Source organism: Streptomyces sp. NBC_00433, from assembly GCA_036015235.1.
Classification (GTDB): Bacteria; Actinomycetota; Actinomycetes; order Streptomycetales; family Streptomycetaceae; genus Actinacidiphila.
Genome location: CP107926.1, coordinates 2670001 through 2727671 on the forward strand (window position 1 = coordinate 2670001; position 57671 = coordinate 2727671).

A 57671-nucleotide genomic window follows, 5' to 3' on the forward strand; every position below is an offset into this window, starting at 1 on the left:
ACGACTCCGTGATGTCGCCGACCGACAGGCCGTCGACGTACACGTAGCCGGCCTGGACCTTGCCGGCGATTCTGGCCACGCCGTTGACGAGGTCGACGGCGACGCCGTCCTCGGCGATGACGGTGCGCTCCTTGGGGATGCCGGTGAGTTGGCCCAGTTCGGCGTTGGCGCGTAGGTGCCGCCATTCGCCGTGGATCGGCATCAGGTTGCGCGGCTTGCAGATGTTGTAGAAGTACAGCAGCTCGCCGGCCGAGGCGTGGCCCGAGACGTGGACCTTGGCGTTGCCCTTGTGGACGACGTTGGCGCCCCACCTGGTGAGGCCGTTGATCACGCGGTAGACCGCGTTCTCGTTGCCCGGGATCAGGGAGGACGCGAGGACGACGGTGTCGCCCTCGACGATGCGGATCTGGTGGTCGCGGTTGGCCATGCGCGACAGCGCGGCCATGGGCTCGCCCTGGGAGCCCGTACAGACCAGCACCACCTTCTCGTCCGGCAGGTCGTCGAGCACCTTGATGTCCACGACCAGGCCGCTGGGGACCTTGAGGTAGCCCAGGTCGCGGGCGATGCCCATGTTCCTGACCATCGAGCGGCCGACGAAGGCGACCTTGCGGCCGCGCTCGTGGGCGGCGTCGAGCACCTGCTGGATGCGGTGCACATGGCTGGCGAAGCTCGCGACGATGATGCGCTTCTCGGCCTTGGCGAAGGTCTGCCGCAGCACCTGGGAGATGTCGCGCTCCGGCGGGACGAAGCCGGGCACCTCGGCGTTGGTCGAGTCGGCGAGCAGCAGGTCGATGCCCTCCTCGCCGAGTCGCGCGAAGGTGGGCAGGTCGGTGAGCCGGCCGTCCAGCGGGAGCTGGTCCATCTTGAAGTCGCCGGTCACGACGACCATGCCGGCCGGGGTGCGGACGGCGACGGCGAGCGCGTCGGGAATGGAGTGGTTGACGGCGATGAATTCACAGTCGAAGGGGCCGATGCGCTCGCGGTCGCCCTCCTTGACCTCCAGGGCGTACGGCCGGATGCGGTGCTCCTGGAGCTTGGCCTCGATCAGCGCGAGGGTGAGCTTGGAGCCGATCAGCGGGATGTCGTCCTTTTCCCTGAGCAGGAAGGGGACGGCGCCGATGTGGTCCTCGTGGCCATGGGTGAGGATGACGCCGACGACATCGTCGAGGCGGTCCCGGATGGAGCTGAAGTCGGGCAGGATCAGGTCGACGCCCGGCTGCTCCTCCTCGGGGAAGAGGACGCCGCAGTCCACGATCAGCAGCTTGCCGCCGAATTCGAAGACCGTCATATTGCGGCCGATCTCACCGAGACCGCCGAGCGGTGTGATGCGCAGGCCGCCTTCGGTGAGAGTCCGCGGGGGGCCGAGTTCAGGGTGCGGATGGCTCAAAAGTTTCTCCCTAACACGCACGCCGGAGGGGCCTTCCTGGGCCGTGGCGCGCGGAACTGTGTGTGACTCTTTCGTTGGCGCACCGTCATTCGGGCGGTGCGTATACAAGCGGTGGTGCTTATTCAGTTGTGAAGTCTGTTATCAGAGGTGTACCCCGCCTGCGGCGAGATCCTTCCTGAGGCGTTCCGTGGCGTCCGCGTCGAGCTCGGTGAGCGGCAGCCGGAGCGGGCCCGCGGGCAGTCCGCACAGCGCGAGGGCGGTCTTGGTGGTGATGACGCCCTGGGCGCGGAACATGCCGGTGTAGACCGGGAGCAGCCGCTGGTGGATCTCGGCCGCCTTGGCGACGTCACCGCTGGTGTACGCGTCCAGCAGGGCACGCAGCTCGGGGGTGACGAGGTGGCCGACGACGGAGACGAAGCCGGTGGCGCCGATGGCCAGCAGCGGCAGGTTGAGCATGTCGTCACCGGAATACCAGGCCAGGCCGCTGCGGCCCATTGCCCAGCCGGCGGCGCCGAGGTCGCCCTTGGCATCCTTGTTCGCGACGATCCTGGGGTGTTCCGCCAGCCGGACGAGGGTCTCGGTCTCCAGCGGGACGCCGCTGCGTCCGGGGATGTCGTAGAGCATGACGGGCAGGCCGGTGGCGTCGGCGATCGCGGTGAAGTGCCGGATCAGGCCTTCCTGCGGCGGCTTGCTGTAATACGGCGTGACCGTGAGCAGGCCGTGGGCCCCGCTGCGCTCCGCCTGGCGTGCCAGCTCGGCGCTGTGCCTGGTGTCGTTGGTGCCGACGCCGGCGATGACGAAGGCGCGGTCGCCGACGGCCTCGACCACGGCCCGTACGAGCTGGTCTTTCTCCGTGTCGCTCGTGGTGGGCGACTCCCCGGTGGTGCCGTTGACGACGAGTCCGTCGTTGCCCGCGTTCACCAGGTGGGTGGCGAGCTGCTGGGCGCCGGCGAGGTCGAGTGCGCCGTCCGTGGTGAACGGCGTGACCATAGCGGTCAGAACCCGCCCGAAGGGGGCGTCGGGGGTGGAGGTCGGAGCCATGGGTCCCACGCTACTCGGTGTGTACGGGGGCACGCAGCCGCGGGACCTGCGCAAAGGACTCCGGCGGTGTCTGCTCGGGGGTTCAGGCACCGCCGGGGTCCGTTTCTGCAGCCTAGATGAACCTCGCGAATGCCTGCAATCCGAACACTTCGGACATTCGGCTGCGGTGGGGCGCCCTGCCCGTCCCGCTACGGGGCGACACGCCCGTTGGCATTGAACGCCGCATGGGTGAGAGGCATCAGTTCCGCCCAGGCCGCCTCCATCCGCTCGCCGACCATCTCGATCTCGCGCTGCGGGAAGGACGGCACCGAGGCAAGCTCGTGCTGGGTGCGCAGGCCGAGGAAGTGCATCAGCGACCGGGCGTTGCAGGTGGCGTACATCGACGAGAACAGGCCGACCGGCAGGGTGGCCCTGGCCACCTCGCGGGCGACCCCGTCGGCGAGCATCGCCTGATACGCGGCATACGACCGCGCGTAGGACTCCTCCATGGCCGCGACGGCCTGCTTGTGCTGTTCTGGTGTCCCGTGCACGAACTCGTACTTCCCCGGGCGGCCGCGCTGCACCAGCTTGCGGTCGGGCCCGGGTACGTAGAAGACCGGCTGCAGCTCGCGGTAGCGGCCGGACTCCTCGTTGTAGGACCAGCCGACGCGGTGGCGCATGAACTCGCGGAAGACGAAGATCGGTGCGCTGATGAAGAAGGTCATCGAATTGTGCTCGAAGGGGCTGCCGTGGCGGTCCCGCATCAGGTAGTTGACCAGGCCCTTGGACCGCTCCGGGTCCTTGGTCAGCTCTTCGAGCGACTGCTCGCCCGCCGTGGAGACCCGGGCCGCCCACAGGACGTCGGAATCCGACGCGCTGTGCTTGACGAGGTCGACGGTGACGTCGTCCCGGAACTCGACGTGGGCCGGCGGGGCGGCGGGGGTCCCGGTGGGGAGGTCGGTCGGCACCGGAGCGGTCCTTCCTGCTAAGCGGCATTGCGGCGACCAGCCTAAGCGCTCCGACCGCAGCCGAACGGCCGACCCGAAGTAGCCGTGGGGCCACTGGGACGGCTAGCCTCACCGCACCGGAGTGCAGCCGCTCCGACCTGCCCCGCCGGAACCGGAAGAGGATTCTCCGCGTGTCCCTGCCTTACAGCTCCGCGCCCGCCGCGACCGACGACCTGGCGGCCGGACGCCCACTCCCCCACCTTGAGCAGGACCGCTGGATGCGGCCGTACCGCCCGGGCCCGTGGCGGGTCGCCACGGCCGCGCTGGCGCTGATGCTGGCGTCGTACCTGATGTTCGCCGCGCTGATCATGGCCGCCGCGGGCGACACGCAGGGCGCGGGGGTGTCCCTCCTGGTGGCGCTGCTGGTGATAGCGGCCACGCTGCGGCTGCTGCGGGTCGGCGTGTGGGTGAGCGGCAAGGGGCTGCGGCAGACGAGCTACTTCGGCACCGTGACCGTGCCGTGGCGCAAGGTCGGCTCGGTGCGCACCGCGCAGCAGCCGGTGCGGGTGCTCGGGCTGCCGCGCAGCGTCCAGGGGCAGGCGCTGATCATCACCCGGAAGAGCGGCGCGCCGCTGCGCCCGCAGCTCACCGACCACAACGCGGACTTCCTCGGCCGGGTCGACGCCTTCGACATGGCCGCCGACGCCATCGAGGGCTGGGCCGCGGAATTGCGCTGACCGCCCCCCTGGCGCCGACCGCGGCCTACCGCTGGGGCCGGCCGTCGTGCAGGGCGATCGCGCGCTGCATCGCCTTGCGGGCCCTCGGTGTGTCGCGGGCGTCGAAGTAGGCGACGGCCAGCCGGAACCAGTTCCGCCAGTCGTCGGGCGCAGCCTCGGTCTCCGCCTGCCGCTTGGCGAAGACCGCGTCGGCCGAGTCGCGGTCGATACGGCCGCTGGGCGTGCGGGTCAGCTCGTCGACCGGCAGCCCGCCCTCGGCCTCCAGCTCGCGGCCGAGCCGCCCCGCGTGCCGGGCGAACTGCGTGGTGTGCCACAGGAACCAGGCGCCGATGAGCGGCAGCACCAGCACCGCGATGCCGAAGGCCACGGTGACCGGGCGGCCGTCGGCGATCAGCAGCACCCCGCGGTCGCCGACCAGGACGAAGTAGAACAGCAGCGCGACGGCGGACCCGGCGTAGCTGATTTTGGAGCGCATGCGGTCAGTCCTCTTGGTGGCCGGGTTCTGTTCCTTCGAGGAAGTTTTCCAGGCCGTAGGTGAGGCCGGGGACACCGGGGACAGTTCGGGCGGCGAGCAGGATGCCGGGCATGAAGCTGCTGTGGTGCAGCGAGTCGTGCCTGATGGTGAGCGTCTCGCCGGTGCCGCCGAACAGCACCTCCTGGTGCGCGAGCAGGCCGCGCAGCCGTACCGAGTGCACCGGCACACCCTCGACGTCCGCGCCGCGGGCGCCCTCCAGGCCGTGGGTCGTCGGGTCGTGCTGCGGGGCGAGGCCCGCCTCGGCGCGGGCCGCCGCGATGAGCTGGGCGGTGCGGGTGGCGGTGCCGCTGGGGGCGTCCGCCTTGTTGTCGTGGTGCAGCTCGATGACCTCCGCCGACTCGAACCAGCGGGCCGCCTGCCGGGCGAACTGCATGGTCAGGACGGCGCCGATGGAGAAATTCGGGGCGACGAGCACGCCGGTGCCGGGGGCGGCGACCAGCCAGCCGCGCAGCCGGTCGAGGCGCTCGGCGGTCCACCCGGTGGTGCCGACCACGGCGTGGATGCCGTGCCCGACGCAGAATTCCAGGTTGCCCATGACCGCGTCGGGGTGGGTCAATTCCACCGCGACCTGGGCGCCGGCCTCGGTCAGCGCCTCCAGCGGGTCGTCACGGTCGATCGCCGCGACCAGGTCGAGGTCGTCCGCGGCCTCGACGGCGGCGGCCGCCGCCGAGCCGATCCGGCCCTGGGCGCCGATGACGGCCACACGGAGCTTGCTCATCGTTCGGGGTCCTCCGAGTCGTGCGTACGGGATGTGTGCTGCCTGCGGCCTGGCGCCCGGCCCGCGCTATGCGACGGCTTCGTGCAGGCGGGAGGTCTGCTTCTGCTTGAGCGGGCCGATGACGGCCAGCGAGGGGCGCTGCCCGAGCACGTCGCGGGCGACCGCGCGCACCTCGTCGGGCGTCACGGCGGCGATCCTGGCCAGCAGGTCGTCGACGGACAGCTGGTCGCCCCAGCACAGCTCGCTCTTTCCGATCCGGTTCATCAGCGCACCGGTGTCCTCCAGGCCGAGGACGGTGGACCCGGACAGCTGGCCGATGGCGCGGCGCAATTCCTCGTCGGTCAGGCCGTGCTCGGCGACCTCGTTCAGCTCGTTCCGGCAGATCTTGAGCACCTCGGGCACCCGGCTCGGCTGGCAGCCGGCGTAGACACCGAAGAGGCCGCAGTCGGCGAAGGAGGAGGTGTACGAATACACCGAATAGGCCAGCCCGCGCTTCTCCCTGACCTCCTGGAAGAGCCGGGAGCTCATGCCGCCGCCGAGCGCGGTGTTGAGCACGCCCAGCGCCCAGCGCCGCTCGTCGGTGCGGGACAGGCCGGGCATGCCGAGGACCACATGGGCCTGCTCGGTGCGCCGGTCGAGCACCTCGACCCGGCCCGCGGTGCGCAGCGTGCGGGCCCCGTCGCGGGGCTTCTGCGGCCGCGCGTCGGGGTCGCGCAGCGCGCCGGCCCGGTCGAAGGCGCGGCGGACCTGGCGTACGACGCTCGCGTGGTCGATGTTGCCCGCGGCGGCGACCACCAGGCGGGTGGGGTCGTAGTGCTTGCGGTAGAAGCGGGCGACCTGGTCGCGGGTGAGCGCGTTGATGGTCTCGACGGTGCCGAGGACCGGGCGGCCCAGCGGGGTGTCGCCGAGCATGGCGGTGCTGAACAGGTCGTGCACCTGGTCGCCCGGGTCGTCCTCGGTCATCGCGATCTCCTCGAGGACGACGCCGCGCTCGGCGTCGATGTCCTCCTGGCGGATCAGCGACCCGGTGAGCATGTCGCAGACCACGTCGATGGCCAGCGGCAGGTCGGTGTCGAGCACCCGGGCGTAGTAGCAGGTGTACTCCTTGGCGGTGAACGCGTTCATCTCGCCGCCGACCGCGTCGACGGCGGCGGAGATGTCGAGCGCGCTGCGCCGCTGGGTGCCCTTGAAGAGCAGGTGCTCCAGGTAGTGGGTGGCGCCGTTGAGCACCGGGGTCTCGTCGCGGGAGCCGACCGCCGCCCAGATGCCGAAGGTGGCGGAGCGCACCGTCGGCAGGGTCTCGGTGACGACCCGCAGGCCGCCGGGCAGCACGCTGCGGCGTACCGTCCCGATGCCGTCGGTGCCGGGCAGCAGGGTCCGTGTGCGGACGGCCCGCCCCTTGGTGGAGGGGCGGGCCGTCGCGGCGGTGGAGCGGGTCGTCACTTGGCCGACTCGTCCTTCACGTCCTCGGCGTCGCCGTCCTCGCCCTCGATGACGGGGACGAGCGAGAGCTTGCCGCGCTGGTCGATCTCGGCGATCTCGACCTGCACCTTGGCGCCGACACCGAGCACGTCCTCGACGTTCTCGACGCGCTTGCCGCCGGCGAGCTTGCGGATCTGCGAGATGTGCAGCAGGCCGTCCTTGCCGGGCATCAGCGACACGAAGGCGCCGAAGGTGGTGGTCTTCACGACCGTGCCCAGGTAACGCTCGCCGACCTCGGGCATGGTCGGGTTGGCGATCTGGTTGATCACCGCACGCGCCGCCTCGGCCTGCGAGCCCTCGGTGGCGCCGATCAGCACCGTGCCGTCGTCCTCGATGGAGATGTCGGCGCCGGTGTCCTCCTGGATCTGGTTGATCATCTTGCCCTTCGGGCCGATGACCTCGCCGATCTTGTCCACCGGGATCTTGATGCTGATGATCCGCGGCGCGTTCGGCGACATCTCGTCCGGGGAGTCGATGGCCTCCATCATCACGTCGAGGATGTGCAGCCGGGCGTCGCGGGCCTGCTTGAGGGCCGCGGCCAGCACGGACGCCGGAATGCCGTCCAGCTTGGTGTCCAGCTGAAGCGCGGTCACGAACTTCTTCGTGCCGGCGACCTTGAAGTCCATGTCGCCGAACGCGTCCTCGGCGCCCAGGATGTCGGTGAGCGCGACATAGTGCGTCTCGCCCTCGATCTCCTGCGAGATCAGGCCCATGGCGATACCGGCGACGGCGGCCTTGAGCGGCACACCGGCGTTCAGCAGCGACATGGTGGAGGCGCAGACCGACCCCATCGACGTGGAGCCGTTGGAGCCCAGCGCCTCGGAGACCTGGCGGATCGCGTAGGGGAATTCCTCGCGCGTCGGCAGGACCGGGATCAGGGCGCGCTCCGCGAGTGCGCCGTGGCCGATCTCGCGGCGCTTGGGCGAACCCACGCGGCCGGTCTCGCCGACCGAATACGGCGGGAAGTTGTAGTTGTGCATGTAGCGCTTGCGGGTCTCGGGCGCCAGGGTGTCGAGCTGCTGCTCCATGCGCAGCATGTTCAGCGTGGTGACGCCGAGGATCTGCGTCTCGCCGCGCTCGAAGAGGGCCGAGCCGTGCACCCGCGGGATCGCCTCGACCTCGGCGGCCAGCGTACGGATGTCGGTGACGCCACGGCCGTCGATGCGGACCTTGTCACGGATGACACGCTGGCGGACCAGCTTCTTGGTCAGCGAGCGGTAGGCCGCGGAAATCTCCTTCTCGCGACCCTCGAACTGCGGCAGCAGCTTGTCGGCGGCGAGCGCCTTGACCCGGTCCAGCTCGGCCTCGCGGGCCTGCTTGCCCGCGATGGTCAGCGCCTGGGCCAGCTCGCCGGTGACGGCGGACTCCAGTGCCTCGAAGACGTCCTCCTGGTAGTCCAGGAAGATCGGGAACTCGGCGGTGGGCTTGGCGGCCTTGGCGGCCAGCTCCGACTGCGCCTTGCAGAGCACCTTGATGAACGGCTTGGCGGCATCCAGGCCGGCGGCGACGACCTCTTCGGTCGGCGCCTCGGCGCCGCCCTCGACCAGCTGGATGGTCTTCGCGGTGGCCTCGGCCTCGACCATCATGATCGCGACGTCGCCGTCCTCCAGGGCGCGGCCCGCGACGACCATGTCGAAGACTGCCTCTTCGAGCTCGGTGTGCGTCGGGAAGGCCACCCACTGGCCGCGGATCAGCGCGACGCGGACGCCGCCGATCGGGCCGGAGAAGGGCAGGCCGGCCAGCTGCGTGGAGCAGGAGGCGGCGTTGATGGCGACCACGTCGTAGAGGTGGTCGGGGTTGAGCGCCATGATCGTGCAGACGACCTGGATCTCGTTGCGCAGGCCCTTGACGAAGGACGGGCGCAGCGGGCGGTCGATCAGCCGGCAGGTGAGGATGGCGTCCTCGGAGGGGCGGCCCTCGCGGCGGAAGAAGGAGCCGGGGATCCGGCCGGCCGCGTACATGCGCTCCTCGACGTCCACCGTGAGGGGGAAGAAGTCGAAGTGCTCCTTGGGCTGCTTGGAGGCGCTGGTGGCCGACAGCACCATGGTGTCGTCGTCCAGGTAGGCCACGGCGGACCCGGCGGCCTGGCGGGCCAGGCGGCCCGTCTCGAAGCGGATGGTGCGGGTGCCGAAGGTGCCGTTGTCGATCACGGCTTCGGCGTAGTGGGTCTCGTTCTCCACTATGGGGATTCTCCTCGTCCTTGCCCGCGGGGCGTGTCCCCGTGGGCCATCGGTGGAGGGGCGTCCTGCCGGGGGCCGGTCTTCGATCGAAGCCTCCGGGGGCGGAACCACCCGGGGGCCACTACCGAGGACCGGCGACTGCGGCGGATAGGAGGACGCTCCTCCTCATACGTTGTCAACAGCACCATTGCACCAGACGACGCAAGGATCTCGCACGTCGTGTGCGCGCTTCGTAGCCGGGCGCGTACAGCTTCGGTACTGCTGGCGAAATTCGGTGCATACGGCAAAGGGAGCGGCCCCGTCGTGCGGGCACCGCTCCCCTCCACGCGTCCTAGCGAACGCCCGCCGCGCCGGCACGGATGCCGAGGCGCTCGCGGAGCTCACGGAAGCGCGTGATGTCCTTCTTGGCCAGGTACTGCAGCAGACGACGGCGCTGGCCGACCAGGATCAGCAGACCACGACGCGAGTGGTGGTCGTGCTTGTGGGTCTTGAGGTGCTCGGTCAGGTCCGAGATCCGGCGCGACAGGAGCGCGACCTGGACCTCGGGGGAGCCGGTGTCGCCCTCCTTGGTGCCGAACTCGGCGATGATCTGCTTCTTCGTCTCGACGTCGAGCGACATACGGACTCCTCATGGGGTCGTGGGCCGACGAGCGTCCCCGGTCTGCATCGCGGGGAAATCTCAGGTGACTCGTGCGGCGTACGGTCACCGGGCGTGAACACACAGGTGACCGTCACCCAGGGTACCAGCCGGTTGACGCGCTCCTTACCGGCGGGTCATCACCGCCGCGCGCCCGGCCCGACACGCCCGGCCGGGCTCTCCCGCGCAGGTCAGTCGCTGCTCAGCCCGCGGACCGAACCGTAGACCTTGAGCACGCCCAGGCACAGCGGGACCAGCGACAGCAGGACCGCGCCCTCGGCCAGGTCCAGGCTGCGGCCCCAGAACGGGGACACGCCCTTGCGGGGCACGATCAGGCCTATCGCGACGAGCAGCACCGCGCCGGCCGCGATCGCCGCGGACAGCCACAGGGTGTGCAGGTCGAGCGGCCCGTGGTCGCCCCTGGCCAGGTCCATCAGCAGCGAGGTGTCGGGATTGAGCGCGAGTCCGAGGATCAGCAGGGCCACCGCGAGGATGCCGGCGACCACCAGGCTGGCGACCTGGGAGGTGTAGCGGAAGAGCCTGGCGCGCAGCAGCGCCGCCACCCCGGCGGTCAGGGCGAGCACCTGGGCGGGCGCGGAGTCGGAGAAGCTCATCACCGCGGCGGCGCCGACGACGGTGGCCGAGCAGCCGCCGACCAGGCCGAGCAGCAGTTCGTGGCCGCGGCGGGCCTGTGCGGCGACCGCCTCGTAGTCGATGGCCTGCTCGGGCTCGCGCCGGTCGCCGTAGCGCGCCATGACCTCGGCGGACGGCTCGGGCGAGCCGAAGCCGATCGGCAGCCGGGCGAAGCGCGCGGACCAGCCGGGCAGGAAGCCGACCAGGGCGACGGCGGTGACGGCCGCGACCGAGGCGACGGCACGCGGCGGGGCGTCGGTGGCGATGGCGCCGTAGGTGGCCAGGGTGCCCGCGGCGGCCAGGAAGGCGGACGCCACGAAGGGCGCGTCACCGGTGGGCAGCACGGCGACCAGGACCGCGGAGGCCAGCAGGACCGTGGCACAGCCGACCATGAACTGCAGCCGGCCCGGTCCGTGCCCGTGGTCGGGGGCGACGATGCCGGAGCCGGCGATCAGCAGGTGCGGCAGCGCGGCGAGGCCGAGCGCGATCGCGGCGGCGCGGTCGCCGTATATCCGGGCGCGTACGGCCGCGAAGGCGACCAGGACCGTGCCGAGCACACCGGCGACGACGCCCGGCATCGAGTGCATGTCGTGCCGGATCGGCTCCGCCCACCACAGGACGAAGCCCATCATCACCAGGAGCACCGCGCCGCCGGTCAGGCCGACGACCCGCATCAGGTCGTCGTTCCAGCGGCGCCGGTCGCGTACGACGGCGGTGGCGATGGCATCCGCCACGTCGTCGTGGACGGCGGGCGGCAGCGACTCGGCGAAGGCGCGCAGCGCGATCAGCTCGCCGTCCAGGACACGCTGCGCGGACAGCGACAGGGCGGGGTCGAGGACACTGCCGTCACGGCGGACGAGGTGGAAGCCGGTCGGCTCCTCCTCGGTCTGCACCTGCCCCGACAGGCGCAGGATGTCCGGACGCAGATCGGCGACCGGAAGGTCGTCGGGAAGTGCCACGTCGATCCTGCTGTCCGGTGCTACGACCGTGACGCGGCAGAATCCGGTCGCTGAGATCGTGCTCACCGCGCTGTGCCCCCTCGGCTGCGGAATTCCGCGATCAGCCAACTCCCGCCTGGCCGGTGGGCGATAGCTGTAAGTAGTATCTGCGACAAAATATCAGTCACAACGGTTCGATGGTCCCGGGGGGCGAGCACATCAGTGAGTTCGGTCATCGTCAAGCGGCCGGCGCGGGCATTCCCGCCCGAGATGCCGTCGGAGGAACTCGAACTGGCGTCACCGCCCGAACTGCAGCGCGGCCAGGACCAGGGCCTGATGATGATGCTGCTCCCCATGCTCGCCATGGGCGGCTCCGCGGCGTATTTCTTCATGCCGGGGTCCCAGGCGATCATGAAGGTCATGGGCGGCCTGATGATCACCTCGATGGTGGCCATGGCGATAGGGCAGGTCGTACGGACCCGGCAGGGCGCCAGCGGGCACATGGCCGACAGCCGCCGCGACTACCTCAAATACCTCGCGCAGCAGCGCCGCAAGGCCCGCAGGATCGCCGACCGGCAGCGCAGCAGCCAGCTCTACACCCACCCCGCACCCGACCAGCTGTGGGCGCTGGCCGCCGAGGGCAAGCGGGTCTGGGAACGCCGCCCGGGTGACGACGACTTCGGGCAGGTGCGGGTGGGACTCGCCCCGCAGCAGCTGGCCACCCCGCTTGTCGCCCCCGACACCGCCCCCGTCGACCAGCTCGAACCGCTCACCGCGCATGCCATGCAGCGCTTCATCGCCGCCTACGGCACCGTCGAGGGCCTGCCGCTCGCGGTGTCGCTGCGGGCCTTCTCGCATGTCGCGCTGACCGGCGAGCCCGAGGCGGTCTACGCCCAGGCGCGGGCGATGATCGCCCAGTTGTCGACACTGCACTCGCCCGCTGACCTGGCGCTCGGCGTGGCCGCCTCGCCGTCGGCGCTGCGCGAGTGGGAGTGGGTCAAGTGGCTGCCGCACACGCAGTCGCCGGCCGAGCTGGACGGTGCGGGCACCCGGCGGCTGGTGGTGGGCGACGTGGGCGAGCTGGAGGAGCTGCTGCGCGGCAGGCTGGAGGACCGGCCGCGGTTCCAGCGCGACGCGACTCCGCTGCTCGACCAGCCGCACGTGGTGGTCTTCGTCGACGGCGGCACCGTCCCGCCGACGTCGGTGCTCGCCTCCGGTGAGGGCCTGCTGGGCGTCACCGTCGTGGAGATGGCACCCGGTGAGAACGGCGAGCCGCGCGGCGACCTGTGGCTGCGCTGCACGGCCGACGAGATGCTGCTGCGGTCGGCCGCCGGCGGCGCCTACGGCGGCACCCCGGACCGGCTGAGCGCGATCGAAGCCGAGTCGCTGGCCCGCCAGCTCGCGCCGCTGCGGCCGGCCGACGGCGGCGAGGACGAACCGCTGCTGTCCAACCTGGACTTCACCGACCTGATGGGCATCGGCGAGGCCTCCTCCTTCGACGTCGCGCGCGGCTGGGTGCCGCGCAGCCAGCACGAGCGGCTGCGGGTCCCGATCGGGGTGGGCGAGGACGGCGAGCCGGTCCACCTCGACCTGAAGGAGGCCGCGCAGGAGGGCATGGGCCCGCACGGGCTGTGCGTCGGCGCCACCGGGTCCGGCAAGTCCGAGCTGCTGCGCACCCTGGTGCTCGGCCTGGCCGTCACCCACTCGTCCGAGTCGCTGAACTTCGTGCTCGCCGACTTCAAGGGCGGTGCGACCTTCGCCGGCATGAGCGAGATGCCGCACGTGTCCGCGGTCATCACCAACCTGGCGGACGACCTGACGCTGGTCGACCGCATGCGCGACTCGATCACCGGTGAACTGCAGCGGCGCCAGGAGCTGCTGAAGTCCACCGGCAACTACGCCAACATCCACGACTACGAGCGGGCCAGGACCGCGGGCGCCGCACTTGAGCCGCTCGCTTCGCTGGTGCTGGTCATCGACGAATTCAGCGAACTGCTGACCGCCAAGCCGGAATTCATCGACATGTTCATCCAGATCGGCCGGATCGGCCGGTCGCTGGGAGTGCACCTGCTGCTGGCCTCGCAGCGCCTCGAGGAGGGCAGGCTGCGCGGCCTGGACACGTATCTGTCCTACCGCATCGGCCTGCGGACCTTCTCCGCCTCCGAGTCGCGGGCCGCGCTCGGCGTCCCCGACGCCTACCACCTGCCGTCGGTGCCGGGTTCCGGCTATCTGAAGTTCGGCACCGACACGATGGTGCGCTTCAAGGCCGCGTACGTCTCGGGGCCGCACCGCAGGGGCCGGGAGGCCGAGGCCGACGGCGGTGCGCAGGGTGGCCGCAGGCCCGCGCCCTTCACCGCGGCGCCGGTGCCCATGAGCGCGCCCGCGGTCCAGCCGGTGGCGGCGCAGCGCGACGACGCCGTGGCCGACACGGTCCTCGACGTGCTGGTGCGGCGGCTCGAAGGCCGCGGCCCCGAGGCGCACCAGGTGTGGCTGCCGCCGCTGGACGAGGCGCCCAGCCTGGACCGGCTGATGCCGCTCGCGGTGACCGCGGAGCGCGGCCTGCAGGCGAGCAACGGGATGCCGCTGGGCGGCCTCACGGTACCGCTGGGCATCGTGGACAAGCCGTTCGAGCAGCGCCGCGATCCGCTGGCGCTGGACTTCAGCGGCGCGGCGGGACACGGCCTGATCGTCGGCGGCCCGCGCAGCGGCAAGTCGACGATGCTGCGCACTCTGGTGGCGGCTTTCGCGCTGACCCACACACCGCACGAGGTGCAGTTCTACTGCCTGGACTTCGGCGGCGGCGCCCTGCGCGCGGTCGACGGCCTGGCCCATGTGGGCGGGGTCGCGGGCCGCCTCGAACCCGACCGCGTACGCCGTGCGGTCGCCGAGGTCGCGGGGGTGCTGGCCCGCCGCGAGGAGGTCTTCCGCAGCCGCGGCATCGACACGGTGGCGTCGTACCGCAGGCTGCGGGCGACCGGTGAACTGCCCGACGAGCAGTGGGGCGACGTCTTCCTGCTGATCGACGGCTGGGGGGCTTTCAAGCAGGACAACGAGCGCCTGGAGCCGGTCGTCGCCGACATCGCCGCCCGGGGCCTGGGCTTCGGTGTGCACGTGGTGCTCACGGCGTCGCGTTACATGGAGGTCAGGGCCGCGCTCAAGGACCAGTTGCTGAACCGCCTCGAACTGCGGCTCGGCGACACCATGGACTCCGAGATCAACCGCAAGGTCGCCGCGAACGTGCCGGCGGGGGTGCCGGGCCGCGGTATCACTCCGGCGCAGCTGCATTTCATGGCGGGTCTGCCGCGGATCGACGGCAGTTCGTCGTCGGCCGACCTCACCGAGGGCGGCGCCGGCCTGGTGGAGGCGGTCAACTCGGCATGGTGCGGGGCGCCCGCGCCCGGCATCAGGATGCTGCCGACGATGCTCACCGCCGAGCAGCTGCCGGAGGGTTCTCGCTACCCGGAGCGCGGTGTCGCGATCGGCATCGACGAGACGGCGCTCGCGCCGGTCTTCGTGAACTTCGAGACCGACCCCGTGCTGATCGTCTTCGGCGACAGCGAGTCGGGCAAGACGGCCGCGCTGCGGCACATCGCCCGGCAGCTCAGCCAGCGCTACACCCCGCAGGAGGCCATGCTCGTCGTCGCCGACTACCGGCGTACGTTGCTGGGCGCGCTCCCCGAGAGCCATGTGCTGGAGTACATTGCCGCGTCCGCGGCCATGGAGACGCACATGACCGAGGTGCAGAAGCTGGTCGAGCGGCGGGCGCCGGGCCCCGACGTCACCCCGCGCCAGCTGCGCGACCGCAGCTGGTGGAGCGGGCCGCAGTTGTTCGTGCTGATCGACGACTACGAGCTGGTCGCGGCGGGCAGCAACCCGATGGCGCAGCTCGCCGACAGCCTGCCCTTCGCCCGCGACGTCGGGGTGCGCTTCATCATCGCCCGCAGCAGCGGCGGCGCGGGACGTTCGATGTACGAGCCTTTCATGCAGCGCGCCAAGGAACTGGCCGCGCAGGGCCTGGTGCTCTCCGGTGACCCGAACGAGGGCGAGCTGATGGCCTCCGTCCGGCCGCGGCCGATGCCACCCGGGCGGGCGATCTTCGCCGCGCGGCGCGGCGGCAGCCGTCTGGTGCAGCTGGCCTGGACCCCTGAGGGGTGAGCGGGGCGGTTGACGCCCGCATTCCGCAATCCCCGCCGCCTGCTAGGTTTTTTGCCGGGATGAGTGCGGCCGCAGGCCGGCGGCCGCATCGGCGATGGGGGCACGATCATGAAGTCGGACTGGGACCGGCTGTTCGGTTCCGGCGGTGACGGGGCGCCGGGCGCGAACGGCGCCGACGCCGGCGGCGGCAGCGCCGCGAAGGCGGCCTGGTCGCGGCTGACGGACCTGGTGGACGGCGCGGGCGACAGCCCGCCCGTGCCGGTGGATGCGGCCTTCGGGATGCTGCCGAGCGCCCAGGAGGGCGCGCACGCCGCGCTGGTCTCCGAACTGGCCGACCTGCACGCCGGGAACGGCGACCCCGACGCCCTGCTCGACGCCTTCCGCGCCGGCCTGGTCATGGTGCCGACGCTGGAGGGCGGCGACCTGTGGGCGACGACTCTGGGCGGTGTGCACTGGGTGTACGCCTTCTCCGACGACACCGAGCTGGCGCGTTTCGCGGTCGCGCGCGGCGCCGACGGCTCGTCGGACGTGGACTTCGTGACGGTCTACGGCTGGCGGCTGCTCGACGAGGTGGTGCCCGCGGTCGGCGAACCGGCCGGTGTGGCGCTGGACGTGGCGGGCGCACGGCCGATGATCTTCCCGCCGGTGGCGGGTGTGGTACCTGACAGGGCCGCGGTGGACACCGCGGCGGTGAACGGGGAGGAACGATGACCGGAGGCGGCGGGGGCGGCGGCGGTTACAACGTCACCGAGACGGCGCTCGCACAGACGGCGGCCGGGCTCAACGGCGTCATCCACGAACTGCAGTCGATGGGCCAGGAGGCGGCGGCCGACGTCGGCCGCGGCTTCTCCAACCTCAAGCTGACCGGCATGCAGACCGGGCACTCCGGGCTCACGTCGGCCTTCGACGGCTTCTGCGACCGCTGGGAGTGGGGTGTGCGGACGATCGTCCAGGACGCCGACCAGATCGCGCAGCGGCTCGGCCTGGCGGCGGGCACGTACTACGAGATGGACCAGTACGCGATGAAGACCCTCAAGGTCGTCGTGGCCTCCGACATCGGCAACCCGAACCTGACGGAGGAGCAGGAGGAGAACATGTCGTGGGGCCAGATCGGGTCCGACAACCCGGTCAACGACTTCCTGCACCCCGACTTCAGCGCGAAGTCCGCCCGGCAGGCGGCGTCCGACATGGGGCAGACCTGGAAGGACACCGCCCACGACATGAGCCGGTCGATACCGCTGGAGACCGCGGCGACCCTCAGCGGGCACAAGGACGACTACGACCAGGGTCTCGACCAGGTCTACGGTCCGACCCCCGAGGAGCGCGCGCAGCAGCAGGCACAGGGCGGTGGCACCGGCAGCGGCGGCTGATGGGCGTCCGGTCGCTGGTCGACGCGCTCGGAGACGGCGGCGACCGGCTGCTGCGCTCCGCGAAGCACGAGGTCGGCAGCATGATCGACGACGACGCCCACTCGCTGGCCGCGGGTTTCGACGCCGCGGGGCTGCACCGCGTGGCCGACTGGACCGGGGACACCGGCGACCTGGTCGCCGACCGGCTCGGGGTGCGGATCGCCGAGCAGCAACTGGGCGGGAGCGACGACCCGAAGGACCTGCTGCACGGCGACTCCGGCCGCCTCCGTGGCGCCGCCGGCCATCTGCGCCGGCTGCACACGGCCTTCGACACCGGGCGTGCGGGCCTGTCCCGGCTCGACCCCGGCAGCTGGAACGGCGCGGGCGGCGACGCCTTCCGCGCGGCCTTCACACCGCAGCCCGCGGCCTGGGACCGGGCGGCGACCGCCTGCCTGGAGGCGGCGAACGCGCTGGAGCGCTACGCCTTCACCGTCGACTGGGCGCAGCGCCAGGCCGCGGAGGCCGTCCGGCTGTGGACGAAGGGGGTACGGGCGCGCAAGGAGGCCGCGGCGGCATACAACGCGCGGGTCGACCGCTACGAGTCCGCGCTCGCGGCCGGCGGCGACGACCTCCCGGCCAGGCCTGGCCCCTTCACCGACCCGGGCGCGGAGGACCGCGGCGCTGCCGGCGACCTGCTGGCCGCGGCGCGGGAGCAGCGCGACACGGTGGCCCGCGGCGCCGAGGCGGCCGTGAGGTCCGCGACCGGTCTCGCCCCCGGGCTGCCGGACTTCGCCGGCCGCTTCAGGGCCGACGCGACCGATCTGGTGGACGACGCGCCGGTCCGCCTGGAGCACTTCGCCGGGGGGCTGATCCGCTCGGGCTCCGACATGGTGCGCTTCACCCGCGGCCTGAACCCGTACGACGCGTACAACCTGACCCATCCCGCCGCCTATGTGACGCGGCTCAATGCCACGGCCGCCGGGCTGCTCGATCTGACGGCACATCCCGAGCGGTTGCCCGCGCTGGTCCTCGGTGCCGGCTGGGGCCGCGACAGTGACGAGGCGGGCGGGCGGCTGCTCGGCAATGTCCTGCTGGCCGTGGCAACGGACGGGGGCGGTACGGCCGGCCGCAATGCGGTGGGCCGGCGGAACGCCGTACCGGCGCGCGGTGCCGCTCTCGACGACATCCGCGGCGCCCTGCGTGACGGGCCCGACGGGCTGCAGCCGGTCAACCGGGCGCACCAGCGGATGCTGGAGAGGGCGGTGCCGCGCCACCCCGACGGCAGTTTCCAGCGCTATCCGGACCCGCGCGGTGTGTGGACGAGGCTGCAGAACGACGGCGGCACCAGGGTGGCGGGACGCGCCAACAACTGCGCCGACAACGTCCGTGCCGCGCTGGAGACCTGGTACGGCAATCCGCAGGTCGCCGCGGCTCGTACGCTCGGCAGGGCGGCGAACGGAAAGCTCGACATGGTGAGCGCCGAGCGGTTCGGCGTGGAGAACGGCAACGCCTGGGGCGGCACCTCCATCGGCTACACCGGTCCCGGGCCCGCCGCCTACCAGCGGGTGGCCGACGACCTGCGCGGCTCCGGGCACGGGTCGAGCGCCTTCGTCCACGTCGAATGGTGGCCGACCGCCGCCGGTGTGCGCACCTCTCATGTCTTCACCGCGCTGAACCACCGCGGCGAGGTCTTCTGGTTCGACCCGCAGTCCGGCCTCGTGAGCACCAACCCGATCCACTGGGCGGTGCGCCATGTCTTCCACTACGTATTGGACGCCGACCGGCGCCCTGTCACCCGCGAACCGGCCGTGACCGCGGCCCCGGAGTAGCCGATGAACGCAGACGACGCCCGGCGTATCGCCGCCCGCAGCTACTGCTGGCAACTGCCGAACGGCGAGCCGGCCCCGACAAGCGCCACCGAATTCGACCTCGGCTACATCGTGATGCCCGTCCTCCCGCCGCCCCCGCCGCAGCTTCCCGGACAACCGCCGCCCATTTCGCAGCCCGGCACGGCCGCGATCGTCGTCGACAAGGCGACAGAATCAGCCACCGTCGTGCCGTACCGAGGCGACGAGGGAACAGCCGACCACTACCGCCAGACGTATCGGCAGCCGCGCCCCTGACGGGACGGCGACGGTCCGGCACCGCGCCGCGGACCTGCGGAGGGGGCCGCGGCGGCCCAACCGGAAGGCCGCAAAGGTCCGTTCCGCCGGGCTCTGTCGCCCCGCCTGGCCTGGACGTTCCGGTCCCGGAGATGCGACCCCCGGCCGGGACCTGAGAGGATGACCCGGATCGGCAACACAGCAACCAGCGGACCGGCCGCCGAACCGGTTCCGCAGAACAGCACCGCGGGGGTGGGCTGATGGGTCTCGGTAGTCTGATCGACAAGATCGGCGACGGTGGCGAGAAACTGCTCGGCAAGGCCAAGCAGAAGGCCGGCGAACTGATCGACGACGGCGCCCACTTCGTCGGTGACAACCTGGACCATGTCGGCCTGCACGACGCGGCCGACTGGGTCGACGACCAGGGCGACTCCATAGCCGACCACCTCGGCGCGCACGTCGACGAGCAGCAGCTCGGCCAGACCGAGGACCCCAAGGAACTGGTGCACGGCGACTCGAACAAGATCCGCGAGGTCTCCGGTCACCTGAGCCGCTTCCACAGCGCCTTCGACACCGGCCACACCGGTCTGACCCACCTCGACCCCGGCAGCTGGGAGGGCGACGGCGCCGAGGCCTTCCGGGCGAAATTCGCCTCGCAGCCCGCCAAGTGGGCCAAGGCAGCGACCGCCTGCCAGGACGCGTCGAACGCGCTGGAGCACTACGCCTTCACCGTCGACTGGGCCCAGGGCCAGGCCAAGGAGGCCGTCCGGCTCTGGAAGCAGGGCACCGAGGCACGGAAGAAGGCCGCGGCGGCGTACAACGCGAAGGTCGACCAGTACAACACTGACCTCGCCAGCTACAAGGACCTGGTCGACGGCGACAGCGACCCGGGCAAGCCGCCGGTGGCTCCCGACGCCTTCGTCGACCCGGGCGCCGGCGACAAGAGCCACGCCCAGGAGATACTCAGCTCGGCCCGCAAGCAGCGCGACACCGTGGCGGGCGAGGCCGAGGCCAAAGTGCGTACCGCCACCGCGCTCGCGCCGCAGAAGCCGGACTTCACCGACCGGATGAAGGGCGACGGCGGCGACTTCCTGAAGTCGGCGCCGATACAGGCCGAGCACTTCGCCGGCGGCCTGATCCGCTCGGGCACCGACATGCTGAAGTTCGTCCGCGGCCTGAACCCGTACGACCCGTACAACCTCACCCACCCCGCGCAGTACCTGACCCACCTCAACTCCACCGCCGCGGGCCTGGTCGACATGACCGCGCACCCCGAGCGGCTGCCCGGCATCCTGCTCGGCAGCGGATGGGGCTCCGACGGCGACGAGGCCGGCGGCCGCCTGGTCGGCAACGTGCTGCTGGCACTGGCCACCGACGGCGGCAGCGCCGGCGCCAAAGCGGGCGCCGAAAGCGCCGGCAAGGACGCGGCCGAGCAGGCGGCAAAGGACGCCGCGGAGAGCGGCTCCAAGTGGAAGGGCCTCGCCAGGTCCACCTCCGACGTCAAGGGCGAGGCCTTCCACCAGGGTTCGATGACCCCAGCCGAGGAGGCGCAGTTCCTGCACGACGAATACCCCTGGCTCAAAGACGTCAACGAGACCGGCCAGCCGGGCTACACGCAGAACTGCTCGAAGAACGTCGAGGCGGTCAACGAGCGCCTCGACGGCATCCCCTCCAAGGCCACCCCGCTGCAGAACCCGCAGTGGCCCAGCCCGGCACGCCTCGGCAATCCCGGCGCCAAGTTCGAGGACGTCGGAAGCTACGACGACATCATCAACGACATGAACGCGCGCGGTGAGGGCTCCCGAGGCGTCGTCTACGTCGGCCGCGGCAATTCCGCGCACGTCTTCAACGTCGTGCACGACAGCAACGGCGTCGTCTTCCTCGACGGCCAGACCGGCCGGCTGGCCCAGTTGGAAAAGGGCGTGAAGATCCAGTACATGCCGTACAAGTAGCCTGAACACCCGAGCAACTGACACGGCCGACGTGACCTGACGAGGCTCTGACGTGACCGACACGTTCGGCAGCCGCCGCGCGGGGTCGGCCGCAGGACGGCGCGCAACGCCGTACGACGAAGAAAGGTGCACCCGTGATGACCGAGGAGGAGGCGCTCGCCGCCGCCTGGGCGTTCCTTCGGGACAGGTTCGGCGACGGCCCGCCGACGATCGTGGTGGAGCCGGGAAGCACCACCGAATACCGCTTGGCCTGGACCGTCGGCTTCGACTCCCAGGAGCACATCGACACCGGTGACATGACCCAGGCACCCATGGTGCGGGAGATCGTCGTGTTCAAGGACGGCTCGCTGATCGACTTCACCCCGAGCGCGCTGAGCACGCAGAATGCCGTGGCGTGGTTCGAGGACGGCGTCTGGCCCGAGCAGCTCAGCCGGCTGACCGACCCGCGGGTCTTCGGCACCCAGTGGATCCACGAGCCCCCGTCCGCCGGGGCGTGAGGACATGACCGACCCGTACGGACTCGCCCACGAGTGGCTGCGGTCCGCCTACGACGTGCCGGTGCGGTTGCAGCGCGCCCCGATTGCCGAGACGCCGCAGGCCTGGGTGTTCAGCACCGCGCTGGAGCCGGCGGCGGCCGGCGCGCACCGGCAGGCCGCGCCCGCGCCGCTGCTGACGTCGCTGCTGTGCGTGCCCAAGAACGGCATGCCGCCCTTCCACCCGGCCACCGACGATCCGTGGGGCGACCTGGCCGACTTCGAGAGGGACCCGCGGCCCAGGGACCCCGCCGAGCAGGCCCGCAGGACGAACGCCAGGGGCGCGGTGCTCGCGGCCCACGCGACCGTCGGCGGCGCGCCCGCGACGGCCCTGCCCTGGCAGTCCGCGCACGAGAGCCCCACCTGGTGGGACGACTTCCTCCTGCGGTATTTCCCGACGGCCGAGGTCGGGCCGTGCCCGGACTGGGAGACGGTGATCTCGGCAGTCGGCGAACTGGGCCCGGGCACCGCCGGCGTGGTGTGGATCCGCCGGGAACTGCACGGCGCCGAGGCGACCGGCCACCTGCTCTACGCCCACAACAAGGACGGCCAGGTCGCGCTGCTCGACCCGCAGGCCCGGCGGCTCGCCAGGCTGGAGACCGAGAACGTACGGGAGATCGTGCTGGCCCGGATCCCGCCGGGATCCACGCGGGACGCGCAGGGCACGCGGGAGGCGCGCGACGTGCGGGAGGCGCGGGAGGCGCCGCCTTCCGCCGCGCGGGCCGCAAGGGGCGTGACCGACCTGGCGGCAGCGGTGCGCGCGGCCGAGGCGTGGCTTGAGTACGTGCACGGCGACCAGGTCGTCCTTGTCGAGCCCTCCCCCGCCGACGAGACAGCCCGCGGCTGGCTGTTCGCCTGCAATACCCGCGCCTTCCTTGCCGACGGCAATCCGCAGCACGCCATGCTGGACGCGGCACTGGTGGTGCCGAAGGACGGCTCCGCGCCGTTCGGGCTGCCCAATTCCGACCCGTGGGACTGGTTCGACCGCTGGGACCAGGGCGCACAGCCCGGCACCGACGGCTTCCCGCTGCCGCCGGAGCCGGGCCCCGCGGCCTGGTTCGCACCGACGATGAGCCCGCTCGGCGCGGTCCTTTCCGTGACCGACTACACCGATTGGCAGACCCTGGTGGCCGGCCTGACGGAGATGCCGGTCGGGTCGCGGTCCGTGGTGTGGGTGCGCAGGAACGACCGGCGCGGCCGCGAGTCGGTCGGGCTGCTGTGCGTTGCCGCGCAGACCGAGAACGGCCTGGTCCTCATCGACACGGCGAGGGACGCCCCGGTGGAGCTGGAGACCGACGGCGTACGGTCGCTGCACCTGGTTCAGTACCGCTGAAGGCCGCACGCGGGCGTCTGCGGGCGTCGTTCCCGGCTCACAGGGTTCATCGCCTTCGGGCGGACCCGGCGGGTCAGGAGCGGCGCCTGCGGTCACGCAGCGCCACCGTCGTACCGGTGACCAGCAGCAGCGCCACCGCCATACCGCTCACCACATACGCCGCGGTGCGCTTCTCCCGCTGCCTCGCGGGATCGCCGAAGGTCAGCGCGGCGGGCACGACCCGGTCCTGGCCCTTGAGCATTCCGGGGTCGGGCGTCGGCGACTCGATCGGCTTCTCGTCGTCGGTGAGCGCGCGGACCGGGTCCACGACACCCCAGCCGACCAGCGAGTTGTGGCCGAGCGAGGTGCGCTGCGCGGTCTGCTCGATCTGCGCGATCACCTGCGCCGCCGTCCAGTCCGGGTGCTTGTCACGGATCAGCGTCGCGACGCCGGCGACGTAAGGCGCGGCGAAACTGGTGCCGTTGTCCACGCACTGGCCGCCGCCGGGCACGGTGGACAGCATGTCCACACCGGGCGCCGCCACCCCGACGAAATCCCCCGCCTGGGAGAAGGAGGCGCGCTCGTTGTTACGGTCCGACGCGCCGACGGCCAGAACACCCGGGTAGGCGCCGGGATAGGTCGTACGCGCCTTGCCGTCGCCCCCGTCGTTGCCCGCGGAGGCGATGACCACCGCGCCCGAACGCACGGCCGCGGCAATCGCGCTCGCCAGCTCGGGTGTGCTGGTCGACGTGTCCTGCGAGATGTTGATGACCTTGGCATGGGCGGCGACGGCCTTCTGCAGCGCGGTCACCAGATGGGGCACCGTGCCGGTGCCGTCCTCGCTCGCCTGCCGGATCGAGACGATCGTCGCCTGGGGCGCGAGCCCCTTGAAGCCGGTGGAAGCCGCCGGACGGGCGGCGATGATGCCGGCCACCTCCGTACCGTGCCCGACCGGGTCGGTGGTGCCGTTGCCCTTGGCGTCTATCAGGTCGACGCTGTGCGCCACATCGACCGCCGAGGCCAGCTGGGGGTTCTTGACGTCCACCCCGGAGTCGATCACCGCGACGACGACGCCCTTGCCCTGGTGGGTGCCCTGCCACAGCTGGTTCACCAGCACGCGCTGCAATGACCAGGGGGTCTGCTTCACGGGCGGTGCCGGGAATGTGCACTGGCCGTCGCCGTCGAGCGGCTGGGCGGCATGCGGCGAGTCCGGCTGGACGGGAGCGGCCGTCGCCGGAGAAGCGAGCGCGGGCGAGGCCGCGCCCAGCACGACCCCAGGCAGCAGCGCCAGCGCCGCGACGCCGGCGGCAGCCACGGACACCGCACGCCGACGCGGCGACCCTGCAACCCTCACGACGCCTCTCCTCGGCCCGTACACCCCGATGAACCGGCCCGACACCGACCCGCCGGTCGGCCGCCATGACGGCCGGCCGGTCCGGGTCGGCCGCACGGCCGGTCAGTTCAGCCTCGGTGGCCGGTCAATTCGGCCTCGAAGGCTGGTCGTTCAGCCTCTGTGTCAGCCGAAGTACGACGCGGCCTTCTTGTCGGCCGCGTTGTAGTGACCGCTCGCGATCTGCACCTTGCTGGCGATCGACTCCAGCACCTCGTGCATGTGGTGCGTACGGTTCGCCCACTCGTTCGCGACCGCGTGGAAGGCGGTCTGCGCGTCGCCCTCCCAGTACGCGGCGACCGCGCGGACGCGGGTCAGCAGGTTGTCGAGGTCGGTCTCGAGCTGACCGGCCTGATGCTTGATCGCGCCCGCTGCCTCGTCGAGCGAGGAATATGTGACCTTGAGTTCACCGGGATCGGACATGATTACCCCCCATGGAAGTAGGTGATACGGCTCGTGACGTAATGGTCGAGACCAGGTGACAATCGACGACCAGGTCAAGGACCCGGTCGGAGACCGGGTCAGAGACCGGCGATACCGCTGCCCGCGGCGCTGCCGTTGATGTCGATGCTCTTCATGTCCTGGAGGACGTCCTCGTCGGTCGAGCCCGAGGTGAGGTTCGTGTCGTGCACGGCTTCCTTGATCTTGTTCAGCAGGATCGCCAGCACACGGTGGTCCTCGTTGATCAGGCTCTGCTGCGAGTTGAAGGCGTTGGCACCGATACCCCGCCAGTGACCTTCGAGGTTGTCGATCACCGTCTGAAGCGCCTTCACCTGACGGTCCATCGAGCCGACCATGTCGTAGATGTCGGTTTCCAGCTTGGCCAGCGAGGCCGCGGTGACTTTCATTCCGGCAGTCATGGTTTCTGCCCCTCCCCCATGCAATCGCGTGTACGTCGTCGCGAGCGAATACGTTACCCGCTCACTCTAGCCACAACACCTACCGATCCCAACAGGACACCCCGTGGTCTCAGTTGTGCCCTCACCTGCCCCACCAGCCTTAGTAGGGCGGCGGCGGAGGCGGCCGGTAACCACCGTACGGCGGCTGTTGCGGATGATGCGGCGGCAGCGGTGGCCGCGGCGCGTATACGGCGGCGGCCGAAGCAGCCGCCGCGGCACGCCGGCGCCGGCCGCGCATCGCGAGCGCCGTCCCGCCGGCCGCCAACACGACGACGGCCGCACCCGCGGCGATCCACGGCGTCGAACTACTGCCGCCGCCACCGGAGTCCGACCCCTCGGCGACCGCCTTGTCGGACGACGAAGCCGAGGGCGCCGGAGCAGCCGTCCCGGCGGCGCCGGACGTCGGCGTGGCGGACGGCTCCCCGTCCCCGCCTTGCTGCCAGCCCTCGTGCTCCGCCAACGGGTAGACATCGGCGGGCCCGGGATCCCCCGGCGTCTGCAGAGCGACCCGCGGCCGCACGGCGCCATACCCGATCGAGTCATTCCGCTCGGCCCCATCGGTGGGCTTCGACGCGGTGTTGAGCAGCACCCGCAGGACCTGGTTGGCGGTCCAGGAGGGGTGGGCGGACCAGACGAGGGCGGCGGAGCCGGAGGTGAGGGCGGAGGCGTCGCTGGTGCCGCTGCTTGTGTTGACGCAGTTAGCCCGAATCCCGCTCGGGCAAGCCTTTGAGATGTTGTCGCCGACAGCGGAGAGGTCTACTTGGGGGCCCTTGGTGGACAAGGGAAGAGCGTTTCCGTTGCGGTCAAGAGCCCCGATGCCAGCGACACCGCGGCTGGCTGCCGGATATTCCACCGGGCTGCCCTTCTCACCTGAGTTACCTGTGGAGGCGAAGATAAGCTTGCCCTTACTCCGCGCGTAGTCCAGGGCACTCTGAAGGGCTGCAATGTCGTTTGGCTGCAGCGACGTAGCTGGCACGCCCTGGGAGATATTGATGACCCGCGCCTGGCTGTCAGCCGCATATCGCACTGCCTTGTCCAGCTCGACCGTAAAGGACACTGCGCTGGCCGCTTCGTTTGTGTCACGAGGGTCGTTCAGGATCCTGATTGGAAGGATCTTCGCTTCCGGGGCCACACCGATCGCCCCTGTGCCGCCTTCCGAAGCTCCCGTTCCAGCAATGAGGCTGGACATGCCAGTACCGTGACCAATCTTGTCGTCATACGGCGAATCGACTGGGTAGGTGAAGCTCTTCCCGTCGAGTACCTGGCCCTTCAGGTCCGGGATGCTTCGATCCACGCCCGTGTCAATCACCGCGACGGTGATGCCTGCGCCTTTGCTGATCTTCCAGGCTTCCGGCAGCCTCATCGCGTCAACGTGCCACTGCAGTTGGCGCACAGTCTGCCCCTGCGCGGGCAGCGCCCCGATGCTCAGCATCAGGGCGCCACTGGTGGCGACGACAGCCAGGGCACGTTGTACCCAGGTACGTGCCCGGCGTTTCATCGCTCTTCTCCTCGCGGTACGGCTCAGTCGGATCGCCGTTGGGTCAGTCAATAACCGGCGGTGCGACGTCGTCACGGGTCGGGATCCAGTCGTCCTCTTCGATGAGGTGATCGGGACGGCGGTTACTGCGACGCCGGTCACGGTCGGAGGAACGGCTCGACCCGGGCGCGAACTCGCCGGCCGGAGTCCGGCCCACGACCCCGCCGGGCTCGCTCGCCAACCGGCCTGCGCTGCTGCGGTTCATAGCGCTACGGCCGCCCATGCCGGGGCTGCCGCCTTCTGCCATCCCGCCGCCAGGCATCCGCGCGGCGGCACCCCGGCCCCCGATGACGCTGCCCCGAGGCACCTGGCCCTGAGGACGACCGCCGAGCATCTCCGGCTCGGTCGACGGACGGCCGCCGAAGATGCCGTTGGTCGTGCTGCGCCGCATAGGCGGAGCGGCGCCGATCTCCTCAGCAGGCGGCGTCCTCGGCATGTTCCGCGGGTTGAGGGGACCGGTACCACGCGGACCGCCGGCGGTGTTGATCGGCTCGACGTTGCGCGACTGGTTCGGCAGCGTGGGGCCGGGGCGGCCGAACTGCTGGTTCTGATTAGGGATCGGCTGGAACGAATTACTCAGGTTCGGCCCACTGAGGTTGGGACCGCCCCCACCACCGGTGTTCGGAGCCACCGGAGTCGGCTGCGTCGGCGCGACCGGAGCCAGCGGTCCGGTCGACTGGATGTGCGTCACCGGCGGCGCGCCGTTATCCGGCGCATGTGCGACCGGCGCACCAGTCGTCGACAGGTGCGTCGCGTCACTGCTGACCGACACCTTCTGCAGCCCGCTGTGCTCCGCGGGCTTGACCGAATGCGACGAGCTACTACTGCTACTTGATGCGTAAGGTTCCGACGCTCCAGTCGTGGAGCTATACCTCGAAGGGTCATCTGCCCGCACACCCGGCGGCGGCACGAACGTGGCCGGCATCGGCGGATACGTCGGCGGCTGCGCATTGTTGATGATCGCCGCCGAGAACGAGTACGACTGCGCCAGCTTGTGCATCTGGTCCGCCGCCTGGATGCGGGCCGTCTCCAGTTGCGTGTGGGCCTGCGAGATTTCCTTCTGGCCGTCGGGGTCGTGGCGGGCCGCGGGGTCGGCGTGCAGGGCGTCGTAGGTGGCCTTGGCGCCGGCCGGGACCTTCGGGATGTCGCGCTTGACCGTGCGCAGCGTGTCCGCCGCGGCCGTGAGGGCCTTGCCGGTGGAGTCGGCGTAGTCGCCCAGCGCCAGCGTGGACTTGGCGACGTTCTTGCCCCAGTCCTTGAAGGCGGCGCCCGAGGCGCCTTCCCAGTCGACGTAGGCGATGTGGTCGTTGAGGTCCGTGCCGATCTGGTTGATCTTGGTGACGGCCGTGGTGAGGCGGTCGCCGAAGCCGGCGAGTGCCTCGGGGTCGGCGTTCTGGACCATGCTCAGCATCGCCTCGTGGGAGAACGACTCGAAGTCCGTGCGGGAGAAGTCGAGCGCGTGCTCGACCGACTTCACCACGTTGCCGAACCACCCGCCGGGGGTGCTCCCTGACTGGTCGGTCATGTCCTGCCCCCGTTTTCTGTTGCGTCGTTCGTGCGGCTGGTCATCCGACGCCCCCGCTGCCGGCCTGTGAACCGCCGCCGCCATTGTCCCCGGCGTTGTCAGCGGGGCGGCCTGCGATGTTGGCCTTCGGCGCGTTCGGGTCCAGTGCCGGGTTGTACGCCTGGACGATCTGGTCGTTGAGGTCGAGGAGTTTGCGCTGGGTGCCGAGGTCGACGTTCTTGAAGGTCGAGTGCCCGATGTGGAGCGAGAGGCTCATCGCCTCGATCTGGCTGGACAGCGTCACCGACAGCTGTTCCAGCTGGCCGTGGACGTAGTTGTACGCCTTCATCAGATCGTCGGCCTCGCCGAAACCGTGGCCGATCTGGGCGGACTTGACCCGTCCCTGGCCGATCTCCTTCGGTGCGAAGTCCGAGCCGTCCAGCTCGTCGAGCAGCCCGTCCACGCGGGTCTTGAAGCTGCGCAGGTCCTCCAGCGCAACGTTCAGACTTGCACCGCCGCCGTCTGCTGGTGCTTCCATTCGAGCGTCGCCCTCCCCCGTGACACCGGTGGCCACAGACACCACCTGCGTTGAGTTTACCCGTATACCGTTGCGCGGCGCGATCAGGATCCCTGCGGTTGTGCCGCGCTCGCGGTGTCCAACGAGGGGCCCTTCGGGAGAAGTTCGGACCAGACGGACGGGATCGACATGGGCTTGACGTCCTGGTAGCCGAGCCGCACCGCGGCCTGGTTGATCTCCTGCTTCGCGTCGGACGCCTTGTTGGCCGCGGCGCTGTCGTTGTTGCGGGAGACCGCGTAGCGCAGGCCGGTGTCGGTGACCAGGAAGAGGGTGCCGCCGCTGGTGTCGGTGCCGCTGACCTCCTGGTAGAGCAGGCCGCTGCCGGGCGTGACGTAGGCGCTGCTGGCGCCCTCGACGATCTGCTCGGGGTAGTCCTTGCCCGCCCACAGGCTGAGCTTCGGTCCGTCCGTCGCGGTGGTGTCGCCGGTCAGCACACTGCACGAGATATTCCGGGGTGAATCGCCGTCCGGCGTGTTGACCTGGCTGGGGTCGCCCGCCGGCCAGTCCGTCGGCAGGAAGGGGCTCAGCGGGCTGTGCGGAATGCTCGTCTGCACAGGGGCGGTCTGGGTGTTGGCCTGGAGAAGCAGCAGTGACGCGAACCGGGTGATCGGTGCGACGCCGTCCTTGGTGACGACGTAGTACTGGTAGCCGGCTCCCGACGGGGCCCGCAGCACCGTGCCGACCGTGGAGTTGCCGCCGGGCACGCCGTCGACCTTCTCGGCGTCGCCGCGGTTGGTGATGGTCGGGAACCAGATGGGGGTCCCGGTGTGCAGCGAGGCGAGCCAGGTGTCGGAGACGGTCTGCGGTTGCGGGTTCTCGCCGAAGAGCGTGCGCAGCAGCACGCTCATGTCGTCCGCCTTCCGGCTCTTCGGGTCGGGGCCGCCCAGTTCGAACTTGGTGCCGTCGCTGGCGACGAGGTATTGGATGCCGTCCTGGTCCTGCACGTAGAGGACCTGGCCGCCGCCGAGCTTGGACCGGCCGCTCATGGCGGCCGCTTCGTCGCCGCCGAGTACGAACACCGCCTGCTGCGGGGCGTGGCTGGTGCCGCCGCCCGGCCGGTCGCAGACCGCCCAGACCTTCGCCTTGCCCGCGTCGGCGGCGCCGGGCAGTCGGTCGGGGGCGTAGGGAATTCCTATGGTGGCGCCGTGCTTGAGCCCGCTGTGGTCGAGCACGGACTCCTTGACCTTGATGACGTCGTAGGCCCCGGGGTCGAGCAGCAGTCGCGCCGACGCCATGTTCAGCACCGGGTGCAGCACGGGCTTGTGGGTGTCGACGTCGTTCAGTACGACGTAGCGCGTGGTGGACTCGTCGGCCACGATCACATGCTTGCCCGGTTCGTCCCAGCCGTGCGGCACAGAGGGGCTTATCAGTCCCCAGGCGCCGAAACCCGCGAGCAGTACGGCACCGACGACGATGCCCGGCACCAGGGTGCGCAGCGGGCGCGGGGCTCCCTCGTCGGACCCGGCGGGGCTGGGCTGGAGAAAGGCCGCCACCACGCGTTTGCGCGCGAAGGTGTAGGCGTTGAGCTGTTCCTTGCGTGAGGCCATCGTTCCGCTTTCCCCCCGGGTGACGTCCGCTGGGACCCGCTGCCGTCAGGCACCGTGCCGTCGCGTTGGCAGGGTCGGTCACCTACTATGCCGGGTGCGCCGCATGTCCTACGACACCGGTACGGTGAGGGGGCATCATGACGCCGCACGACGGAGGGCGCAGGGGGATGACCACCGCAAACACAGCACGCCGTGATCGCAGGCACGGTCCGGCACCGGCGGCGCTGCATCTGAGTTCGCGCCCCGGTCGGATCGGTGTGCTCCGGCTGCACCAACTGGCGCTGGTCGAGGTGGCCGCGGCGCTGGTGCTGATCGGTGCGGCGGCCGGGCGGGCGGTGATGGTGCCCTGCGCTGTGGTGGCGGTGCTGTTGGTGGCAACGGCCGTGATGCGGCGTCGAGGCAGGCCGCTGCCCGAGTGGCTGACCAGTGTGATGGCGATGCGTCGCCGGCAGCGCGATGCGGCCAGGGACGGAGCGGGGGACGCGGCGGCAGCGGGCGGCGTGGCAATTGCCGCGGGTTCGGGGCTCATCGACCCGGCTCTTGCGCCGATCACCGAGTGCGACCCGGCGCTCCGTACATACACGTTCACCGGCCGGCGCCGCGAGCGCAGCGTCGGGATGGTGGGCGACGGTACGTTCCTGACGGCGGTGCTGCTGGTGCAGTCGCGTGACGAACCGCTGCGCACCGCAAGGCCGATGCCGCTGGGGCTGCTCTATGACGCCCTGGAGGTCGACGACATATCGCTGGCGTCGGTCCAGGTCGTCCAGCACGTCCAGCCCGCCCCGGCTCCGCACCTTCCCCCGCAGGCGGTGGCGGCGGTGTCGTACGGCCCGTTGCAGGCGCAGTACGGCACGCCGGCGATACGCGTGACCTGGGTCGCGCTCAAGCTGGACCCCGAGTTGTGCCCGGAGGCGGTGCTGGCACGCGGCGGCGGCCTCGGCGGCGCCCAGCGCGCGGTGCTGCGGGCGGCGGACCACCTGGCCAGCAGGCTGGCGGGGGCCGGCTTCGAGGCGTCCGTGCTGGACGAGGAGGAGCTGACAGCGGCGCTGGCCACATCGGCGGGCGTCAACCCGCTCGCCACGGCACTGGCCGGGCGGATCGGCACGGGCCAGCGCAGGACGCTGGAGCGCAGCCGCGCCTGGCGCTGCGACGACCGCTGGCACACCACGTATTGGGTGGGGCGCTGGCCGCAGGGCGGCGGCGCGCTGCCTACGGCGCGGACGATCACCGCGCTCACCGCCGTGCCCGCCATGGCCGGAAGCTTCGCCCTGACCCTGAGCCGGGGCATCGGCCAGACACCGGCGCTCAGCGCGTACGTACGGATAACGGCCAGGGACGACCGCCAGCTCACCGCGGCACGCAGGGAATTGGAAAGGGTCGCGCGCCAGCACAAGGTGGGCCTTGTCAGGCTCGACCGCGAGCAGTTGCCCGGTGTGCTGGCCACGCTGCCGCTGGGAGGTACCAGCTGATGACCACTCATCCGATGCAGCAGGGGTACCAGGTGCCGCGCACAGGGATGCGCCCTGCCGCCGAGCCGGACCTTGCCGCGTCTCCACAGCGCCGCAAGGCAAAGCCGGGCTTCGGATTGCGCGGCCCGCGACGGGACCGGCACGGACTCTCGGCGCGACAGCTCGACTCGATGTCGCTTCCGCTGGGCGACGACGGCGTGGTCTCGGGCATCGACGAGGCCGGGAATCCCGCGGTTCTCGGCCTGTTCCGGCCCACGCAGCTGGACCTCGTGGTGATCGGCAGCGTCTGGACCGCGCAGGTGCTTGCCCTGCGCGCGGTCGGCACCGGTGCGCGCGTCGCGGTCGAGTCGGCCCGCCCACAGGTCTGGACGCCGCTGTCGCAGGCCGCGGGCGGCGGGCAACAGTGCATGACAGTGCACGACGTGAAGGAACTCCCCTCCCAGGGCCCGACGGTGTCCAGCCCCGTGCTGGTCGTACGGGACTGCGGCACCTACCCGCCGCGCAGCCGCCTCGCGAAGGCGCCGTGGCAGGCCGTGCTGACGCTGCTGCCCTTCCTCGGCCCGCAGGCGCCCAGGCTGCTCGGCGAGGCAGGCCTCGTCGGCATCCAGCGGGTCTCCCCGCAGGAGTCGGAGATTCTGGCCAAGGTGCTGCGGCTGACCCGCGAGGAGGCGGCGGCGCTGCCCGCTCTCGGTGACGGCGTCATGCTCTGGGGCACCCCGCAGCACCGGCAGTTCGTGCTGCTGCAGCCCACCGATGCGGAGGTGGGCCTCCTCGGGGAGGCCCGGCGCATCGACTGAACCCGGGCGGCCGGGACTGTTTCTGCGGGCCTGCGGCCTGGGCCCGCTTGCCGGCTTTGGTGCGGCTCGGCGTCGCCCTGCGCGGGCGGGGGCGTTTCTACGGCTTCGCCGTTGCGGTTGTCGTGGGCTGGGCGCGCAGTTCCTCGCCCCCCTGAGGGGGTGCCACTTGCCGTACGTACCTACTTGCGCGCCGTCTCGGCCGGGCGCGCACTTTCTCGCGCCCCTGGGGGTTGCCCCTCGGGCAGGTTTGGCGCCTTCTTCGCCGTCGTGGATACCGGCGGGTGGGTCGTGGTGTGGGGTGGGACGAACTGGGGCAGTAGGGCGGGGAACGGGCAGAATGAGGCGTGACGTGTCAGAGAGGGAAGGGCGCGTTCCGCTGCTGTTGGCGGTGGGGGAATGGGGGAAGCGGGAGCGGACGGCCTGACGGTGGACGTCCCCCGGCGATTAGGCTGTCCGTCGAGAGCGGCAGGACAGTCGCGAACGGGCGGTTGCCCTGCGGCGCACGGGGCGGGGAGCCGGCTACAGGTAGCTCCCCGACGCAGACCGGGAGGCACAGTGAACAGCGATCGGGACGACAACCGCGCGGGCGGGGCCGCCCCTGTCGAGGAACCGGCCGAAGGCGACATGACGGGCGAGTACCGCTTCGACTTCACTCCGCCGGCCTGGTACATGCAGAACGGCAGCGGGAGCGGCGACGAGGGCTCGGACACGACGGCGGCACAACAGCCGCAGCCCGAGCCGGTCGAGGCGCCGGCACCTGCGGCGCCCGAAACACCGGCCGCACCGGAGCCGAGTGTGCCTGCGGCCGAGGATGTGACGACGCATGTCCCGGTGTGGGAGATGCTGCCGCCGCGCGCGTCGCAGGAACCCACCGCAGGGGCCACGCCGTTGGCCGGCGGCGCGTCCTGGTCGGCGGCGGCCGTGCCGCAGCCACCCGCACCGGAGCCGCGCGAGCCCGAGGCGCCGAGTGCGGCCGCCGAGCGCCCCGCGTGGTCCGGCACTCCGGTGTCGCCCGCCGCTCCCGAGCCGGTCGCCGCCCAGGCGCCCGAGCCGGAAGCGGAACCCGCGCCCGAGCCGCGGCATGTGCCCGACGATGAGGCCGAGGCGGAGTCGCGGGGCGACCTGGTGGCCCGCGAGACCGTACGGTTCACCGCCGCGTCGCTGCGCCAGGAGATCGAGGAGCGGGCCGGCATAAGGATCGAGGACGTCGCGTCGGCGGACCCCCACCCCTCGCAGCCGGTGGCGGAGGAGCCGCGGGAGGCCGAGCCCGTGGCAGTAGCCGCGGAAGAGGTGCGGGCAGAACCGGAGGACGCGCGGCCGGTCGAGGCACCGCCGCAGGATGCCGCGCCGCAGGACACGCCGCCCCCGAACCGTGCGCCCGTGTGGACGCCGCTGCCGCAGGCGCCGCCCATTGCCGAGCCTGCGCCATGGGCGCCCGCGGCCCCGCAGAGCGCGGTGCCGCCGCTGCCGCCGCACTTCGAGCGGGCGGAACCGCAGTATCCGACTCCGGAGAGTTCGCAGTCCTTCCCCGCTCCGGCGCCGCCGCCGGTCAGCCAGGCGGGTCCGCCGCAGGGTCCGCCGGCCGCCTATCCCCCGCCGGCGCCCGTCGCACCGACGCCGCACCCCCAGGCGGGCGGCTTCCCCGCCCCCGAGCCGCCCGCGCCCGACCCGCACGGCGGATACGGTTTCCCGCAGCCGGCACCGAACCTGCCCGCGGCCCAGCCCCAGCCCAACCCCCAGGGCGGATACGCCTTCCCACAACCCGCACCGAACCTGCCCGCGGCCCAGCCCCAGCCCAACCCCCAGGGCGGATACGCCTTCCCACAACCCGCACCGAACCTGCCCGCGGCCCAGCCCCAGCCCAACCCCCAGGGCGGATACGCCTTCCCACAGCAGCCGGCGCCCCCGCAGACCGCGCAGGGCGGTTACGGCTTCCCGCAGCAGCAACAACAACCGCAGCCGCCCCCGGCGTACGACGCCGTACCGACCGGCCTGCCCCAGCAGCCGCCGCCTCCCGCACCGGCGGAGAACAGGCCGCTGCCCGCACAAGGGGGTTACGGTTTTCCGCCGCCTCCGCAGCCCGCGCACCCGCAGCCCGTGAGCGCGGAGCCCGAGTCGGCGGGCCCGCTGCCGCCGCTGCCCGCGCAGGGCGGTTACGGCTTCCCGCAGCCGCCGCCTGCGCAGAATCTGCCGGCGGCGTACACCCCGCAGCAGCAGCCCCCGGCGAACGACCCGCGGCTGGGCGGCGATCCGGCGGCGCACCAGGCTCCGGTGGACCCGCGGTCCGGCGGCTGGCCCACGGTGACGCCGGATCAGCGGCAGCGCACGACGCAGGGCGGGGCCCCGCTGGGGTACACCGCGGCCGTGGAGCTGTCGTCCGACCGGCTGCTGCGCAATCAGCCGAAGCCGAAGAAGCCGGGCGCGAACGCGCAGCCGAGCCGGTTCAAGATCGGTGGCAAGAAGGAGGAGGCGGAGCGGCAGCGGAAGCTGGAGCTGATCCGCACTCCGGTGCTGTCGAACTACCGCATCGCGGTCATCAGCCTCAAGGGCGGCGTGGGCAAGACGACGACCACGACCGCGCTGGGTTCGACCCTCGCCAGCGAGCGGCAGGACAAGATCCTGGCGATCGACGCGAACCCGGACGCCGGCACGCTCGGCCGCCGGGTGCGCAGGGAGACCGGTGCGACGATCCGCGACCTGGTCCAGGCGATCCCGTATCTGAACAGCTACATGGACATCCGCCGCTTCACCTCGCAGGCCCCGTCCGGCCTTGAGATCATCGCCAACGACGTGGACCCGGCGGTGTCGACGGCCTTCAGCGACGAGGACTACCGGCGGGCCATCGACGTGCTGGGCCGGCAGTATCCGGTCATCCTCACCGACTCGGGTACGGGACTGCTCTACAGCGCGATGCGCGGGGTGCTGGACCTGGCCGATCAGCTGATCATCGTGTCGACGCCGTCGGTGGACGGCGCCTCCAGTGCCAGTACGACGCTCGACTGGCTGTCGGCGCACGGCTACGCGGACCTGGTGGCGCGCAGCATCACGGTGATCTCCGGGGTCCGCGAGACCGGGAAGATGATCAAGGTCGAGGACATCGTGTCGCACTTCCAGACGCGCTGCCGCGGGGTGCAGGTCGTGCCGTTCGACGAGCATCTGGCGGCGGGCGCCGAGGTGGACCTCGACATGATGCGGCCGAAGACCCGGGAGGCGTATTTCAACCTCTCCGCGATGGTCGCCGAGGACTTCATCCGCGCCCAGCAGGCGCAGGGGCTCTGGACGGCGGACGGCCAGAACCAGCCGCCGCACCAGGCACCGCCGATGCCCGGTGGCTACGGTGCGCCGGGACCGTACGGCGGCCCGCCGGTCGGCTACCCGGCGTCGGGACAACCGGGGCAGCCGGGGCAGCCGGGGCACCCCGTGCAGCCCGGCCATCCGGGTTACCCCGCGCAGCCGCCCTACGGCCAGCCGATGCAGCCGGGGCAGGTCCCGCCCGCGCAGTACGGCGGCCCCCCGCCGGCTCCGCAGCCGTATCAGCAGGCCGGTCCCGGCGGGCAGCCGCCCGCGCAGCCCTTCCAGCCGCAGTCGCCGCAGCCGCAGGCGCCCCAGCCGCAGCAGGGCTGGCCGGTGCCCCAGCAGCAGCCGGAGCAGCCGGAGCAGCCGGGTTACGGCTACCCCCCGCCCCCGCCTCCGCAGCAGCAGTAGGGCGGAGAGGAAGAGCGCGGTCCCCGGGCCGCCGTCGTGGGTCTCCACGGCGGCGGCCCTTGGCGTGTACGGGCTCCGGCCGGTCGAGTACCCCGCCGGTCGTATGCGGTGTCCCCCCGGGGATGCAGCCGGGGCGGTACGGAATCCGCCCGTGGACCGTCGCGCGGGGAGGGTCGGGAAACGGACGATGGAGACATCCGGATCGAACCCCTCCGACGCACGTCAAGAGGTCCACCCCATGATCGAAGCCCACGCACTGACCAAACGCTACGGCGAGCGCGCCGCCGTGACCGAGCTGAGTTTCACCGTGCGGCCCGGCGCTGTCACCGGTTTCCTCGGGCCGAACGGCGCGGGGAAGTCGACCACGATGCGGATGATCCTCGGGCTCGACGCACCGACCTCCGGGCGGGTGTCGGTCAACGGGAAGCGGTATGCGCAGCACCGGGCGCCGCTGCACGAGGTCGGCGCGATGCTGGAGGCGCGGGCGATACACACCGGGCGGAGCGCCTACAACCACCTGCTGGCGCTGGCCGCCACCACGGGGATACCGCGCCGCCGAGTGGACGAGGTGATCGACATCGTGGGGCTGCGCGAGGTCGCACGGAAGCGGGCGGGCGGATTCTCCCTGGGCATGGGCCAGCGGCTGGGCATCGCCAGCGCGCTGCTCGGCGACCCGGCCACTCTGGTGCTCGACGAGCCGGTGAACGGGCTGGATCCCGAGGGCATCCTGTGGATCCGCAATCTGCTCAAGGACCTCGCCGCCGAGGGCCGCACGGTGCTGCTGTCGTCGCATCTGATGTCCGAGATGGCGCTGACCGCCGAGCATCTGATCGTCATCGGCCGCGGCCGGCTGATGGCCGACACCTCGGTGGCGGAGTTCGTCCGGGCCGCGGCGGGCACGTCGGTGCGGGTGCGGACGGACGAGGCGGACCGGTTGCGCCAGGCACTGGCCGGGCCGGATGTGACGGTGAGTTCCACCGAGCGCGAGGTGCTCGATGTGACCGGACTGAGCAGTGACCGGATCGGCCGCGTCGCGGCGGACTGCGGGATAGCCCTGGCCGAGCTGACGCCGCAGCAGGCGTCGTTGGAGGAGGCGTTCATGGAGATGACCAGGGACGCCGTGGAGTACCAGTCCCCGGTGCGCGAGCGGGAAGGACAGCCGGCATGAGTACGACCACCAGCACGGTCATGGCGGGCGGCGCGGTGCCGCCGGCCGCGACGGCCGCCCCGCGCGGCCAGGTCACCCAACTGCGGGTGCTGCATTCCGAGTGGATCAAGATGCGGAGCCTGCGGTCCACCTTCTACACCCTGATAGCGGCTGTGGTGGCGCTGGTCGGGCTCGGGGCGCTGTTCTCTGCGTTCACCGCCAGCCACTGGGCGGGTATGAACGCGCACGAGCGGGCCGACTTCGAGCCGGGCATGACCAGCCTGCGCGGCTTCTTCCTGGCGCAGCTCGCGGTGGGCGTGCTCGGGGTGCTGATGATCAGCGGCGAGTACGCGACCGGGATGATCCGGGCGTCGCTGTCCGCGGTGCCGGGCAGGCTGCCGGTGCTGTGGGCGAAGGCAGCGCTCTATGCCGCGGTCACCTGGGGGCTGATGACGGCGGGTGCGATCGTCGCCTTCCTCGTCGGCCAGGCGACGATGTCCTCGAAGCACATAGGGACCTCGCTGGGCGATCCCGGCGTGCTGCGCCAGGTGATGGGGGTGGGCCTGTATCTCACGGTCGTGGGGCTGCTCGGGGTGGCGATCGGCGCACTGATCAGGAACACGGCGGGCGGCATCGCCTCGGTGTTCGGGCTGCTGCTGGTGGTGCCGGTGCTCGCGGAGGCGCTGCCGGCGTCCTGGGCGGACCATGTCAACCAGTGGCTGCCGAGCAACGCGGGCCAGTCGTTGATATCCCTGCACCGGGAGGCGCATACGCTGGCGCCATGGACGGGGTTCGCGGTGTTCTGCCTCTATGCGGTGGTGGCGCTGGCGGCGGCCGCGGTGCTGCTCAAGCGGCGCGACGCGTGACGGTGGCGCCATGACGTACGCGGTGCCGTCGTCGAGCGGGCCGCCCACGGAGGCGGCGCCGGTCCCGGGCGCGACCGCGGCGGCGCCGGTCCAGGGCCCGGCGGCCGACCCGGTCGTCCAGGCTCCGGACCAGGCCGACGAGGGTCCCGAGCAGGCCGGCGAGGCCGGGGTGGTGGGCGCCGCGGCGGGGCCGGTGACGCGGTTGGAGGCGCGGGTCGAGCGGGTGGCGCGGGCGGGGTACGCCCGGATCGCCCACGGGTTGCGGCTGTCGCCGCCCACGGTGGACGCGGTCTTCGCGGTGGGGTTGTTCCTGGCGACCGCTGCCGCGCTGCGGCGGGTCCTCCACGACGATGCGCTGCTGCTGCCGTTTCACGCGGCGCTGGTGCTGCCGCTGATCTGGCGGCGGCGGGCACCGATGGCGGTGTTCTGTGCCCTCGCGGTGACGGCGCTGGTGCAGTGGTCACTCGACCTGCGGATCCCGACGGATGTGGCGCTGCTGATCGCCCTGTATGCGGTGGCCGCCTACAGCAGCCGGCGACGTACGCTGCTGGCGTTCGCGGTGGTGGAAGGCGGCGTCCTGCTGGCGACGCTGCGGTGGTCGGTGCACGACCGAGGCGCGGGGACGTTCGTGTCGCTGTCGGCGATGGCGACGGCGGCGATGGTGCTCGGGCTCAACATGCGCAGTCGGCGGGACCGGTTGGCGACGCTGGAGGACCGGGCGGTGCGGCTGGAGCGCGAGCGGGACCAGCAGTCGCAGCTCGCGGTGGCCGGTGAGCGGGCCAGGATCGCCCGGGAGATGCACGACATCGTGACGCACAACCTGTCGGTGATGGTGGCGCTCGCGGACGGCGCGGTCTTCGCCCAGCGGCGGAATCCGGAGCGGGCGGCCACCGCGATGCGGCAGGTGTCGGCGACCGGGCGGCAGGCCATCACGGACATGCGGCGCTTCCTGGGGGTGCTGCGGGCGGACGAGCCGGACGCGCTGCGGCATCCGATGCCGGGTATCGGGCAGCTGTCGGCGCTGGTCGAGCAGGTGCGGGCGGCGGGGCTGCCGACCCGGCTGGCGGTGGCGGGCGATCTCGCGGCGGTGCCGGTCGCGGCGCAGCTGACCGTCTACCGGCTGGTGCAGGAGGCGTTGACCAACACGCTCAAGCACGCGCCCACCGGGACGACGGCGGAGGTGCGGGTCGACTGCGCGCCGGAGGCGGTGACGGTCACGGTGACCGATGACGGCGCCGGGCCGGCGGCGCCGGGCGACCCCGCCGGGTCCGCGGGGCACGGGCTGCCCGGGATGCGGGAGCGTGCCGCGGCCTACGGCGGCCGCCTGACGGCGGGGCCGCTGCCCGGTGGCGGCTGGCAGGTGGCCGCCGTTCTCACTCTGACGACTCCGGAGCCGTTGTGACCACAGAATCCGCACCGTCCGCCGCCCGGCCCGCGGGTGGTTCCGCGCCTGGGCGGGTGGTCCCGTGCGAGGAGGAGGCGGTAGCGGTGATCCGGGTGCTGCTGGTCGACGACGAGCCGCTGCTGCGGATGGCCTTCACGATGGTGCTGGACGCGCAGGCCGACATGCAGCCGGTGGGTGAGGCGGGAGACGGCGCGCAGGCGGTGCGGCTGGCCAGGGAGCTGCGGCCCGACGTGGTGCTGATGGACGTCAGGATGCCGGGCACGGACGGTATCGAGGCGACGGCCAGGATCATCGAGAGCTGCCCGGAGTCGAAGGTGCTGATCCTGACGACCTTCGACCTGGACGAGTACGCGTTCGCCGGGCTGCGGGCAGGTGCCTCGGGTTTCCTGCTGAAGAACGCGCTGCCCGAGGAGTTGCTGGCGGCGATCCGCTCGGTGGCGGCCGGGGACGCGGTGGTGGCGCCGAGGATCACCCGGCGGCTCTTGGAGAATTTCGCGCACCAGCTGCCGGCCGCGGGCGGCGCCGAGGGGCCGGAGGCGGACGAGCGGCTGTCGCGGTTGACGGCCAGGGAGCGGGAGGTGCTGGTGGAGGTGGGCCGCGGGTTGTCGAACACGGAGATCGCGGCGTCACTGCACTTGGCCGAGGCCACCGTGAAGACCCACTTCAGCCGGGTGCTGGTAAAGCTGGAGCTGCGCGACCGGGTCCAGGCGGTGGTCTTCGCCTATGAGACCCGGCTGGTCCGCCCGACCTGAGCGCCGCCCGCCCGAAAGAATGAGCCCGCGAGGCGGGCCCCACGGCGGACGGCGCTGTTCGTCGGACAGGCCCTAACCGTCCGAGCGGGACGGCTGCTCGGCCGCACCGACCAGGTCCCTGGCACGCTTCACGTCGTCGGCCATCCGCTCCAGCAGCGCCTCGATCGTGTCGAACTTCTCCATCCCGCGCAGATACGTCAGGAAGTCCACGGCCACGTGCAGGCCGTAGAGGTCCAGGTCGACGCGGTCGATGGCGTAGGCCTCGACGGTCCTGGCGGTGCCGTCGAAGGTCGGGTTGGTGCCGACCGAGATGGCCGCGGGCATCGCCTCGTCGCCCACGTGCAGCCAGCCGGCGTAGACGCCGTCGGCGGGGATGGCGGTGTGCGGGAGCGTCTCGACGTTGGCGGTGGGATAGCCGAGGTCCCGGCCGCGCTGAGCCCCCCGGACGACGACGCCCTCGACCCGGTGCGGCCGGCCCAGCACCTCCGCCGCGCCCTCCACGTCGCCCGCGCCGATCAGCCGCCTGGTCAGGGTGGAGGAGAACGGCTCGCCGCCGCCCGCCTCGCCGCGCATGAAGAGGTCCACGACCTCCAGCTCGTAGTCGTACTTCAGGCCGAGCGCGGAGAGGAAGTCGACGTCGCCGGCGGCCTTGTGGCCGAAGCGGAAGTTGGGGCCCTCCACCACGTATTTGGCGTGCAGGCCGTCCACCAGCACCGTGCGGACGAACTCGCTCGGCGTGAACTTCGAGAATTCGCTGGTGAAGGGGATGATCAGCAGCGCGTCCACGCCGAGCGCGGCGACCAGCTCGGCGCGGTGGTGGTGCGCGGAGAGCAGCGGCGGGTGGCTGCCGGGCCTGACGACCTCGCTGGGGTGCGGGTCGAAGGTCACGACCACCGACGGCAGTCCCAGCTCACGCGCCCGCTCCACCGCCCGGCCCATGATCAGCTGGTGACCCCGGTGGACGCCGTCGTAGGAGCCGATGGTGACGACGCAGCGTCCCCAGTCACCGGGAACGTCATCCAAGCCCCGCCAGCGCTGCACCTTGACGCTCCGCTTCCCTCGCCGAATCTCTGACATTCGCTTTTCTGCAGAGCCAAGACTGCCATGTCCGAGCCCGGGGGCGCTCCCCCGGGCCGCTCGGTCCGGCTCCCGTGGCGGGTCCGCATACCCGTTCACCGGGGACGCGAACAGTCGTCAGGGTGCCCGTGCGGCGGCGGGTATGCGTTTCGGGGGCGCGGGAAACCGGGCGGGCGGCGCCCCCGGCCGGTGGTCAGGACCTGACCGACAGCCCCTTCGGGACGGTGGCGGCCCGCGGCACGCGCCGTCAGTGGTGGCGGGCGAGGCGGCGGCGGGCGCTGGGGCCCAGGAGGGCGTCCCAGGTGGCCGTGTCGGTGAGCCAGGCGAGGAGGAGGCGGGAGAAGTCGGGGGTGGCGGCGGCGAGTTCGACGATGCGGCGGTCGAAGCGGGCGGCGCCTTCCGGGGTGCGGCCCAGGAGCAGGGCGAGGCGGCGGACCAGGTCGTGGGTGAGGGGTGGCGGGCGGCGGGCGGCGCCGTCGGCCGCCGCGGTGAGCAGGGCGTCGAGGACGTCGGGGTCGCGTTCGGTCTCCAGCGCCGCGTCCAGCAGTTCCTGGCGCAGCGGCCGGGACGGGTGGCGCCCGGGGGCGGCGAGCACCGCGACCAGGGTGCCGCGGACCTCCGGCGGGTGGTCGCGCAGCAGCGCGGCGGTCAGCGGCAGGACGACGGCTCGGGCCGCGGGGCCCTGTTCGAGCCGCAGGTCGAGGAAGCGGGCGACGCCCGCCGCCCCGGCCGGTCGGTGCCGCAGGTGGTCCTGGACCAGGGCGGCCGTCCTGCGGGCGAGCGCGGGGGGCGTCACAGCCGCCATCTCCGCGAGCAGGTCGCCGTCGTCCGCCGCCCGCAGCCGGGCCTGGAAAGCGGCGAGCACCGGCTCCGGATGGGTGGTCAGCGCCGCGACCAGTGCCCCGGCAGGCAGCCGGGGGTCGCCCGCGGTGAAGCGGTCGAGCGCGGCCGGCAGGTGGCGGTCGCGGGTGACCGGGTCGCGGACGAGCATGCCGAGTACGGCGCCGTGCAGCGTGCAGTCGCCGGGGCGGGCCAGTATCGCGAGGGCGGCATAGCGCAGCAGTTCGCGGTCGGCGTCGGAGCGGACGAAGGGCGCGGCGCGCGGGCCGTAGGCGGCCGCGGCGACATGCCGGTCGGGTCGCGGGTCGTGCGCCCAGCGGTCGACGGCCCGGCAGACCGCCGAGGGCTCGTCCTCCGCCAGCGCGGCCAGCACTTCGTCGGCGGCCGGGTGCGCCGCAGCGACGAGGGCCTCGGTGAGGTCGTCGACGGCCAGCCTGCGGTGGGTGTGCAGCAGGGCCTGCGCGGCCGAGGCGACGGTCAGCCGGGGCGCGTCCAGCCCCGGCGGGGCCTGGAGCGGCCGGTCGTCGTCGAACCAGCCGCACACCGCGGGCAGCACCTCGGCCGGGCTCCCGCGGAGCAGTTCGGCGACTCCGGCCAGGAAGCGTTCCGCGCGGTCCGGCGATCCCGGTGGGCCGTCGGCGGGCAGCAGCAGCCGCAGCAGTTCGAGCCGCTCGGCGACCGGCAGCCGCACGCGCCGCCAGAACGACGGCCCGAAGTCCCCGAGCCCGCCCATGCCCTCGGGCGTGAAACCCCCGCGCTCCACCGCCCGCACCGCGGTTCTGGCGGCAAGATCCCGCAGCACGTCACGGCAGACGGTGGCGTCCGGCAGCCGCAGCAGCACCTCCCGCAGCAGATGCGCCGCCCACCACAACGCGTCCCCGCGCCGCTCCGCGGGCCCTGGCAGGGCGGCCCGCCCGGCGACGGACACACCGTCGGGCCACCCGCCGTCGTCCAGGTCCGGCCGCGGCACCGCACCCGGCGTCCGGGGGCGGACGGCCGGCCCGGCACCGGAGGCACCGTCAGCCCGCCCGCTGTCGCCCGGGTCGCGCCCGCGCACCACGCCGGGTGTCGCGTCGAGCCACGCGAAGCCGAAGGCACCGTCGGGCCACCCCGCGTCACCGGCCCGCCCCGGGCGCCAGGACTGCGCGGCGGCCGGCACGCCGGGACCCGTGGCGGTGCGGCGCGTCCGCGGGTTGGGCACCGTGTCGGCGTCGAGGTCGACCGGCGGCGGGGCGGGGGGCTTGCGGGGCGTGCAGCGGGTGGGTGGCGGGGTGCTGTGGTCGAGGGCCTGGGTCAGGGCCGCCAGATGGCGGGTCAGGGTGTCCGGCGGCGCCATCAGGAGGGCCTGGACGACGGGGCCCGCCCGGTGGCGCGGCACCGGCAGGGAGCGGGGGCCCGACGGCGGGGCGACCGCGGGCGCGGGCGGTACGGCGGGCGCCTGGCCGGCGCGCGCGGCCGGGCGGAAGGGCAGGCGTACGGGGGCGTCCGCCGGGCCCGCGGGCAGGGCGGCGAACCAGCGGTGGACCAGGGCTTGCAGGGCCCCGCCCAGGTCCAGGTGCAGGGCCTGGAGCCAGTCGGCAGCCTCTTCGTGGGCGAAGCGGTAGCCGGCGCCCGCGGGCACGAGCAGGCCCTCGGTCAGTACGGCGGAGGCCCAGCCCGTACGCCACGGGAAGAGCTCCTCGAAGGCCTCCCGGTCCAGCTCGCCCTGGCCGGGCCCGAGGCAGCGGCGGGCGGCCTCGTGCACCTGGCCCGCGACCCGGGCGGCCAGCCGCCGCACCCCGGCGCCGCGCACCGGCGGCTTCTCGGCGGCGGCCAGCCTCACCGCGATCCGCAGGCACACCAGGTCCAGGTGCGCGGCGAAGACCTCCACGCGGGTCGGTGTCCCGCCGGCGCCCTCGGGGACGGCGGCGCGCACCTCGGACAGCAGGCGCAGCGTCAGCGGGTGGGCCGCGTCGGCACTCGCGAGCAGGCCGTCGGGTACGCCGTACCGCTCGCGCGCCGCGGCGGCCTGCGCCGCGTCCAGGTCGCCGACCTGCACGCAGGGCGGCAGCGGCTGCGGCGAGGCGGCGGGCCGCCCGTGCAGCAGCGCGGCGGGCAGCAGGCGGCCCGCCTGGTCCCAGAACTCGGGGCGGCAGGCGATGACCAGCCGGGCCGGGCCCGCCCGCAGCCAGCTCGCGGTTCCCGCGGTCCAGTCGGGAAGGGCGTGGGCGAGGACCGGGGGCATCTCCTCCGGGGCGTCGAGGACGATCAGCAGCGGGCGCCCCACGGCGCGGGCGAGTGCGGCGACGGCGTCGGGCGAGGCGTGCAGCGGATCCGCGGTCGTGGCGGCGCCGACGATACGGGCCGCGGTGCGCAGCGAGCGCTCCACCGCGTCCTTGATGCCGCCGTCCGCCGGGCGCAGTTCGGCGCCGCGCAGCCACACCGTCGGCGCGGGCAGGGCGCCGCGCGCCCGGCGGGCGGCGAGCCGGGCCAGCTCGGTGCTGCGGCCGGTGCCGGGCTCACCGACCAGGCCGAGCACCAGCGGGGCGCTGTCGTCCTGTGCGGCGAGGAAGTCGCGCAGCGCGTCGGCCACATCCGGGCGCGCGACCGGTTCGCGCCACGCGCCGGGGCCGGCAGCGGCGCCGACCGAGGTCGCGGTGAGCTGGAGGGCGCCCGCGAGGTTCAGGTGCGGGCCGTAGCCGGGCACGGTCGCGGCATTGCGGGCCAGCAGGTCGGCCAGCGCGCGCGGGGCACTCGCGGGCCGCAGCGGCAGCGCGAAGCCGGCGGCGCGGTGCCCGGCGTGCAGGGCGGTCGCGATCACGCCGAGCACCGCGCCGGTCAGCGCGTCGACCACCGGCGCACCGGACGCCTGCGGTGGTACGCCGCTCAGGTCGGCGCCGTCCAGGGCGAGTTCGTAGACGTCCTCCACCAGGTGGAAGCGGTCGGTCGCGGTGTACGTCACCGTGGCCGTGCCCAGGACCGAGCCGCCGGTCGGCTGCGGCAGCCGCACGCGTACCCGCCGCTCGGGGTGCGCGGGGCCGCCGGGCGCCACCGGCAGCGGCGGCACGCTCAGGCCCTCCGTGGCCACCAGTGCGAGGCCCTGCTCGGGCAGCGCGGTGATGGCCGCCGCCTCCACCAGGCACAGCTGCCCGCCGGGTCCGTGCAGGACCAGGCGGGCGAGGCCGTCGACGGCCTCGTGGCTGGTGACCATCGTGCCGTCGCCGTCGGCGAGGAAGCCGGTGCCGCGGGGGCGTCCTGCGAGGTCGCAGACCCGGACGAAGACGTCGTCCGGTCCGCTGCCTGCCGCGCCACGTGCCGCCGCCGCCATTCCGGCACCTCCCCCACCGCCGCGCCCAGTTCGTCCCGCTTCGACGGTAGTGGGTGGATGCGTCTGTTCGTGAGGGCCGGTCGGGAAGGCGCCCCCTCCGCGCCCCACCTGCACCACGAGCGCCCGACCATCCGGGTGATCCCGCGCGGGGTGCGGCGCCGGATTCCGCGGTCCCGGCCGGGCGCGGCGACGCTAGGCCGGGAAGCCCGCGACGATGCGGACCTGGCCCGCGTGCGGCTCGACCAGGGCCAGGAGGCGGCCGTCCGGGCCGAAGACGGCGTGCGGGACCGGGGTGAGCTGCTCCGGGGCGGGGATGCGGACCCCGTGGCCCAGCAGCGCGGCCTGGTCCGTGTCGACGTCCCAGCGGGGGAAGGCCGCGGCGGCGGCGTCCTCGATGGGGAGGACGGCGAAGTCCTCCTCCAGCTGTTCGAGGGTGCGCGCGCCCGCGAGGCCGTAGGGGCCGACGCGGGTGCGGCGCAGTGCCGTGAGGTGGCCGCCGATACCGAGGCCGGCGCCGAGGTCGCGGGCCAGCGCGCGGATGTACGTGCCGGAGGAGCAGACGACCGTGACATCGAGGTCGAGCGCGCCGTCGGTGGGCCGTACGTCCTGGACGGTGAAGGACGACACCGTCACCGGGCGGGCGGGCAGTTCAAAGTCCTCGCCCTCGCGCACCCGGGTGTAGGACCGCACACCGTTGACCTTGATCGCGCTGACCTTGGAGGGCACCTGCTGGATCGGCCCGGTGAGCGCGGCGATCCCGGCGTGGACGGCCTCCGCCGTGACCGCGGCGACCGCGCCGGGCGGCGCGGACGCGGTGACGTCGCCCTCCGCGTCGTCGGTGACCGTGGTCTGGCCGAGCCTGATGGTGGCGGCGTATTCCTTCTCGGTCAGCGCGAGGTGGCCGAGCAGCCGGGTGGCCTTCTCGACGCCGATGATCAGGACGCCGGTCGCCATCGGGTCGAGGGTGCCCGCGTGGCCGACCCGCCGGGTGCCGGCCAGCCGGCGCATGCGGGAGACGACGCCGTGCGAGGTGAGCCCTCCGGGCTTGTCGACGACGACCAGCCCGGAGGGAGGTGCGGTGCGGGTCATGCTTGCGACGTACCGCCCTCGGTGCCCGAGTCCGAGCCCGAGTCCGACTCCGAGTCCAGAGCGTCGTCCTCGTCGTCCTCGGCCGGCTTGCGGTACGGGTCCGCCTCGCCGGCGTACTGCGCGTCCGTGGCGGTCTTGCGGACCTCCTCGTCGGCGGCCCTGGCCTTGGCCAGCAGGTCGTCGATGGTCCGCGCGTTGTCCGGCAGGGCGTCGGCGACGAAGGCCAAGCTGGGCGTGAAGCGCACCCCGGTCTGCCGGCCGACCTCGGAGCGGAGCACGCCCTTGGCGCTCTCCAGTGCGGCGGCGGAGGCGGCCCGCTCCTCGTCGTCGCCGTAGACCGTGTAGAAGACCGTCGCCTCCCGGAGGTCGCCGGTGACCCGGGTGTCGGTGATCGTCACATAGCCCAGCCGCGGGTCCTTGATCCGCCGCTGCAGGGTCTCCGCGACCACGACCCGGATGCGGTCGGCCAGCTTGCGCGCCCGCGCGGTGTCGGTCATCGTCTTCTTCTCTCTGTGTTCTCTGCGTCCTGGGTCGTTCGCCTCAGTCGTCGTCGCCGTGGATGCGCTGCCGTGCGGACAGCAGCTCCACTTCGGGACGGGCGATCATCCAGCGTTCGCACCGGTCGAGTACGTCCTTGAGGTGTCCGAGTTCCCCCGACACCACCGCGATTCCTATTTCGGCCCTGCGATAGAGGTCCTGATCGCCGGTCTCCGCCACGCTCACCCCGAACTTCCGGTGCAGCTCGGCGACGATCGGACGGACCACGGACCGCTTCTCCTTCAGGGACCGTACGTCACCCAGGAGCAGGTCGAAGCACAACGTGCCTGCATACATGGATACGACGTTACAGGCGACGGCCGGGGCCGATCGACGGGATTTCCCCCGCCGACCGGCCCCGGCCCCGAGCCCCGCCCGGCCGTGCGGCACACCTCGCGGCATGCCGTACGGCCGGACCGCGGCGTCAGCCGCGCGGCTTCTCGCGCATCTCGTACGTGGCGATGACGTCGTCGATCTTGATGTCGTTGTAGTTACCGAGGTTGATACCGCCCTCGTAACCTTCACGGATCTCGGTGACGTCGTCCTTGAAGCGGCGCAGGCCCTCGATGTTGAGGCTCTCCGCGATGACCTTGCCGTCGCGGAGCAGTCGGGCCTTGGTGTTGCGCCTGACCTCGCCGGAGCGGACCAGCACACCGGCGATGTTGCCGAGCTTGGAGGAGCGGAAGACCTCGCGGATCTCCGCGGTGCCCAGCTCGACCTCCTCGTACTCCGGCTTGAGCATGCCCTTGAGCGCCGCTTCGATCTCCTCGATGGCCTGGTAGATCACCGAGTAGTAGCGGACGTCGACACCCTCGCGCTCGGCCATCTGCGCGGCACGGCCTGCCGCGCGGACGTTGAAGCCGATCACGATCGCGTCGGAGCCGGTCGCCAGGTCGATGTCCGACTCGGTGACCGCACCCACACCGCGGTGCAGGACGCGGATGTCGACCTCGTCGCCGACGTCGAGCTGGAGCAGCGAGGACTCCAGGGCCTCGACGGAACCGGACGCGTCACCCTTGATGATGAGGTTCAGTTCCTGCACCAGACCGGCCTTGAGCGCCTCGTCCAGGTTCTCCAGGGAGAACCGCACGCCCTTGCGGGCGAAGCGGACGTTGCGCTCGCGGGCGGCGCGCTTCTCGGCGATCTGACGGGCCGTGCGGTCCTCGTCGACGACCAGGAAGTTGTCGCCGGCGCCGGGCACGTTGGTCAGACCGAGGACGAGCACCGGAGTCGACGGGGTCGCCTCCTCCACGTTCTCGCCCTTGTCGTCGAGCATGGCGCGCACGCGGCCGTACGCGTCGCCGACGACCATGGTGTCGCCGACCCGCAGGGTGCCGCGCTGGACCAGGACGGTCGCCACGGCGCCGCGCCCCTTGTCCAGGTGCGCCTCGATCGCGATGCCCTGTGCGTCCTGCTCGGGGTTGGCGCGCAGGTCGAGCGAGGCGTCCGCGGTGAGGATCACGGCCTCCAGCAGGCTGTCGATGTTCAGACCCTGCTTGGCGGAGATGTCGACGAACATGGTGTCGCCGCCGTACTCCTCGGCCACCAGCCCGAACTCGGTGAGCTGGCCGCGCACCTTGGTCGGGTCGGCGCCCTCGACGTCGATCTTGTTGACCGCGACCACGATCGGCACCTCGGCCGCCTTGGCGTGGTTCAGCGCCTCGATCGTCTGCGGCATCACACCGTCGTTGGCCGCGACCACCAGGATCGCGATGTCGGTGGACTTCGCACCACGGGCACGCATGGCGGTGAACGCCTCGTGACCGGGGGTGTCGATGAAGGTGATCGCACGCTCTTCACCGTTGACGTCCGTGGCGACCTGGTAGGCGCCGATGTGCTGGGTGATGCCGCCTGCCTCGCCCGCGACCACGTTGGTCTTGCGGATCGCGTCGAGCAGGCGGGTCTTGCCGTGGTCGACGTGACCCATGACGGTGACCACCGGCGGACGGGAGACGAGCATCTCCTCGCCGCCCTCGTCCTCGCCGAACTCGATCGAGAAGGACTCGAGCAGCTCGCGGTCCTCCTCCTCCGGGCTGACGATCTCCAGCACGTAGTTCATCTCGCCGGCCAGCAGCTCCAGGGTGGAGTCCGAGACCGACTGGGTGGCCGTGACCATCTCACCGAGGTTGAGCATCACCTGGACGAGCGACGCCGGGTTGGCGTTGATCTTCTCGGCGAAGTCGGTGAGGGAGGCACCGCGCGACAGGCGCACGGTCTGGCCGTTGCCGCGGGGCAGCAGCACGCCGCCCACGGACGGGGCCTGCATGGCCTCGTACTCCTGGCGCCGCTGGCGCTTGCTCTTACGGCCGCGCGCCGGGCGTCCGCCCGGGCCGCGACCGAACGCGCCCTGCGTGCCGCCACGGCCACCCGGACCACCGGGACGTCCGCCGAAGCCGCCGGGACGGGGGCCGAAGCCGCCGCCACCGCCGGGAGCGCCGCCGCCACCGGGACGCGGGCCGCCGAAGCCGCCACCGCCGCCACCGGGACGACCGCCGCCGCCGGGACCCGCGGGACGGCCGGCGAAGCCGCCGCCGCCACCGGGACGGCTGCCGGGGCCGCCGCCGCCAGGACGCCCGCCGGGACCGCCGGGACGTCCACCGGGACCACCGCCCGGACGACCGCCCGGGGAGGGGGCGGGACGCTGCGGCATCATGCCCGGGTTCGGGCGCGGACCCGCGGACTGCGGACGGGGCATGCCGCCCGGCGAGGGACGGGCACCGCCCGCACCGCCGGGACCGCCCTGGCCGCCGCCGGGACGCGGGGCGCCACCGGGGCGCGGAGCGCCGCCGCCGGGACCCGCGGGACGCGGGGCACCGCCCTGGCCGCCGCCGGGACGCGGCGCGCCACCGGGGCGCGGCATGCCGGTGGAGCCGGACGTGAAGGGGTTGTTGCCGGGACGCGGGCCCGCGGGCCTCGCGCCACCGGGACGTGCTGCGCCGCCCTGGCCGGGCGCGGGGCGCCCGCCCTGGCGGGGACCGCCGTCACGCTGACCGCCGTCGCGCTGGCCGCCCTCACGCGGGCCTGCGTCGCGCTGGCCGCCGTCGCGCTGACCGCCGGCCGGGGCCGGGCGGGCGGGACGGGGGCCGGGGGTGGCGGAACCGGGCCTGGAGGGCTGGTTCGCCGGGGGTGCGGCGGGCGGCGCCTGGAATTCCGCGGCCGGCACGGGTGCGGCCGGGGCGGGCTTGGGCGCGGCCGGAGCCGGCTTGGGTGCGGCGGGACCCGGACGCGGGCCGGGCGCCGGCGCGGAGCCGGTGCTCGGCGCGGCGGGGGCCGCGGGGGTGACGGGGCCGCCGGCCGCCGGCTTGGGTGCCGGGGCAGCGGGACGGGCCGGCGCACCCGGGGTGGGGGCCGGCTTGGCGGGGACACTCTTACGGGGTGCCGCGGGCTTCGCGGCGGACTTGCCGCCGTTGCCGCCGCCGGGACCCTGGAATGCGTCCGTCAACTTGCGGACTACCGGCGCCTCGATCGTCGAGGACGCCGAACGGACGAACTCGCCGAGTTCTTGGAGCTTGGCCATGACGACCTTGCTCTCAACTCCCATCTCTTTGGCGAGTTCGTAGACCCGGACCTTAGCCACTTCGCTCCTTTTAGGTCCGGGGTGATCGTCCGCCGGACCGTCGCTACTTCATGGGCGTACTCATCGCGTACTCATCGAGTGCTCATCGCAATCTCGACCTACTTCCATCTCGCGAGGTACCTGATCGCACGGGGTGACCCGTGCCGTACGTCTTCTTGCTTTCTTACGTGGTCGCCTGCTGCTCGACAAACCGGCGCAATTCCGCGGTATCGGGCGCCACCGGGCCTCGGAAGGCCCGGCCGAACGCCCGGCGGCGGACCGCCAGGTCGAGGCAGGCAAGGGCGGGGTGCAGATACGCACCCCGACCGGGCAGCGTACCGCGATGATCGGGAACGCATGCGTCCCCGCTCATCACCACACGCAGCAGATCGCTCTTGGCCGCACGCTGACGGCAGCCGACGCACGTACGCTCCGGGCATGCTGGCGACAGCGTCCGACCAGACACTCTTTAGTCTACCTCCCCGCACGGACCTCACTCCTTCGAGTGTGCCGACGCACGGTTGTTCGTTTCATGTCAGCCGGGGATTCGGCCACACGTGGGTCCGGTTTCAGCCTTCAGGACGCGCCTGCACCGGTGACCGGGGCGCGGCGGGCGGCTGCTCGGCGCCCTCGGTGTCGGGGCGGATGTCGATCCGCCACCCGGTGAGCCGCGCGGCGAGCCGGGCGTTCTGCCCTTCCTTGCCGATGGCCAGTGACAGCTGGTAGTCGGGGACGGTGACGCGCGCGGAGCGGGCTCCGGCGTCCACCACCTCGACTCGCGACACCCGGGCGGGCGACAGCGCGTTCGCCACCATCTCGGCCGGGTCGTCCGACCAGTCCACGATGTCGATCTTCTCGCCGTGCAGCTCGGCCATGACCGCCCGCACCCGGGCGCCCATCGGGCCGATGCAGGCGCCCTTGGCATTGAGCCCGGAGCGCGCCGACCTGACCGCGATCTTGGTGCGGTGGCCGGCCTCGCGGGCGATCGCCTCGATGACGACAGAGCCGTCGGCGATCTCCGGCACTTCGAGGGCGAAGAGCTTCTTGACCAGGTTGGGGTGGGTGCGCGACAGGGTCACCGACGGGCCGCGCACGCCCTTGGCGACCCGGACGACATACGTGCGCAGCCGGACGCCGTGCTTGTACTCCTCGCCGGGGACCTGCTCCTGCACCGGCAGGATGGCCTCCAGCTTGCCGATGTCGACCAGGACGTTCTTGGGGTCCTTGCCCTGCTGGACGACACCGGTCACGATGTCGCCCTCGCGGCCGGCGTATTCGCCGAAGGTGATGTCGTCCTCGGCGTCGCGCAGCCGCTGCAGGATCACCTGTTTGGCGGTCGACGCGGCGATCCGGCCGAAGCCGGACGGCGTGTCGTCGAACTCGCGCGGCTCGGCGCCCTCGGCGACCTCCTCGGGGTCCTCGGTCGCCCACACCGTGACGTGCCCGCTGGTGCGGTCGAGCTCCACCCTGGCCCGCCGGTGGCTGCCGGGCTCGCGGTGGTAGGCGATCAGCAGCGCCGACTCGATGGCCTCGACCAGCAGCTCGAAGGAGACCTGCCGCTCCTGCACCAGGCCCCGCAGGGCCTTCATGTCGATGTCCATGGCTACGCCTCCTGCGTGGTCTCGTCGATGTCGCCGTCCGCGTCGTCCCCGTCGTCCGGGTGATCGCCGAGGTCGTCGTCGGGCTCGCCGGCCTTGCGGTTGAACTCGACCTCGACCCGGGCCTTCGTGATCTCCGCGAAGTCCGCGCGGGCGGGCTTGGGCTTGCGGCCCTTGACTCCCGGCACTTCCAGGTCGAGACCCGTCTCGTCCACGGCCATGATCCGTGCGATCAGCTCGCCGCGCTCCTTGAGCGACAGCTTCACCAGCCGCCCCTCATTGCGCCGGAAGTGCCGGGGCTCGGTCAGCGGCCGGTCGGTGCCGGGCGAGGTGACCTCGAGGACGTACTCCGTCTCGCCCATCACGTCCGAGTCGTCCAGCACCTGCGAGACCCGGCGGCTCAGCGCCGCCACGGCGTCCAGCTGCGCCCCGTCCTCGGCGTCCACCACGACCTGCAGCTGGCGCCGCCGGCCGGACGCGGTCAGCGTGACGTCCTCCAGGTCGAGACCGGCCTCGCCGACGAGCGGCTCGAGCAGCGCGCGCAGCCTCTCGCTCTGGGTGGTGCTCATCCGGGTGACTCCTCGGCCGCGTGTGCTGTTGTGGTGGAAGGTCGCGTGTAAGGGCAAGGCTACCCGAGCCGGGGCAGCGCACCGCGCCACCCGGGCACCCGTACACTCCCTCCATGATCCCGGAGGCGGCCGCTCGGCTGAGCAGGCGGAGTGTGGTGGCGGCGGCCGTCGTGGCGGCCGGCGCCGGGTGTGGCAAGGGTGCTGACGGTCCGTCGGACGCCTCGCAGGACAAGGCGCCGGCGGTGCTCCCGGGGGTCGCGGAAGAGGCTCGGGCGGTCCGCGACAGCATGGATCTGATCGGGCGTTACGACGCCGCCGCGGCCGCGCATCCCGCGCTCGCCGCCCGGCTGCGCCCGCTGCGGGCCGAGGTCGCCCGGCACATCGAGGCCTTCGGCGGGAAGGCTCCCCCTGCCGTCCCCCCGCCGCCCGCAACCGCCGCAAGCGCCGCGCAGGCGCTGGCCGGCCTCGCCGCCGCCGAGCGCGCGCTGGCCGGCCGCAGGGCCGCCGCGGTCCTGACGGTGCCCGGCGAGCTGGCCCGGCTGATGGCCTCCGTCGCGGCGGCGGGCGCCGGCCACGCGGCACTGCTGGGCACCACCGCCGGGAAACCGGCGGGCGAGGGGGAGGGCGGGGAATGAACGCGGTCATCGACGCGGTGCAGGCGGCGCTCGCCGCCGAGCATGCCGCCGTCTACGGCTACGGCGTGGTCGGCGGCCATCTCACCGGCGCCCGGCAGGCCGAGGCCCTGCAGGGCTACGACGCCCACCGCGCCCGCCGCGACAGCCTGGCGCGCACGGTCGCCGACCTCGGCGCGTCCCCGGTGCCGGCCGCGGCCGGGTACGAGCTGCCCTTCCCGGTCGCCGACGCGGCCGCCGCGGTGCGGCTGGCCGCCTACGTCGAGGAGCGGGTGGCCGGCGCGTACGGCGACGTGGTGCGCAGCACTGTCGGCGACCTGCGGCGGGACGCGACCGGCGCGCTGCGCGACGCGGCGGTGCGGGCCGTGCGATGGCGCGGCGGCAGCGTAGCCTTCCCGGGTCTGGCGGAACGCGGCTGAGCGTCACCGCCAGGTCCGGTCGCACGGAGGGCAGGCACAGGGATGGGTTCAGCAGCGCACCACGGGCGGCCCGCCGCCGGGGACCTCGGACCGCCCGAACGGCTGGTCCGCACGGTCACGGCGTGGGAGGGCGAGGCGGGCCGGCAGTGGCTGGCGCGGCTGCCGGGCCTGGTGGCGGACCGCCTCGACCGGTGGGGCCTGACCGTGGAGCGGGTCGTCGCGGCCGGCGGCCAGATCAGCATGATCCTGCTGGTACGCACCGAGGAAGGCGAGCCCGCGGTGCTCAAGGTCGGCATGGTGAACCGGGAGACCGAGCAGGAGCACGCGGCGCTCGCGCACTGGGAAGGGCGCGGCGCCGTACGCCTGCTGCGGGCCGAGCCCGCCGAGGGCGCGATGCTGCTCGAACGCCTGCGGGCCGACGTCTCGTTGCGCTCGCTCGCGGAGCCCAAGGCCATGCTGGAGGCCGAGGCGGTGCTCCAGCGGCTGTGGGTGCCGCCGGCCGACGGGCACCCTTTCCGTACCGTCGCCGCGGCCACCGGCGAGCTGGCCGCACTGCTGCGGGAGCGGCGCGCGGCGCCCTACGCGGCGGACGCCGGACCGGTGATCGACGAGGCCCTGGCGGCGCAGGCCGAACTGGCCGGGTCGGCGGACTCGGTGGAGACCGTGCTGCTGCACGGCGACTACCACCACGGCAATGTGCTGGCGGGCGAGCGGATGCCGTGGCTGGCGATCGACCCCAAGCCACTGGTCGGGGAGCGGGCGTTCGACCTGGCGTGGCTGGCCAGGGACCGGCTGTCCACGCTGGCGGCGCAGCCCGGTTCGCGGGCCACCGCCAGGCGGCGGATCGCGAAGCTCGCCGACGCCCTCGACGTGGACGCGGAAAGGCTGCGCGGCTGGTCGGTCTTCCGCGCGGTCGAGGCGGGCGTCTGGTATCTGTCGGTCGGCGGCCGGGAGGACGGCGAGCTGCTGCTGGAGTTCGCCGGCTGGCTGTAGCGCCTCAGCGCAGCAGCGGCAGCGGGGCGCCCATCACCGCGTAGGGCCGGGTGGCGCTGGGGAAGTGGACCGGGCGGGCCAGGTCGCGGTAGCCCAGGGCGCGGTAGAGCCGCCGGGCGGGGGTGTCGCCGTCGATCGCGGACAGGATGCTGCGCGGCTCGGCGGCGCTGTCGGTGATCGCCGTGATCAGCCGGCGGCCGATGCCGCGGCCCTGGAAGTCGGGCAGCACGTGCAGCTCGGTGATGACGAAGCAGTCGTCGAGCCAGCCGTCGTTGCCCTCCCGGCGCAGATACGGCTGCACGACGCTGGACCACCAGTGCGTACGGTCGTTGGGCAGCCCGTAGACGAAGCCGACCAGCCGCCCCGCCTCGGTACGCGCCTCCAGCGCCCGCGCCCCCGGACAGGCCAGGTGCCGCAGCACGATCTGCCGCCGGATCGCCACTTCCTCGGGCCCGAGCCCGAAGGCGACCGCCTGTACGGCGAGCGCCTCGTCGACATGCGCGGCAAGATCGCCCGCCCCGACCACCACGTTCTCCATGGCCCGCGACACTACTGCCTTTCCTGGCCCCGCTTCCCGCCGGGCGCCGCGGTCGGGCGGTTTCAGAAGAGCACGCTCATGAAGGCGCCGACCTCAGTGAAGCCGACCCGGCGGTAGGCGGCGCGGGCCGGGGTGTTGAAGTCGTTGACGTAGAGGCTGACCACCGGGGCGACGTCGCGGAGCGCGTAGTGCAGGACGGCGGCCATGCCGGACTCCGACAGCCTGCGGCCGCGGTGCGAGGGGGCCACCCAGACGCCCTGGATCTGGCAGGTGTGGCGGGTGACGGCGCCGATCTCGGCCTTGAAGACCACGTCGCCGTCCTCGATACGGGCGAACGCCCGGCCGGTGGAGACCAGTTCGGCGACCCTGGCCTGGTAGAGCAGGCCGCCGTCGCCGGCCAGCGGCGAGACGCCGACCTCCTCGGTGAACATCGCCACGCAGGCGGGCATGATCACCTCCATCTCGTCCTTGCGTACCCGGCGCACCCCGGGGTCGGGGGCGATGCCGGCGGGCAGGGCGCGGGTGGCCATCAGCGGCTGGTGGCGGCGGATCTCGCGGGCCGGGCCCCAGTGCGGCTCCAGGCGGGACCACAGCCCGGCGGTGGCGTCGGCGGGGCCGACGATGGACGAGCAGCGGCGTCCCGACCTGCGGGCGCGTTCCGCGAAGGCGGCGACGGCCTCCGGGGTGGCGCAGATCGGCACGAGGTTGGCGCCGGCATAGCAGAGCGAGGTGAGCTTGCCCGCTGTGTACCAGCCCCACATCTCGCCGCCGAGCCGCCACGGGTCGAGCCCGGCGACATTCACCCGTGAGGTGACGAACGCGTTGGCGACCGGGTCGCTGTGCAGGACGGCCAGCGCCGCGTCGAGGTCACCGGGTTCCAGGACGCGGGCCGTCGAGTGGGTCAGCACGTGGACGCCTCACCGTCTTCGCCTTCTGGTCCGCTCGTGCAGGCGGGGGATGGACTGGGCACTTTACCTCGCACGGACGTGCCACGCCCCGCGCCGGTGGCAGCGGGACGCGGGGCGGACCGGAATCGGGCCGATCAGGAGACGCTCACCTGGGGCTCGCCGGAGGCCACCCCGGCTTCCTCCATCTGCTCGGCCAGCTTCATGGCCTCCTCGATCAGCGTCTCGACGATCTTCGACTCGGGCACGGTCTTGATGACCTCGCCCTTGACGAAGATCTGCCCCTTGCCGTTGCCGGAGGCGACGCCGAGGTCGGCCTCGCGGGCCTCGCCGGGGCCGTTGACGACGCAGCCCATCACGGCGACCCGCAGCGGCACCTCCATGCCCTCAAGGCCGGCGGTGACCTGGTCGGCGAGCTTGTAGACGTCGACCTGGGCGCGGCCGCAGGACGGGCAGGAGACGATCTCCAGGCGGCGCTGGCGCAGATTCAGCGACTCCAGGATCTGGATGCCGACCTTGACCTCCTCCGCCGGAGGGGCCGACAGCGAGACCCTGATGGTGTCGCCGATGCCCTCGGCGAGCAGCGCGCCGAAGGCGACCGCGGACTTGATGGTGCCCTGGAAGGCGGGGCCGGCCTCGGTCACGCCGAGGTGCAGCGGGTAGTCGCACTTCTGGGCGAGCAGCCGGTAGGCGGCGACCATGACGACCGGGTCGTTGTGCTTGACGGAGATCTTGATGTCGCGGAAGCCGTGCTCCTCGAAGAGCGACGCCTCCCACAGCGCGGACTCGGCCAGCGCCTCGGGGGTGGCCTTGCCGTACTTCTCCAGCAGGCGGCGGTCCAGGGAACCGGCGTTGACGCCGATCCTGATCGGCACGCGGGCGTCGGAGGCGGCCTTGGCGATCTCCCGCACCTTGTCGTCGAACTGCTTGATGTTGCCCGGGTTGACCCGGACCGCGGCGCAGCCGGCGTCGATCGCGGCGAAGACGTACTTCGGCTGGAAATGGATGTCGGCGATGACCGGGATCTGCGACTTCCTGGCGATCGTGGCCAGCGCGTCGGCGTCGTCCTGGGTCGGGCAGGCGACCCGGACGATCTGGCAGCCGGAGGCGGTCAGCTCGGCGATCTGCTGGAGGGTGGCACCGATATCGGAGGTCCGCGTGGTGGTCATCGACTGGACGGACACCGGGGCGTCACCGCCCACGGCAACGGTTCCCACCTGGATCTGACGGCTTTTGCGGCGTTCGGCGAGCTTGATCGGAACATCCGGCATACCGAGCGAAATCGCGGTCATCTGCGTGGCTTCCCCAAGGTGTGACACAAGTCCCGGCGAGGGCGGGCTCCGCTTCGAGGTTACGGCACCCGCCCCGCGTCTCTCACTCGGCTCAGGGCATTACGAAC

At 72.5% G+C, this 57671-nt stretch carries 48 protein-coding genes (2 of these 48 only partly in view); 19 read left to right on the forward strand and 29 right to left on the reverse strand.

Features of this window, described 5'->3' with window-relative positions; translation table 11 throughout:
* The 3 genes from OG900_11000 to thyX form a co-directional block, all read right to left on the reverse strand.
* Nucleotides 1–1387, reverse strand: the 5' portion of a protein-coding gene (locus tag OG900_11000) for a ribonuclease J (GenBank protein ID WUH90568.1). 299 nt of this gene lie to the left of the window's left edge; the window shows 1387 of its 1686 coding nt (coding positions 1–1387); its start codon is at nt 1385–1387; the stop codon falls past the left edge of the window.
* A 141-nt stretch (nt 1388–1528) separates the two neighbouring features.
* Nucleotides 1529–2428: a 4-hydroxy-tetrahydrodipicolinate synthase gene (gene dapA / locus OG900_11005; protein WUH90569.1), complete on the reverse strand. Its 900-nt coding sequence runs from the start codon at nt 2426–2428 to the stop codon at nt 1529–1531.
* Nucleotides 2429–2616: 188 nt separating this feature from the next.
* Nucleotides 2617–3375, reverse strand: a complete 759-nt coding sequence (gene thyX / locus OG900_11010) for an FAD-dependent thymidylate synthase (protein WUH90570.1) — start codon at nt 3373–3375, stop codon at nt 2617–2619.
* Nucleotides 3376–3545: 170 nt separating this feature from the next.
* Between thyX and OG900_11015 the strand changes: the two genes are divergently transcribed.
* Nucleotides 3546–4091 carry a hypothetical protein gene (locus OG900_11015; GenBank protein ID WUH90571.1) on the forward strand — a complete coding sequence of 182 codons (546 nt, stop codon included), beginning with the start codon at nt 3546–3548 and terminating at the stop codon, nt 4089–4091.
* A 25-nt stretch (nt 4092–4116) separates the two neighbouring features.
* Here OG900_11015 and OG900_11020 read toward each other — a convergent pair whose 3' ends face one another.
* The 6 genes from OG900_11020 to eccD form a co-directional block, all read right to left on the reverse strand.
* Entirely contained in the window at nt 4117–4566 is a 450-nt protein-coding gene (locus OG900_11020) for a hypothetical protein (GenBank protein WUH90572.1), read from the reverse strand.
* Between the two features lie 4 nt (nt 4567–4570).
* Complete coding sequence (gene dapB / locus OG900_11025; GenBank protein WUH90573.1) at nt 4571–5344, reverse strand: 4-hydroxy-tetrahydrodipicolinate reductase; 774 nt, start codon at nt 5342–5344, stop codon at nt 4571–4573.
* Between the two features lie 66 nt (nt 5345–5410).
* Nucleotides 5411–6787, reverse strand: a complete 1377-nt coding sequence (locus tag OG900_11030) for an insulinase family protein (protein WUH90574.1) — start codon at nt 6785–6787, stop codon at nt 5411–5413.
* Nucleotides 6784–9006, reverse strand: a complete 2223-nt coding sequence (locus OG900_11035) for a polyribonucleotide nucleotidyltransferase (GenBank protein WUH90575.1) — start codon at nt 9004–9006, stop codon at nt 6784–6786. Before OG900_11035 ends, OG900_11030 begins: the two co-directional genes overlap by 4 nt.
* 331 nt (nt 9007–9337) lie before the next feature.
* Nucleotides 9338–9625, reverse strand: a complete 288-nt coding sequence (gene rpsO, locus OG900_11040) for a 30S ribosomal protein S15 (protein ID WUH90576.1) — start codon at nt 9623–9625, stop codon at nt 9338–9340.
* Nucleotides 9626–9834: 209 nt separating this feature from the next.
* Nucleotides 9835–11301, reverse strand: coding sequence for a type VII secretion integral membrane protein EccD (eccD, locus tag OG900_11045; protein ID WUH90577.1), 1467 nt, complete (start codon nt 11299–11301; stop codon nt 9835–9837).
* A gap of 135 nt (nt 11302–11436) precedes the next feature.
* On the opposite strand from eccD, the gene eccCa reads away from it, so the two are divergent.
* The 8 genes from eccCa to OG900_11085 all read left to right on the forward strand — a co-directional run bounded on the left by eccCa (nt 11437) and on the right by OG900_11085 (nt 22638).
* Nucleotides 11437–15369 carry a type VII secretion protein EccCa gene (gene eccCa / locus OG900_11050; protein ID WUH90578.1) on the forward strand — a complete coding sequence of 1311 codons (3933 nt, stop codon included), beginning with the start codon at nt 11437–11439 and terminating at the stop codon, nt 15367–15369.
* 108 nt (nt 15370–15477) lie between these two features.
* On the forward strand, nt 15478–16080 hold the full coding sequence (locus tag OG900_11055; protein ID WUH90579.1) for a hypothetical protein: 603 nt from the start codon (nt 15478–15480) through the stop codon (nt 16078–16080).
* Nucleotides 16077–16739, forward strand: coding sequence for a hypothetical protein (locus OG900_11060; protein WUH90580.1), 663 nt, complete (start codon nt 16077–16079; stop codon nt 16737–16739). Before OG900_11055 ends, OG900_11060 begins: the two co-directional genes overlap by 4 nt.
* On the forward strand, nt 16739–18547 hold the full coding sequence (locus OG900_11065; GenBank protein ID WUH90581.1) for a toxin glutamine deamidase domain-containing protein: 1809 nt from the start codon (nt 16739–16741) through the stop codon (nt 18545–18547). The genes OG900_11060 and OG900_11065 overlap by 1 nt, the downstream gene beginning before the upstream one ends.
* A gap of 3 nt (nt 18548–18550) precedes the next feature.
* Nucleotides 18551–18841 (forward strand): hypothetical protein, encoded by a 291-nt coding sequence (locus tag OG900_11070; GenBank protein ID WUH90582.1) that lies wholly within the window; start codon nt 18551–18553, stop codon nt 18839–18841.
* A 239-nt stretch (nt 18842–19080) separates the two neighbouring features.
* Nucleotides 19081–20772 (forward strand): toxin glutamine deamidase domain-containing protein, encoded by a 1692-nt coding sequence (locus OG900_11075; GenBank protein WUH90583.1) that lies wholly within the window; start codon nt 19081–19083, stop codon nt 20770–20772.
* A gap of 137 nt (nt 20773–20909) precedes the next feature.
* Nucleotides 20910–21269 (forward strand): YrhB domain-containing protein, encoded by a 360-nt coding sequence (locus OG900_11080; protein WUH90584.1) that lies wholly within the window; start codon nt 20910–20912, stop codon nt 21267–21269.
* Between the two features lie 4 nt (nt 21270–21273).
* A complete protein-coding gene (locus OG900_11085) occupies nt 21274–22638 on the forward strand; it encodes a YrhB domain-containing protein (GenBank protein WUH90585.1) in 1365 nt (454 codons plus the stop codon).
* A 73-nt stretch (nt 22639–22711) separates the two neighbouring features.
* Here the strand turns inward: OG900_11085 and mycP (OG900_11090) are convergent, their stop codons facing one another.
* The 7 genes from mycP (OG900_11090) to eccB form a co-directional block, all read right to left on the reverse strand.
* On the reverse strand, nt 22712–23971 hold the full coding sequence (gene mycP, locus OG900_11090) for a type VII secretion-associated serine protease mycosin (protein ID WUH90586.1): 1260 nt from the start codon (nt 23969–23971) through the stop codon (nt 22712–22714).
* 162 nt (nt 23972–24133) lie between these two features.
* Nucleotides 24134–24430 carry a WXG100 family type VII secretion target gene (locus OG900_11095; protein ID WUH90587.1) on the reverse strand — a complete coding sequence of 99 codons (297 nt, stop codon included), beginning with the start codon at nt 24428–24430 and terminating at the stop codon, nt 24134–24136.
* 98 nt (nt 24431–24528) lie between these two features.
* On the reverse strand, nt 24529–24867 hold the full coding sequence (locus tag OG900_11100) for a WXG100 family type VII secretion target (GenBank protein WUH90588.1): 339 nt from the start codon (nt 24865–24867) through the stop codon (nt 24529–24531).
* A 139-nt stretch (nt 24868–25006) separates the two neighbouring features.
* Nucleotides 25007–26404, reverse strand: a complete 1398-nt coding sequence (mycP, locus tag OG900_11105; protein WUH90589.1) for a type VII secretion-associated serine protease mycosin — start codon at nt 26402–26404, stop codon at nt 25007–25009.
* A gap of 43 nt (nt 26405–26447) precedes the next feature.
* Nucleotides 26448–27923 carry a hypothetical protein gene (locus OG900_11110; protein ID WUH90590.1) on the reverse strand — a complete coding sequence of 492 codons (1476 nt, stop codon included), beginning with the start codon at nt 27921–27923 and terminating at the stop codon, nt 26448–26450.
* A gap of 85 nt (nt 27924–28008) precedes the next feature.
* Nucleotides 28009–28485, reverse strand: a complete 477-nt coding sequence (locus OG900_11115; GenBank protein WUH90591.1) for a hypothetical protein — start codon at nt 28483–28485, stop codon at nt 28009–28011.
* A gap of 83 nt (nt 28486–28568) precedes the next feature.
* On the reverse strand, nt 28569–30071 hold the full coding sequence (gene eccB, locus OG900_11120; GenBank protein ID WUH90592.1) for a type VII secretion protein EccB: 1503 nt from the start codon (nt 30069–30071) through the stop codon (nt 28569–28571).
* Nucleotides 30072–30238: 167 nt separating this feature from the next.
* Here eccB and eccE point away from each other — a divergent pair, with 167 nt between their 5' ends.
* From eccE to OG900_11155, 7 genes are all read left to right on the forward strand, one after another.
* Nucleotides 30239–31540, forward strand: a complete 1302-nt coding sequence (eccE, locus tag OG900_11125) for a type VII secretion protein EccE (GenBank protein ID WUH90593.1) — start codon at nt 30239–30241, stop codon at nt 31538–31540.
* A complete protein-coding gene (locus OG900_11130; GenBank protein ID WUH90594.1) occupies nt 31540–32337 on the forward strand; it encodes a hypothetical protein in 798 nt (265 codons plus the stop codon). The genes eccE and OG900_11130 overlap by 1 nt, the downstream gene beginning before the upstream one ends.
* 555 nt (nt 32338–32892) lie before the next feature.
* Nucleotides 32893–36042, forward strand: coding sequence for an SCO5717 family growth-regulating ATPase (locus tag OG900_11135; GenBank protein WUH90595.1), 3150 nt, complete (start codon nt 32893–32895; stop codon nt 36040–36042).
* A 238-nt stretch (nt 36043–36280) separates the two neighbouring features.
* The gene (locus OG900_11140) at nt 36281–37210 is read left to right on the forward strand and encodes an ATP-binding cassette domain-containing protein (GenBank protein WUH90596.1); all 930 of its coding nucleotides are present in this window, start codon (nt 36281–36283) and stop codon (nt 37208–37210) included.
* Complete coding sequence (locus tag OG900_11145; GenBank protein WUH90597.1) at nt 37207–38055, forward strand: ABC transporter permease; 849 nt, start codon at nt 37207–37209, stop codon at nt 38053–38055. The genes OG900_11140 and OG900_11145 overlap by 4 nt, the downstream gene beginning before the upstream one ends.
* Before the next feature lie 10 nt (nt 38056–38065).
* Complete coding sequence (locus OG900_11150; protein WUH90598.1) at nt 38066–39457, forward strand: histidine kinase; 1392 nt, start codon at nt 38066–38068, stop codon at nt 39455–39457.
* Nucleotides 39458–39543: 86 nt separating this feature from the next.
* Entirely contained in the window at nt 39544–40212 is a 669-nt protein-coding gene (locus tag OG900_11155) for a response regulator transcription factor (protein WUH95705.1), read from the forward strand.
* A gap of 72 nt (nt 40213–40284) precedes the next feature.
* Here OG900_11155 and OG900_11160 read toward each other — a convergent pair whose 3' ends face one another.
* The 9 genes from OG900_11160 to rimP all read right to left on the reverse strand — a co-directional run bounded on the left by OG900_11160 (nt 40285) and on the right by rimP (nt 52785).
* Complete coding sequence (locus OG900_11160) at nt 40285–41253, reverse strand: bifunctional riboflavin kinase/FAD synthetase (protein ID WUH95706.1); 969 nt, start codon at nt 41251–41253, stop codon at nt 40285–40287.
* A gap of 283 nt (nt 41254–41536) precedes the next feature.
* Nucleotides 41537–45436: a serine protease gene (locus OG900_11165; GenBank protein WUH90599.1), complete on the reverse strand. Its 3900-nt coding sequence runs from the start codon at nt 45434–45436 to the stop codon at nt 41537–41539.
* A gap of 192 nt (nt 45437–45628) precedes the next feature.
* Entirely contained in the window at nt 45629–46525 is an 897-nt protein-coding gene (gene truB / locus OG900_11170; GenBank protein WUH90600.1) for a tRNA pseudouridine(55) synthase TruB, read from the reverse strand.
* On the reverse strand, nt 46522–47022 hold the full coding sequence (gene rbfA / locus OG900_11175) for a 30S ribosome-binding factor RbfA (protein ID WUH90601.1): 501 nt from the start codon (nt 47020–47022) through the stop codon (nt 46522–46524). The genes truB and rbfA overlap by 4 nt, the downstream gene beginning before the upstream one ends.
* 43 nt (nt 47023–47065) lie before the next feature.
* Nucleotides 47066–47359: a DUF503 domain-containing protein gene (locus OG900_11180; protein WUH90602.1), complete on the reverse strand. Its 294-nt coding sequence runs from the start codon at nt 47357–47359 to the stop codon at nt 47066–47068.
* A gap of 127 nt (nt 47360–47486) precedes the next feature.
* Complete coding sequence (infB, locus tag OG900_11185; protein ID WUH90603.1) at nt 47487–50639, reverse strand: translation initiation factor IF-2; 3153 nt, start codon at nt 50637–50639, stop codon at nt 47487–47489.
* A 163-nt stretch (nt 50640–50802) separates the two neighbouring features.
* Nucleotides 50803–51084 (reverse strand): YlxR family protein, encoded by a 282-nt coding sequence (locus OG900_11190; GenBank protein ID WUH90604.1) that lies wholly within the window; start codon nt 51082–51084, stop codon nt 50803–50805.
* Between the two features lie 103 nt (nt 51085–51187).
* Entirely contained in the window at nt 51188–52219 is a 1032-nt protein-coding gene (nusA, locus tag OG900_11195) for a transcription termination factor NusA (protein ID WUH90605.1), read from the reverse strand.
* A gap of 2 nt (nt 52220–52221) precedes the next feature.
* A complete protein-coding gene (gene rimP / locus OG900_11200; protein WUH90606.1) occupies nt 52222–52785 on the reverse strand; it encodes a ribosome maturation factor RimP in 564 nt (187 codons plus the stop codon).
* A gap of 113 nt (nt 52786–52898) precedes the next feature.
* Here rimP and OG900_11205 point away from each other — a divergent pair, with 113 nt between their 5' ends.
* Genes OG900_11205 through OG900_11215 form a run of 3 tightly spaced genes read left to right on the forward strand, consistent with a single transcriptional unit; the run spans nt 52899 to nt 54829 of the window.
* The gene (locus OG900_11205; protein ID WUH90607.1) at nt 52899–53420 is read left to right on the forward strand and encodes a hypothetical protein; all 522 of its coding nucleotides are present in this window, start codon (nt 52899–52901) and stop codon (nt 53418–53420) included.
* A complete protein-coding gene (locus tag OG900_11210; GenBank protein WUH90608.1) occupies nt 53417–53836 on the forward strand; it encodes a ferritin-like domain-containing protein in 420 nt (139 codons plus the stop codon). Before OG900_11205 ends, OG900_11210 begins: the two co-directional genes overlap by 4 nt.
* 42 nt (nt 53837–53878) lie before the next feature.
* Nucleotides 53879–54829, forward strand: a complete 951-nt coding sequence (locus tag OG900_11215; GenBank protein WUH90609.1) for an aminoglycoside phosphotransferase family protein — start codon at nt 53879–53881, stop codon at nt 54827–54829.
* Between the two features lie 4 nt (nt 54830–54833).
* Here OG900_11215 and OG900_11220 read toward each other — a convergent pair whose 3' ends face one another.
* The 4 genes from OG900_11220 to OG900_11235 all read right to left on the reverse strand — a co-directional run.
* A complete protein-coding gene (locus tag OG900_11220) occupies nt 54834–55367 on the reverse strand; it encodes a GNAT family N-acetyltransferase (protein WUH90610.1) in 534 nt (177 codons plus the stop codon).
* 62 nt (nt 55368–55429) lie between these two features.
* Nucleotides 55430–56275, reverse strand: coding sequence for a GNAT family N-acetyltransferase (locus OG900_11225; protein WUH90611.1), 846 nt, complete (start codon nt 56273–56275; stop codon nt 55430–55432).
* 134 nt (nt 56276–56409) lie between these two features.
* The gene (gene ispG, locus OG900_11230) at nt 56410–57564 is read right to left on the reverse strand and encodes a flavodoxin-dependent (E)-4-hydroxy-3-methylbut-2-enyl-diphosphate synthase (GenBank protein WUH90612.1); all 1155 of its coding nucleotides are present in this window, start codon (nt 57562–57564) and stop codon (nt 56410–56412) included.
* A gap of 99 nt (nt 57565–57663) precedes the next feature.
* A protein-coding gene (locus tag OG900_11235) for a site-2 protease family protein (GenBank protein WUH90613.1) crosses the window boundary here: on the reverse strand, nt 57664–57671 show its final stretch. The gene runs 1309 nt beyond the window's last position; the window shows 8 of its 1317 coding nt (coding positions 1310–1317); the start codon falls outside the window, past its right edge; it ends in the stop codon at nt 57664–57666.

Excerpts from the sequence above, each read along its gene's own strand:
- OG900_11205 (WUH90607.1), top strand. The coding sequence starts at position 52,899 with ATGATCCCGGAGGCGGCCGCTCGGCTGAGCAGGCGGAGTGTGGTGGCG.
- eccE (WUH90593.1), top strand. The coding sequence starts at position 30,239 with ATGACCACCGCAAACACAGCACGCCGTGATCGCAGGCACGGTCCGGCA.
- OG900_11070 (WUH90582.1), top strand. The coding sequence starts at position 18,551 with ATGAACGCAGACGACGCCCGGCGTATCGCCGCCCGCAGCTACTGCTGG.
- nusA (WUH90605.1), bottom strand. The coding sequence starts at position 52,219 with ATGGACATCGACATGAAGGCCCTGCGGGGCCTGGTGCAGGAGCGGCAG.
- rpsO (WUH90576.1), bottom strand. The coding sequence starts at position 9,625 with ATGTCGCTCGACGTCGAGACGAAGAAGCAGATCATCGCCGAGTTCGGC.
- ispG (WUH90612.1), bottom strand. The coding sequence starts at position 57,564 with ATGACCGCGATTTCGCTCGGTATGCCGGATGTTCCGATCAAGCTCGCC.
- OG900_11060 (WUH90580.1), top strand. The coding sequence starts at position 16,077 with ATGACCGGAGGCGGCGGGGGCGGCGGCGGTTACAACGTCACCGAGACG.
- OG900_11100 (WUH90588.1), bottom strand. The coding sequence starts at position 24,867 with ATGACTGCCGGAATGAAAGTCACCGCGGCCTCGCTGGCCAAGCTGGAA.
- OG900_11080 (WUH90584.1), top strand. The coding sequence starts at position 20,910 with ATGACCGAGGAGGAGGCGCTCGCCGCCGCCTGGGCGTTCCTTCGGGAC.
- OG900_11140 (WUH90596.1), top strand. The coding sequence starts at position 36,281 with ATGATCGAAGCCCACGCACTGACCAAACGCTACGGCGAGCGCGCCGCC.
- OG900_11210 (WUH90608.1), top strand. The coding sequence starts at position 53,417 with ATGAACGCGGTCATCGACGCGGTGCAGGCGGCGCTCGCCGCCGAGCAT.
- OG900_11165 (WUH90599.1), bottom strand. The coding sequence starts at position 45,436 with ATGGCGGCGGCGGCACGTGGCGCGGCAGGCAGCGGACCGGACGACGTC.
- OG900_11020 (WUH90572.1), bottom strand. The coding sequence starts at position 4,566 with ATGCGCTCCAAAATCAGCTACGCCGGGTCCGCCGTCGCGCTGCTGTTC.
- eccB (WUH90592.1), bottom strand. The coding sequence starts at position 30,071 with ATGGCCTCACGCAAGGAACAGCTCAACGCCTACACCTTCGCGCGCAAA.
- OG900_11145 (WUH90597.1), top strand. The coding sequence starts at position 37,207 with ATGAGTACGACCACCAGCACGGTCATGGCGGGCGGCGCGGTGCCGCCG.
- OG900_11095 (WUH90587.1), bottom strand. The coding sequence starts at position 24,430 with ATGTCCGATCCCGGTGAACTCAAGGTCACATATTCCTCGCTCGACGAG.
- truB (WUH90600.1), bottom strand. The coding sequence starts at position 46,525 with ATGACCCGCACCGCACCTCCCTCCGGGCTGGTCGTCGTCGACAAGCCC.
- OG900_11130 (WUH90594.1), top strand. The coding sequence starts at position 31,540 with ATGACCACTCATCCGATGCAGCAGGGGTACCAGGTGCCGCGCACAGGG.
- OG900_11115 (WUH90591.1), bottom strand. The coding sequence starts at position 28,485 with ATGGAAGCACCAGCAGACGGCGGCGGTGCAAGTCTGAACGTTGCGCTG.
- OG900_11075 (WUH90583.1), top strand. The coding sequence starts at position 19,081 with ATGGGTCTCGGTAGTCTGATCGACAAGATCGGCGACGGTGGCGAGAAA.
- OG900_11085 (WUH90585.1), top strand. The coding sequence starts at position 21,274 with ATGACCGACCCGTACGGACTCGCCCACGAGTGGCTGCGGTCCGCCTAC.
- OG900_11150 (WUH90598.1), top strand. The coding sequence starts at position 38,066 with ATGACGTACGCGGTGCCGTCGTCGAGCGGGCCGCCCACGGAGGCGGCG.
- dapA (WUH90569.1), bottom strand. The coding sequence starts at position 2,428 with ATGGCTCCGACCTCCACCCCCGACGCCCCCTTCGGGCGGGTTCTGACC.
- rimP (WUH90606.1), bottom strand. The coding sequence starts at position 52,785 with ATGAGCACCACCCAGAGCGAGAGGCTGCGCGCGCTGCTCGAGCCGCTC.
- OG900_11055 (WUH90579.1), top strand. The coding sequence starts at position 15,478 with ATGAAGTCGGACTGGGACCGGCTGTTCGGTTCCGGCGGTGACGGGGCG.
- OG900_11180 (WUH90602.1), bottom strand. The coding sequence starts at position 47,359 with ATGTATGCAGGCACGTTGTGCTTCGACCTGCTCCTGGGTGACGTACGG.
- OG900_11065 (WUH90581.1), top strand. The coding sequence starts at position 16,739 with ATGGGCGTCCGGTCGCTGGTCGACGCGCTCGGAGACGGCGGCGACCGG.
- mycP (WUH90589.1), bottom strand. The coding sequence starts at position 26,404 with ATGAAACGCCGGGCACGTACCTGGGTACAACGTGCCCTGGCTGTCGTC.
- rbfA (WUH90601.1), bottom strand. The coding sequence starts at position 47,022 with ATGACCGACACCGCGCGGGCGCGCAAGCTGGCCGACCGCATCCGGGTC.
- dapB (WUH90573.1), bottom strand. The coding sequence starts at position 5,344 with ATGAGCAAGCTCCGTGTGGCCGTCATCGGCGCCCAGGGCCGGATCGGC.
- OG900_11215 (WUH90609.1), top strand. The coding sequence starts at position 53,879 with ATGGGTTCAGCAGCGCACCACGGGCGGCCCGCCGCCGGGGACCTCGGA.
- OG900_11220 (WUH90610.1), bottom strand. The coding sequence starts at position 55,367 with ATGGAGAACGTGGTGGTCGGGGCGGGCGATCTTGCCGCGCATGTCGAC.